The sequence below is a fragment of the Gordonia neofelifaecis NRRL B-59395 genome, assembly GCF_000192435.1.
Classification (GTDB): domain Bacteria; phylum Actinomycetota; class Actinomycetes; order Mycobacteriales; family Mycobacteriaceae; genus Gordonia; species Gordonia neofelifaecis.
In genome coordinates, this window is sequence record NZ_AEUD01000003.1 from 115343 (window position 1) to 172750 (window position 57408).

Below are 57408 nucleotides of genomic sequence, written 5' to 3' on the forward strand. Positions count from 1 at the left end.
CGACGTCGAAGAGGCGATGCGCGACGTCGTCGACCCCGAGCTGGGCATCAACGTCGTCGACCTCGGCCTGGTGTACGGCGTCGAGATCGATCAGGACGCCGCGGTGAAGCTCGACATGACCCTCACCTCGCCCGCGTGCCCGCTGACCGACGTCATCGAGGATCAGACCCGCAACGTTCTGGTGACCTCGGGCCTGTGCACCGACATCGACATCAATTGGGTGTGGATTCCCGCCTGGGGACCGGACAAGATCACCGACGACGGCCGCGAGCAGCTGCGCGCGCTGGGCTTCACGGTCTGAGTCTGGCGCTCGCTCCGACTGGTGCCGAACGTCAAATCTGTGCCAGTTGAGCAATAGACCTGGGTATTTCGATTAGGTCGAACCCTGTGGGACGCCAGGCTGTGAGGACGCCGAGAAGGCGTGACCTCACAGAGAACAGGGAGAGACCATGGCGCGGAGAATTCGTGTGTCCGGACGGCTCGCGGTGCTGGCGGCAGCGGCCGTCGCCGTCGCGGGATTGACCTCGGCCGGCTTCGGCGGAGCGGCGCAGGCCGCACCGACGGCACCGGAGCTGACGATCACCCTGGTCCGGCATGCCGAGTCCGAAGGCAATGCGTCGGGCCTCATCGACACCAAGACGCCCGGACCCGATCTGACGGAGTTGGGCCGGACACAGGCGCAGCAGAACGCGATCCTGCTCGCCGGCAATCGTTACGACGGTGTGTTCGCCTCGCGCATGGTGCGAACGCAACAGACGGCACGACCGCTCGCGCAGAAGCTGTTCCGCCCGGTGGTCGTAGAGCCGGGCTTCCACGAGATCCTGGCCGGTGACTACGAGGGTCAGCCCGAGGCGACCGCGCAGATGAACTACTTCCAGGCGCCGACGCAGTGGATGCGGGGCAACCTGGACGCACGGATCCCGGGTGCCGAGGACGGTCACGAGTTCAAGAAGCGGTTCAACGACTCACTCGCCGCGGTCGTCCGCACCGGTGTTCAGAACCCGGTGATCTTCTCGCACGGCGGGACCATCATGACGTGGTCGATCATGACCGCGACCAACGCCGCCGAGTACGCGGGCAAACTGGCGGCCGGCGAGCATCTGCGGAACGTCGGACGCGTGGTCCTGAAGGGCAACCCGACCACGGGCTGGCGCATCGTCGAATGGGTCGCGAAGCCTGCTCTGCCGGAGTTGCCCGCCGGACCGGACTGCGGCCTCGGTTCCGTGGGGACCGGTTCGCTCGCGGCCTGCTGATCGGAGACTCTGCTGATCGAACTCAGTTCGGGAGGTGGACCCGTTCACCGTCCCGGTCGAAGATCGTGAGTATCTCGGCGGTGCCGCCGTGCGCGACGAATGCGTGCGGCGTCATCGTCGAGAACTCTGCGGCCTCGCCGGCCTGGACGTAGACCACCCGTTCGCCGAGGGTCAGCCGCACGCTGCCGGACAGAACGGTGAACCACTCGTGACCCGCGTGGACTCGAGGCTCCGGCCACTGCGGGGGAGGTTGCAGACGCATCTTGGCGACGACGACGCCCGCATCCGCCCGATCCCGGGAGAGCAGCCACGTGATCGCGTCGCCGGACGAGTGCGCCTCCGGCCGGATCACGACGTCCTCGTCGCCGATCGGTTCGACGAGCTGATCCAGTGAGATGCCCAATGCCCGCGCGATCGGGACGAGTTGGTCGAGGGCGACCCGTCGCCCGCCCGTCTCGATGCGGGACAGCGTCGAGGCGCTCATATCGCACCGTCGGGCGAGCGCGTCGAGGGTCCATCCGCGCGCGAGGCGAAGGCTCCGGATACGCGTGCGTACCAGGGCGTCCAGTTCGGGTCCCGCCGTCGATTCTTGCGCCATGCGCAACAGTGTATGCGAATATGGCAACACGGTTCTAGCGTGGAGCCATGGACGAACACATAGATGACCTCAGTTCACCGAATCCCCAGGGCCGGCTGTACGACGTCGCCGTCGCCGGAGGAGGCGCGGCCGGGCTGGCCGCGGCGGTCACGCTGGCCCGTTCGCTCCGCTCGGTCGTGGTGATCGACGCCGGACGCCAGCGGAACCTGCCCGCGCACAGCGCTCACAACGTTCTCGGCCGGGAGGGGATCGCGCCCGCGGAGCTCATCCGCGCCGGCCGAGCCGAGGCCGAGAGCTACGGCGTCAGATTCGTCGACGACGCGGTCGTCGAGGCCGCGCGCGTCCCGGACGGGTTCGCGTTGACGCTCGGTTCCGGGACGCCGGTGCGAGCGCGCCGACTGCTGCTCGCCACCGGACTCGTCGACGAACTGCCGAATATCGCCGGGCTCGCCGAATGCTGGGGCACCACGGTGCTGCACTGCCCCTACTGCCATGGTTGGGAGGTGCGCGGGCAGCGCATCACGGTGATCGCCTCGGGCCCGATGGCGGAGCACCAGGCGCTGCTCTTCGGGAGGTTGAGTGATCGCGTCACCGTCGTCGTGCACGGCGCGGTTCTCGACGACGCGGCGCGCGAGCGGCTCGCGCTGATGGGGATCGCCGTGATCGACGGACCGGTGGAGGCGGTCCTGGCCGACGGCTCGGACGTTCGTGCCGTCGTGGTCGGCGGCGTCGCTCACGAGGCCGATGCGGTGGTGGTCGGACCACGGATGCATGCCCGGGCGGAGATCTTCGAGATGCTCGGCGGAACGGTGAGTCGGCATCCGCTCGGGACGTACGTCGACGCCGATCCCACCGGTCGGACAGCGGTAGACGGCGTCTGGGCCGCGGGCAATGTGCGCGATCTGTCGGCGATGGTCGGTGCCGCGAGCGCCGCAGGCGTTCTCGCCGGCGCCGCGCTGAACGTCGATCTGCTGGACGCGGACGTCGCGGTTGCTCAGTCTGCGTCGGTGGCCGGACTCGCCGAATCGCGTTTCGGCGGCACGGGCACCTTGGACGGAAGGCCGGACGACAGCAGCAAGGCGAGCAGGGTGAGCGCGAAGACGACGAACAACGACTGACGGAGTGCGGTGACCGTGGTGTCGCCGTAGGTCGATGCGACCTGAGAGGCGACCGTCGGATCGGCACCGGCGTGGACCAGCGCGTCTTGAGCCTGTTGCTCGGAGATGATCGGCGCGCCAGTCGACGTGGCCGCCACCACCTGCTGTCGAACGGGACCCGGAATCGAGGTGTCGTTCTCGACGGCGTGGGTGAAGCCGCTGGTGAGAAGCAGGATGAAGACCGATCCGACCACCGCGGTGCCGAAGGACGAACCGAGGTTCTGGAACGTTCCCTGAAGTCCGCCGACCTTGGAACTGTCGTCGCCCTGAACTGCCGACATGTTGACGTTGCCGAGTTGCGAGGCGAGCAGGCCGAAACCGGCCCCGACGACGAACATGCCGCCCGCGAAGAGCGGTCCGGCGAGCTCCGGCCGAACGGCGGCGAACACCAGGAGCAGTCCGAGGCCCAGTACTACCTGCCCGATGCGCCCGATGTTACGGGCCGACCGCACGGTGGTCAGGCGCGAACCGAGCACCGAGAAGAGGATCAGCCCGACAGAGAGCGGGAGAATCTTGAGTCCGGTGTGCAGGGCGTCGTAGCCGAGCGAGGTCTGCAGATAGACCGGGACCACGAAGAACAGGGCCGCGATCGCGAAGTACTGGGTGAGGAACATGAGCAGGCCGCTGCGCAGCGCCGGGATGCGCAGCAGGCTGACCTTCAGAAGCGGGGACACGCCGATCCGCTCCAGATATTGCTGGCGCTTGACGAACGCCCACAGGATGATCAGGGCGATCAGGATGAGATAGGCGACGGGGGAGACCCCGAACGGCGCGATCGTCGTGTCGCCGATCTTCGGCGGGTCCAGAGGCACGATCCAGCCCCAGGTCTTGCTCTGGAGAAGTGCGAAGACGCCGAGTCCCATGCCTGCGGCGGAGAGGATCACCGACAGCACGCTGATGCGGACGGCCGGATCCGGTGGAGTGTCCTTGATCCGGCCGGCGACGCAGAGCACGACCGCCATCACCACCGCCTCGGCGACGAACACGTATCGCCACGAGGAGTACGTCGTCATCACGCCGCCGATCAGCGGGCCCGCGGCCGCCGCGAAACCGGTGACGGCCCCCAGTGCGGCGAAGGCGATGACGCGTTCGCGGTCGCGGTAGTTGATCGCCGCCAGCGCGGCGATCGCGGGGATCACCAGGATTGCGCCGAGGCCCTCGACGAGCGACCAGCCGACCATCAGCACGCCGAGGTTCGGGCTCAGCGCCGTGGTCAGCGAGCCGATGCCGTAGACGACCGAACCGATGCGGAACGCGCGGCTTCGGCCCCAGCGATCACCGAGCTGCCCGCCGGTCAGCATGAACGCCGCCATCGTCAAGGCGTAGAAGGTGATGGCCGCCTGCATTCCGGACACATCGGTACCCAGATCGGCGGCGACCGTCGAGATCGACACGTTCATGACGGTGCTGTCGAGCACCATGATGAACTGAGACATGCTGAGGATGATCAGAACGATCCACCGCTTCATCGTCGCAGCGTAGTTCGATGACCACCCGGCCGCACCGGGAACCGCGACGAATCCGCTCAGGGGACCGACAGTTCGGCCCGGTGACCGAGACGAGCTGTTGACCTCGGGAGATCCATCAGAAGCACCCGTGAGACGGTCCGCGAGGCACCCACAATGACGGGGCGATCCGTGTTTTCGATTCGGAAGGAATCTCCATGTTCTCGTCGTCGGTGCGCCCACTCGCGCTCGATCAGGTCCCTGCATTCGATCATGAGGTCGACGTCATCGTCGTCGGCTTCGGCTGCGCGGGGGCATCCGCCGCACTCGAAGCCGATGCGGCGGGTGCGAGCGTGGCACTCCTCGAGAAGTACAGCGGCGGCGGCGGATCGTCGGCGCTGTCGGGCGGGGAGATGTACCTCGGCGGCGGCACCGCGATCCAACAGGCGTGCGGCTTCGACGACACACCTGAGGACATGCAGAAGTTCCTGTCGGCGGCACTCGGGCCGGACACCGACCAGGACAAGGTCTCGCTGTACTGCCGCGACAGCGTCGAGCACTTCGACTGGCTGGTGGCACAGGGGGTGCCGTTCAAGCCGTCGCTGTGGGACTCGCCGACTTGGGTCCCGCCGACGGATGACGGTCTGATGTGGATGGGCGAGCGGGCGCATCCGTTCGCCGGCATCGCGAAGCCCGCACCGCGCGGACATCGCGTCACGGCCGACGGCTTCGGCGGCAAGGTCCTGATGGAGGTGCTCGGCGCGCGAGTCGCGGAGAGCGGTGTCGATGTGCACACCGACACCGGCGTGACGCAGTTGATTCTCGACGGCGACCGCGTGGTCGGTGTGGTCGCGAGGCGATTCAACGACACGGTCTACTACCGGGCGCGCGGCGGCGTGGTCCTGACGACCGGCGGTTTCGGCGACAACGCGGAGATGGTGGCCCAGCACGCTCCGCAGCTGGTGGGGCTCGGAATCAACAGCGACGGCGGCGACGACGGCCGCGGGATCGCGCTGGCTCAAGCGGCCGGTGCCGCTGTGCGTCACATGTCGGCAGGCCAGGTGGGCATCTCGCTGATCCCCGGCATGGCGGTCCGCGGCATGGTGGTCGATGCCAACGGACGCCGGTTCATCAACGAGGACGTGTACCCCGGACTGATCGGACAGGCGGCGCTGTTCAAGCACGGATTGCACGTCTGGGTGATCCTCGACGAGCAGGCCTACGAAGAGGTCCCGGAAGCGGAGCGGTGGGGTGTCCAGCCGCACTTCGTCGCCGAGACGCTCGCTGAGCTCGAGCAGGAGATCGGCATGCCCGACGGCGCCCTGCAGTCCACCGTCGGCGAGTACAACCGCCACGCCGAGCAGGGCGACGATCCGTACTTTCACAAGGAGGCGCGCTGGGTGCGGCCGCTGACGAGCCCGTTCGCGGCGATCGACGTCCGCCGCGGCATCGCTCCGCCGGAGTACGGCGACAGCAAGCCGGGCGGTGCGGAGGTGTTCACCACCGGCGGGCTCCGGACGAACGTCGACGGTGCCGTCCTCGATCTGGACGACGAACCGATTCCGGGACTGTACGCCGCGGGCCGTGCGACGTCCGGACTCCATTCGTGGGGTTACATCAGCGGGACGTCCCTGGGCGACGGCACCTTCTTCGGACGCCGTGCCGGAATCGCCGCCGCCGGATGAGCTGACCGGAGAACACCCGCCGGTGTGACGACGCCCGTAGATGGAATATCCGCGGGCGTCGTCCGGTTAGATACAGGCATGGCAACAATTGATCTGAGCGGCGACGACTTCGAACAGACCATCGTCGACAACGACATCGTTCTCGTCGACTTCTGGGCCGACTGGTGCGGACCGTGCAAGCAGTTCGCCCCGACCTACAAGGCGGCGTCGGAGAAGCACGGTGACATCGTCTTCGGCAAGGTCGACACCGAGGCCGAGCAGCAGTTGGCCGCCGCGGCCAGCATCCGGTCCATTCCGACTATCATGGCGTTCAAGCAGGGACGGCTCGTGTTCAACGAGGCCGGTGCGCTGCCGCCGCAGGCGCTCGACAGCCTGATCGACCAGGTCAAGGCTCTCGACGTGGAGCAGGCACTCAAGGAGAGCGGCCAGGAATGACGGCCTACGGCCGACACGCCGGAGTCATTCGCCAGATGTAGTCACCGTTCGTGGCGGTAGCGCGCGCCCTTTAGGATCTGCCTATGCATTGGAAACGCGCAGCCGCGGTGGTCGGAGCAGTCCTCAGCATCTCGGCGGTGACCGCGTGCACCGTCGACGGGACCGCGACGCGAGGCCCGGTGCAGTTGGACACCGGAAAGTATGCGACCACACTGCAGCCGGCTGCGGGTACCGCCGACAGCGAAGCCGCGATGGACAAGCTGCGAGCGATGCGGTTCGGCGAGGACATCGTCTTCCGTGACGAGATCGATCCACAGCTGACGAAGTTCAGCATGCCGACCTATCCGATCTCCGGGGCCGCCGGGCTGAAGGGCGTGTTCTCGGACGCCGCCGACCTTCCGGAGTCGCAGAAGCTGCGATACGGCTTCAGCATCGCAGGCGGCAACCCCGACGACGGCAACGACAAGGGGATGAACCACGCCGTCCTGGTGTACACCGATCCCGCGGCGGCGACGGCCGCACTGAACGCGATGTCCGGCCAGATGCTGCGCAAGAACTACGGCTCGCCGATGCAGCGCACGCAGATCCCGGGAATGCCCGCCGAGACCGTCGCCCTCAGCGGCAAGTCGAGCAGTGGTTCGCAGATCTCGGTCGCGTTCACTCCGGCCGGGGACAAGGTGATCTACACCTGGGCGGACTCGAAGGACGGCGCATGGACGCAGTCCGTCGTGCGGTCGGCGTACCAGAAACAGAAGGTCCTGATCGACGGCATGAAGCCGATCAGTGAGGACCGGCAGATCGATCCGACCGGGATCACCCGGGCGGTGCTTCCCACCGAGTCCGGAAGCGGCTCGGCCTACAGCGGTGCGGTGGCCGGACCGCGGACCATCTCGCAGCTCGCGGGCAAGTCGTCGGCCACGTACAAGGATCTCGCGAGCGCCGGGGTGACCGAGGCCGCCGTCGGCGGATCCCTGGTGTTCCACGCCGGTGGTGAGGACCAGGCGAAGAAGCTCCTGACGTCGCTGTCGGACACCTCCGACGACCCGGCGGCGAAGAAGGCGGCGAGCCCGCAGGACCTGTCGTCGGCGATCTGCCAGACCAGCAAGTCGTCGACGGGCACCGACACGGCGAGTTGCTTCGTGGCGGTCGGCTCGTACGCGGTGCAGGCGGACGGTTCGGACCTGCACGACGCGCAGCAGAAGATCTCCGCACAGTATCTGCTGCTGAAGCAGCTGTGACATCAGCGGCCGTCACGGCATCGACCCGGCGGACCAGGGTGCGGGCGACGGCGGTCGCCCTGCTCGGCGCGGTGTCGGTGGCGACGCTGGGCGCATGCACCCTCGACGGGGCTCCGGTGCGGGCACCCGTGTCGATCGACGCCGGTCGGTATCCGACGTCGCCCGGACCGGCCGAACCCGATGCGGCGACTCCGGGAGCGGTCGCGCGGTTGCAGTCGATCCGCCTCGCCGACCACGTGATCCTGACCGATGAAGCCGATCCGGCGTTCACCTCGACGAGCGTCATGTCGATTCCGCTCACCAGCATGAAGAAGGTCGACCTGCTCATGCCCGGCACCGAACACATCGGTGCGGCCGATGCCTACCGGTACGGCTTCTCGACTGTGGCATCGGACCCGAAGGCACCCGAGAGCAGCATCTCGCATGCGGTGCTCGCGTTCGCCGATTCGGCGAGTGCGTCCGCCGCCGCGGCCCAGCTGGCGGCTGCCGGGCGGCGAGCGAGCGATGGTCGTACCGGCGTGCCGATCGCGGGCCTCCCGGCATCCGCTCAGGTGGCGCAGGGGCCGTCCGCGGGTGTTGCCGAGTCGCCGGCGACGTACGTGTCGATGGCGTTCACGCCGATCGGCGACACGGTCGTGTACACGCGTGTGCAGGACCGCAGCGCCGATCGGAGCCGGAAAGTCGTGGTCGCCGCCTACGACAAGCAGCGCGCGATGCTCGCCGGATACCGGCCCGACCCCGGTTCGGAGGTCGATCCGCACGGACTCCTGCGTGCCACACTGCCCGACCGGAGCAATGCGCTCATGGCGCACATCGTGGTCGGCAGGCGGGGAGAGGCGCACTTCTACGACGAACCGTCGAAGACGCTGCGCACCCTCGAGGATCTCGGGATCGCCGAGTCGGCGAAGAACCTCAGTCAGGTCTACCGGGCGGGCAGCACCGAGAAGGCGCGCGCCTGGCAGCGCTATCTGGAGACGTCGTACGCCGTCGACCGGAGACAGGAGGCCGCGGCACCGCTGGATCTGCCGGGGGTCGGCTGCTTCTACCGGCGGTCGTCGAGCGTGGTGTGTCTGATGACCGTTGGCGAGTACGTCGCCGAGATCAGTGCCACGAAGCTCACGGACGCACATCAGCAGGCATCGGCGCAGTACCTGATTCTCAAGAAGATGTGACGAGCTCGACCAGCGCCCGCATGGACGCGAGGCCGACTCGCGCCTGCAGCGCGGTCGGGCACCGGCGGAAGACCCCGGCCATCGCCCGGGCGACTCCGGCGGCGTCGTCGGGTGCCGAGAGGTAGGCGCGCTGCAGCGGGATCGGCAGGGCGAAGAAGGCGTCGAAGAACGCGACGAGTGCCTCCGGCGGGAGCCGGACGAGCATGAGGAGTCCGAGCAGGCGCAGTCGGTAGGCGATGCGTGCTCCCGTCGGCCACAGCGCCCTGCGGGGGTCGCGGCCCGCCTCGATCGCCGCCACGACGCGGTCGGCCGCGTGCAGCGACTGCGCGACGCTGTAGCCGGTCGCCGGATTCAGCTGACCGCCCACCGCGCCGATCGGGAGCGCGGGTCCCGCACGCCAGGGTCGCGGCCGCGCGTACATGGGGAAGTCGACGATCTCGGTCGCGGCGTGATCGGGCAGGTCGGGTCGGCGCAGACCGGACCGCCGCAGACGGGACCGACGCTGCAACTCGTCGACCGGGAGCGGCGGGCGAGCGGCGAGGCACGTCTCTTCGACGAGACGTCCGCGCGCCGTATCGATGCAGTAGCTGAACGACGGTGTGGTCTCCCGGGCCCGTGTGCCTGCGCCTTGTGTGCGGGAGTCTCGTGTGTTCGGGGCTCGCCAGTCCATCAGGACGGTCCGACCGCTGTTCTTCGGCGCTTCTCGGTCGGCGCGGTCATCGAACACGCCGAACGCGGTCTGTCGGGGGATGTGGGCGCCGGTCGGTCCGGCGGTCCCGCGGGCGTCGACGACATGGCGCGCGGACAGGACGCTCCCGTCGGACAACGTCACCGCCTCGGCGTCCAGCCTGCGGGCCCGGGCAGCCACCACCCGGACACCGTCGAGGGACAGGGACTGCTGAAACAGCTCGGAGTCGAGCACCAGGTAGCCGCGCTCGATCACCCGCTCGCCGGGAGTGAAGACCTGGAACGACGGGCTCTGCGCGGCGATCACCGCGCCGTCGAGCCAGTCGGGGGCGTCGTCGGCGTACATGCCGAACGTCTGTCGCCACGGTGCCCGGGGAGCGGGATCCACGAGCACGACCGCCAGCCCTGCCGCGGCCGCCCGATGCGCCAGCGCGCGACCGGCCGGCCCGGCGCCGACGACGATGAGGTCGTTTCCAGCGGGCTTCACATGCCGCCGGTCGCGAGCTTGCCGCCGTCGACGCGGATGGTCTCGCCGGTGATCCAGGACGCGGCGTCGCTGACGAGGAAGGCGACCGTCTCGGCGATGTCCTCCGGTGCGCCGACCCGCTTCATCGGGTAGGTCTGGGCGGCGGCGTCCTCGCCGGCGGCCAGGAGGACGTCGGCGAACTTGGTCTTGACCAGACCGGGTGCCACCGCGTTCACCCGAATCGCGGGGCCGAGCTGCCAGGCGAGCTCTTCGGTGAGGTGGATGAGGGCCGCCTTCGATGCGCCGTAAGCGGCGATCAGACCGGTCGGGCGGAGGCCCGCGATGGAGGCGATGTTGACGACGGCACCGCCGGAGTCCTTCATCCCCGCCCGGTAGGCCTCCTGGATGTAGCCCAGCGCGGCGACGACGTTGGTGTCGAAGGTCTTGCGGACCGCACCGAGATCGGCGTCCATCAGCGGTCCGGCGGTCGGATTGATGCCGGTGTTGTTGATCAGGATGTCGATGCCGCCATTGGCGACGGCGGCGGCCACCGCGGCTGCGCGATGCTCGGCGTCCCCGGTGTTGCCTGCGACTGCGGTGACGGTCGCGCCCGGAACGGTCGCGCGCAACGATGCGGCGGCCTCCTCGAGCGGTTCCGGCTTGCGGCCGGTCATCACGACCGCGGCTCCGCGGCGCGCGAGTTCGAGGGCGATGGCGTAACCGATGCCGCGGCTGGCGCCGGTGACGAGTGCGGATCGGCCGGTGAGGTCGGTGGAGAGTGCGGTCATGGATCAACCGTAGTCCCGCGCGAAGCGAGTCCGGTCACCCGACGTTCCGTCGATTCGGGTTCGCAGGCCTTCTCTCGGTAGAGTTGAACGCCGTGATCACCGCGACCGACCTGGAAGTACGAGCGGGCGCGAGGACTCTCCTTTCGGCGCCCGGAGACCACCTGCGCATTCAGCCCGGCGATCGGATCGGCCTGGTGGGCCGCAACGGCGCGGGCAAGACCACCTCGCTGCGCATCCTGGCCGGCGAGACGCAGCCGTACGCGGGTTCGATCCGGGCCTCGGGGCCGGTCGGCTACCTTCCGCAGGATCCCAAAGAGGGCGACCTCGACGTGCTCGCGAAGGACCGGGTGCTGTCGGCGCGCGGTCTGGACGAGATCCTCGCGTCCATGGGCAAGCAGCAGGCACTGATGGAGGAGGCCGTGGACGAGAAGGTCCGCGATCGCGCCATCGTCAAGTACGCCCGGCTCGAAGAGCGGTTCGGTGCGCTCGGCGGGTACGAGGCGGAGAGCGACGCCGCACGCATCTGCAACAGCCTGGGCCTGCCCGATCGGGTGCTGGCGCAGCCGCTGCGAACGCTGTCCGGCGGTCAGCGACGCCGCATCGAGCTGGCGCGGATCCTGTTCGCGGCGTCGGACGGGTCCGGGAAGTCGGACACCACGCTCCTGCTCGACGAGCCGACCAACCACCTCGACGCCGATTCGATCGCCTGGCTGCGGACCTTCCTGCAGAACCACGAAGGCGGGCTGGTGGTGATCAGCCACGATGTCGATCTGCTGGCGGACGTGGTGAACCGGGTCTGGTTCCTCGACGCGGTGCGCGGTGAGGCCGACGTCTACAACATGAGCTGGAAGCGCTACCTTGACGCCCGCGCGACCGATGAGCAGCGCCGCAAGCGAGAGCGTGCGAATGCCGAGAAGAAGGCGGGTGCACTGCGGGTGCAGGCGGCCAAGCTCGGCGCCAAGGCCACCAAGGCGACGGCTGCGCAGCAGATGCTCAAGCGGGCCGAGCGGATGATCGACGAGCTCGACGAAGTGCGGGTGGCCGACAAGACCGCCCACATCCGGTTCCCGGAGCCCGCCGCGTGCGGTAAGACCCCGCTGATGGCGAAGGGTCTGACGAAGGTCTACGGATCTCTGGAGATCTTCACCGGAGTGGACCTGGCGATCGACAAGGGCAGCCGCGTCGTCATCCTCGGACTGAACGGTGCCGGCAAGACGACCTTGCTGAAATTGCTTGCGGGCGTGGAGAAGCCAGATCTGGGCGAGCTCGAACCCGGCCGGGGGCTCAAGGTCGGCTACTTCGCGCAGGAGCACGACACGCTCGATGACGACGCCACGGTGTGGGAGAACATCCGACACGCGGCGCCCGACGCCGGTGAGCAGGATCTTCGCGGATTGCTGGGCGCGTTCATGTTCACCGGACCTCAGCTGGAGCAGCCTGCGGGCACGCTGTCCGGTGGCGAGAAGACCCGTCTCGCGCTCGCCGGACTGGTGTCGTCGGCCGCGAATGTCCTGCTGCTCGACGAGCCGACCAACAACCTCGACCCGATCTCCCGTGAGCAGGTGCTCGAAGCCCTCCGCAGCTACACCGGGGCAGTGGTGCTGGTGACGCACGACCCCGGTGCCGCCGAGGCGCTGGAGCCGCAGCGTGTGATCCTGCTGCCCGACGGGACCGAGGACCACTGGTCGGACGAGTACCAGGAACTGATCGAGCTGGCGTAGTGTCGCCGGTCGGGCTCAGCTGGTCCGGCCGGATGGGACCGAGCTCAGGGGGACGCGCGCCTCGGGGTCGCGCGGTGCGACGTAGTCGACCGGGATGTCGTAGACCGTCGAGTCGGTCTCCGTGTCCCTCTTGATCCACACCCGGTGCGGGGTCAGATCGAGCTGGTACCCGGCCGGTGCCGCGTCCTCCAGCAGGTCGTAGCAACCGGGGGCCAGATCGCGGTAGGCCACTCCCTGAGCGTTGGACGTCATCGTCACGGCGTAGTTGCCGCTGCAGGTGACCACCCGGAAGATCGCTCCGCGCAACGGTTCCCCGGTGATGCGGTCGCGCTTGGTGAGGCCGAGAGTGCCGAGGACGGGCTCGGTCGGGTTGGCCACGGCGCGGATCTGGCGTTCCTGATCACGCCCGCGCTCGATCGTCCCTTCATAGACTCCGTCCGGGTCCTCTAGGCGGTAGCCGTCCGGCACGCCGATCACGGTGAACCGGAAGTATCCGACGGGCAGCGTCACCTGCGCCGGTGTCGTGATCGGCTGCGAGCGATGCGGTGGTGCCGACAGTTGGATCACCACACCGGAGACATCCTCACCCGACGTCATGTCGGACGCCCAGACCGTGAGCGTTCCGGTTCGCTTCTCGGATGGAGTGCTCGTCGGCGGAGTGGTCTCGGTTGAACTCGTGGACGGTGGATTTCTCGGACTCGTCGTGTCGCCGGGCGGCCTGGTGCCGGGGCCGGTCGGCGTCGCAGACGTCGAGGTGTCGGCCGGGGACGACGTCGAGGCGTCGGCCGGGGCCTGCGTACTCGTGGCCGGCGCGTCCCCGGCGGGCGTGTCCGCCAACGCGATGGCGGGCGTGAGCGCCAGGCAAATGGCTGTGGTGGCGAGAATCGCGGAGATTCCGCGGCGATTGGTGTTCATGGTCTTCTCCTACGGCGAATGGGGTCGAGTGGGCGGTCAGACCGGGACGGCGAAGACGACGACGTTGTCGCGGTAGCCGAGCGGTGGCCCGATGAACGGTCCGCCGCAGGTGATGAGCGCGAGGGTCTCCGGGCCGTCGCGCCGATTGAGCTCGGCGACGGGCAGACCGCCCGAACCCGTCGCCTCCTTGTCGGCCAGCACGGTTCGAGTGATGCGGTAGTCGTGGCGGTGCCCGTCGGTCGTGGTCAAGTCGACGGTGTCGCCTGTCCGCAGAGTCGTGAATCGCGACGCGAACCCGGAGCCCTGCTGGACGTCGTCGACGTGTCCGGTCACCACGATCGCGCCGCTCCCGGATCCGGGGAGCGACGAGTCGACCCACCAGCCGAGACGGTGGACGTCTCGAGGTGGGAGAAGAGCTCCCGCGGTGTCGGTGGCCACGGCGTCGATGGCGGCGGCCGCTCCGTCGATGGTCAGATCGACCGGAGTGGACGGAGCGTCAGACGCCGCACGGACCGGCGCCGGAAGGTTCGCCTGGGCGGTGCCCGGCGGTGGCGAGTCGCCGCCGTCGGCTGCACAGGCGGCCGTGAAGACGAGCGCGGCGGCGGCCACCGAGGTGACCGCCGCCTGGTAGATCTTCATCGCTACTCCTCGGTGCCGCGCGGTCACGCCTGATGCGTGTTCGCTGCTGCCCCGACATGAATGAGATCGGTGGCGGCGGCGCGGCGTTAACGAGGAGCGTCGTTCAGTCGTTCAGCTGAATGACCCGCTGATCGTCGGACTCGAGGTCGGCGCGCTCGCGATCGACGATCCCGTGATTGCGCAGGAAGAGCAGTTGGTGCTCGACCACCGCGTCGAACCACTCGCCGCCGGGGAGGACGTCGAAGTGATCGCACGGGTAGTGGCGGACCTCGGCGCGAGCGTCGAAGGCGGCCTTCATCGCCGCGTGCGGCGGTGCGCCGCGGTCGAAGTCGGCGATCTGGAAGAGCGTCGGGAGGTGGTCGCGTACCTGCGACGGAATGACCCACGAGATCAGTCGGTCTCGACGTGGAGCAGGGTTACCTGCCGAGTTCGGCGCCCATCGCCGCGTCGACTTCGTTGCGCCAGGTGGGGCCTGCGATGGAGAGGTAGGCCTCCTCGTAGCCGTCGGCGGTCAGTGCCGCGAGCGCTCCGGGCGGTCCGACGATCGGCATCAACGTCGGGGCGCCGCCGGTACGCTGCCGGACCGAGCTGCCGATGCCGGCGATCGTCGATCGCAGCAGCGTGCTCGGCTTATGCAGGGGGAGTGAGTGTTTCGCGGCGGCGGGACCGCTCACCATCGGCACCAGGGACAGCACAGCCGCGACGTCGCCACGCCCGGCCGCGGTCTGCAGAACGTGTCCGCCCGACTGCGAGACACCCCACAGGACGAGGCGGTCGGGGTCGACGCCGGGCTGAGCTGCGACGGCCCGGCACGCGGCGCGGTAGTCATCGATCTGCCCCGTGAGCGAGACCTTCTGCCGCGGCAGGCCTTCGGAGGATCCGAAGCCGCGGTAGTCGAACGCCAGGACGTTGAGCCCGGCGGCGGCGAACCGCTCGGCGAAGGGCTCGAGCCCGGAATCCTTGGTGCCGCCGAGCCCGTGCGCCATCACGACCGCCGGTGTCGGAGCCGAGGCGGCGGTGACCGCCGGGTAGAACCATCCGGAGAGCCGGGCGCCGTTGCTGTCCAAGATCAGGTCGGTGCGCATCACGATGCCGCTCCGTTCACTCGTGCCCAGGAGACGACGCCTTCGGCGGCCGCGCGGCGCGCGCCCTGCGGCAACTCCCTGGTTCTCATGTCGTGTTCGTACAGGAAGTAGTCGAGCTGCTGAGTGTGGCGCGGGCGGTCGAGCATGTGCCCGGTGTACTTGTGCATGTCCTCTTCGATCACCCGGCGCATCTCGTCGACGGCGGGTGGCCGGTAGCGGCCGACGGCGTAGGCGCCGACCATCCGGGCCTGGCATTCGACGAACGGGAAGAGGGTCGGCGTCGACTGTGCGAAGCCGACGAACATCAGGTCGTCGATCCCGGGGTAGAGGATGCGTTTGTAGAGGTCGATCCGGTTGTCCGGGGCGCTGATGAAGTCCTCGTCGAAGAACGGGAAGGTGATGTTGTAGCCGGTCGCGCAGATCAGGAAGTCCACGTCGTCGACGCGGGTGCCGTCGTCGAAGTGCACGGTGCGGCCGTCGAGCCTGCTGATGTTCGGCTTCGGGGTCACATCGCCCGATCCCAGCCGTAGCGGCAACTCCACCGACTGGGTGGGGTGGGCCTCCATGAACTTGTGATTCGGCGTCGGGAGCCCGAGGTTCTCCGGGCGGCCGGACATCAGCGGCTGCGCGAGCTGCGACAGCTTCCGCTGCCAGGACGCCGGAATGTACGGATTGGTCTTGAAGTACTTGTCCGCGGGCTGGCCCGCCAGGTACTTCGGCACGATCCAGGCACCGGACCGGGTGGAGAGGTAGACGTCGTTCTGCATCGCCCTCGACGACAGTTCGACGGTGATGTCGGCGGCGCTGTTGCCGAGTCCGACCACGACGATCCTCTTGTCGCGGAAGTCGTACGGGGTGCTCGGGTCGATGTAGTCGTGCGCGTGCATCGCGACGCCGTCGAACGTGCCGGGGAAGTCGGGCATCCGCGGATCCCAGTGATGCCCGTTCGCGACCACGAGCAGGTCGAACTCGCGCTTCTCGCCCCGCTGAGTGGTCAGTTCCCATCCGCCGCCGGGCAGTCGCCTGGCGTGCTCGATACCGTTCTCGAACTCGATGTTCGCGAGCAGATCGAATGCCTCGGCGTAATCGTCGAGATACTTCTTGATCTGCGTGTGGTGCGGGAAGTCCGGGTACTCCATCGGCATCGGGAAGTCGCGGAACGACAGCTGATGCTTCGACGTGTCGATGTGCAGCGAGCGGTAGGCGCTCGAGTGCCCGTTGGGATTGCCGAACGCCCAGTTGCCGCCGATGCGGTCGGACGATTCGAAGACCGTGTGCGGTATTCCGTAGTCGGTCAACATCTTCGACGACGTGAGTCCGCTGATGCCTGCGCCGATCACGGCGGTGCTGGGTTTGACCATGAACCGCACAGTACACACATCTGCAAATGTGTCTACCAAGGTTTGCGGGATTGGTAGCTTCTACTTCATGGCCGTCACCAGAGAGCAGGAGTCAGCGGACCGGATCCTCGTCGCGGCGACGGAGTTGGTCGCCGAGTCGGGGATCCGGGCGACCACGATGCGCGGGGTCGCCGACCGCGCCGGGGTGTCGCGCGCGTGGCTGTACCGCCTGTACCCGGACAAGTCCGCACTGGTCGGGACCGTGCTGATGCGCCTGGTCGAGGAGAGCTGGTCCTCGGCGCGGGCGGAACTCGACGGTGTCGCCACGCTGGCGCGGAAGCTCGCGGTCGGTGTGCAGATCGGCAGACGGGCCTACGACGATCCGGGCGCCACGCTGATGCGGCTGCGCACCCGGGAACCGGACGAGTACGCCGCCTTCGTCGGCGCGGGCGTGCAGGGCGTCGTCCCGGATCTCGCCGCGTTCTGGCGGGAGTATCTCGAAGAGTCGGCCGCAGCCGGCGAGATCTCGGGGGAGCTCGACCTGGCGGAGGCGAGCGAATGGGTGGCGCGCAACCTGATCAGCCTCGGCACGATGCACTCGGCGACGATCGATCCCGACGACCTCGATGCTCTCGAAGCGCACCTCGCGCGGTTCGTGATGCCCGCGCTCCGTTAGGAGTTCGACTCAGCAGTGTTCGGTGTGACCATGTGGTGGTCACACCGAACACTGCCGGCGTCGAGAGGCCGGAGTGATGCGGCTCAGACGCCCAGCACCTGCTTGCGGAGCTCGCCCTTGACGAGCTTGCCGGTCGGAGTGCGGGGGAGGTCCTTGACGAACCGGATGTCCTTGGGGACTTTGAACGAGGCGAGCTCGGCCTTCGCGAACTGGATCAGTTCCTCGGCCAGCTGATCGCTGGGGTCGACGTCGTCCATCAGCTGGACGAAGCCGACGGGCCGCTCGCCGAGGTCGTCGTCGGGCAGCCCGATCACGCCGACGTCGTACACGGCGGGGTGATTGATGAAGACGTTCTCCGACTCCTGCGGGTAGATGTTGACGCCACCCGAGATGATGGTGAACGCCTTCCGATCGGTCAGGTACAGGAAGCCCTCGTCGTCGACGTAACCGAGATCGCCGGTCGTCGCCCAGTTGTCGTGGCGGGGGTGCTGGGCCTCGGCGGTCTTCGCCGGGTCGTTGTGGTAGGTGAAGGGCATCTCGTCGCGTTCGAAGTACACGGTGCCGACCTCGCCCGTGGGCACGTCGTCACCGTCCGGGCCGCAGATGTGGACGATGCCGAGCACGGCGCGGCCCACGGAACCGGGATGGGTCAGCGAGTCGGCCGAGCCGATCAGCGTGACGCCGGCCGCCTCGGTCGCCGCGTAGTACTCGGTGATCACCGGACCCCACCAGTCGATCATCTTGCGCTTGACCTCGGCAGGGCACGGCGCGGCAGCATGGATCGCGACCTTGAGACTGGAGACGTCGTACGAGGCTCGGACGTCGTCGGGCAACTTCAGCATCCGGACGAACATCGTCGGCACCCACTGACTGTGCGTGACCGAGTACTCGCCGATGTAGCGCAGCGCGGTCTCGGGATCGAAGTGGTCCATCACGATCACCGTCCCGCCCAGCGCGTTCGTCATGGCGCAGTACCGCAGGGGCGCGGCGTGATACAGCGGAGCGGGAGACAGGTAGACGGTGTCGGGTCCGAATCCGTAGATCTGGCCGAAGACCGACGACATCATGTCCGGTGCCTCGTCGACCTGCACCCCCGGCAGTGCGGGCCGGATCCCCTTGGGTCTGCCGGTGGTACCCGACGAGTACAGCATGTCGGCGCCGCGCGGCTGACTCGAGAGCGGTGCGGGCGACGCGGCGTCCCGGACGACGTCGTAGTCGAGGAAGCCGTCGACGGGACCCTCCCATGCGATGCGCCGGGCGGGCTCGGCGAGGGCCTCGATGCGGTGCGCCTGCGAGACGGCGTCCGCGACGTTCCCGGAGGCGAACACGGCGCGCGCACCGCAGTCGTCGAGGATGTAGTTCACCTCCGACGGGGTGAGGTGGTAGTTCACCGCGGTCACGTACATGCCGCTGCGAACCGCAGCCCAGTACACATCGAACATCCGCAGATCGTTGTCGGACACGATGGCGATGGTGTCGCCTTCGCGGATTCCCAACTCCCGCAAGTGATTCGCAATGCGCGTCGAACTGTCCATCAGCTCGCGATAGGTGACGTGCTCGCCGGTGGCAGGGCGGATCAGTGCGGGCTTGTCGGGGGTCGCGGCGGCATGGGTTCCTGGGTACACGGTCACTCCTGGGGTGATGGACGTCTCACCGACGAAGGTACCGAGTAATCGCTCGCTTAACTAGGGTTCGGCGTCGTCGGATCCTCAGGCGGCCTCGACGCGGTACGACACGGCCTGCAGGAGGATGGCCGGGATGTCCTTCGGATCCCTGGCGATGAACGAACTGCCGCCGGTGGCATCGGCGATCTGCTTGAGAGCGTCGGCGTCCGCGTCCTCGGAGATCCCGACGGCGATGATCGGGATGCGGCGGGCGGGGTTCTTCATGATGTTCAGCTCCGACACCAGGTGCTGCAGCGTGATGCTGTCCCGGTCCTCGTTGCGGCCGTCGGTCATGATGATGACGCTGTTCGAGTAGGCGGGGTCGTACGAGTCGTAGACCGTTTTGAACGCGGCGAGCGCGGTGTCGTAGAGCCCGGTGCCGCCGTGCACGTTGCCGAGCGTCTGCCGGATGGCGTCGGCCAGCAGATCGCGATTGGTACGACCGTCGGTCTTGTCCGAGATCGGAGCGATCGGCATCACCTCGCGGTAGTCCTGCCCCTTCCCGCCGCGGTCGATGCTGAACTCCCAGTAGCCCAGCGCGGTGTTCTTCGGGAACTGCTGCAGCCCGAACAGCGACGCCTCACGGAGCAGTGCGGCCCGGGAACGTCCGCCGGCGTCCTGCTCCATGGAGCCGGAAACGTCCTGGGCGACCAGGGCGCGGATCGGCTGGGTCAGCGCCGTCCACTTGCGGAGGATGTTGTCTACGAGCTCCCGGGCGGGCGGTTTGATGACGGTGACGCCGTCGACGCCTTCGTTGTCGGGGAGTGGCTCGCCGTCGGCGGAGCGCACGGCCTCGCTCTGCCGGATCTGCTTGCCCTTGTCGGTCTGGAGGGTGGCGACGAGCGCCTCGATCGCGTCGCCCGCCACCGTCTGATCGGCGGCCGGTGCGACGTTCACCGCCCGATAGTCCAGGGAGACGGTGCCGGTGCCCGGCACTGCGGCCTCGAGCTGGGCATCCGGATTCTCGCGGGTGAACTTCGTATAGGCGCGCTCGGTGGTGAGCGCGGCCGTGGGGCCGCTGCTCGCGGCCACCTGAACCAGGTCCGGCGAACTGTCGTTGTCGTTCATCATGAGGGCGCGCTTCGTCAGGACCTGGACCAGGTCCCGGTGCGTCAGTGAGCCGCCGGAGACCTCCGACAGCGCTCCGACCACCGCGGCGTTGCTGACATCGCTCTTGGCGGGCGGATTCATCCGCAGCTCGGGCCGCTGCAGAACATCGGTCCACGCGGGCATGGCCGGCAGCTGACGGCCGGTCACGACCACCGGGGTGGTGCCGAGGGAGGGACCCACGTCCGTCCACGACCGCCCCAGCGCCGTCCCGACCTGTCGGACGCGTGCCTGTGATTCAGCGACCCAGATCTCCGGAGCGTTCTTCTGCGCGAGTCGCACATTGGTGTGGCTCGGATCGACGGCCTCGACCGAGTAGTCGAAGCAACTGTTCGCCGACGTCTCCTTCGCGAGCCGAGTCACGTAGTCGGCGGCGTCGCGGTCGACGATGACGGAGACGGACGGGTTCTCCGAGCAGTCCGCGCGGTTCATGTCCCACACCGCGTAGACGCCGCCGGCGAGCAGCACGGCGAGCGCGACGGACAGGCCCACGCGAGTGCGCGTGCCCGTCAGCGGCGTGCGGCGCGATCCGGCCCGGTCTGCGGGCTGTTTCGGCGATCCGCTGCTCGACCGGCCGGCGTTATGGTGTTGGCCCATGTCGGTGGACCCTCCTTGCGAAAAATCTCGGGAATGCGAGAGAAGGCTAGCTCATCGGTGAGATGGGCCACCTCCTGGGTCGCGTGTCGGCACGATTACTGCGCGCCGTCGAACGCTCATACGACAGTGGCCCGGATCTCCGAGCGTCGGAGATCCGGGCCACAGGTCGCGAGAGTTATTCTCCCGCAGGGGCTCTGACGGAGGCCTCGACGAGGTCGAGGACGGCGTGCAGATCGTCGGTGGACTGGCCTGACGCCAATCTCGTGACGAGCCCGTCGAGGATCACGTCGAGGTAGGTGACCAGCACCTCCGGCTCGACGTCCTTGCGGAGACTGCCCGCTCGCCGCTTGCGTTCCAGGCGAGCGAGAGTCGCGGCCTCGCGGTCGGCGCTCTGCGCCTCCCAGGCCTCACGGAAGCCGGGGTCGGTGCGGATCTTGCGCACGATCTCCAGCCGCGTGCTGAGCCAGTCGAAGTCCTTCGGGCGCGCGAGGATGTCGCGCATCACCTGGACGAGACCTTCTTGCGAGGCGACGTCGGCCATCCGCTCGGCGTCCTCCCGTGCCAATGCCAAGAACAGGGCTTCCTTGTCCTTGAAATGGTGGAAGATCGCGCCGCGGGAAAGGCCGGTCGCCTCTTCGAGACGTTTGACCGTCGCTCCGTCGTAGCCGTACTCGGCGAAGCAATGCCGCGCGCCGTCGAGGATCTCTCGACGACGCGCGGCAAGACGGTCATCGCTGACCCGTGGCATTCAGCAGCCCCGGGGTCAGCTCTGGATCATGTTCCGCAGCACGTACTGCAGGATGCCGCCGTTGCGGTAGTAATCGGCCTCACCGGGCGTGTCGATGCGGACGACCGCGTCGAACTCGACCTTGTCGCCGTTCTCCTTGGTGGCGGTCACCTTCAGCGTCTTCGGAGTCACGCCCTCGTTCAACGCGGTGATGCCCTCGATATCGAAGACCTCGGTGCCGTCCAGGCCCAGGGTCTTGGCGTTCTCGCCCGCCGGGAACTGCAGCGGGACGACGCCCATGCCGATGAGGTTGGAGCGGTGGATGCGCTCGAACGACTCGGTGATGACGGCCTTGACGCCGAGCAGCACGGTGCCCTTGGCGGCCCAGTCACGCGAGCTGCCCGAGCCGTATTCCTTGCCGCCCAGGACCACCAGCGGGATGCCGGCGGCCTTGTAGTTGACCGACGCGTCGTAGATGAACGACTGCGGTCCGCCGTCCTGGGTGAAGTCGCGGGTGTAGCCGCCCGAGACGCCGTCCAGCAGCTGGTTCTGCAGGCGGATGTTCGCGAACGTGCCGCGGATCATCACCTCGTGGTTGCCGCGACGGCTGCCCAGCGAGTTGTAGTCCTTGCGGGCCACACCGTTGGCGTCGAGGTACTGCGCGGCGGGGGTGCCGGGCTTGATGGGGCCGGCCGGGCTGATGTGGTCGGTGGTGACCGAGTCGCCCAGCAGCGCCAGGACGCGGGCGCCCTTGATGTCGGAGACCGGCTGCGGCTCGAGGGTCATGCCGTCGAAGTACGGAGCCTTGCGGACGTAGGTCGACTTGTCGTCCCACGCGAAGGTGTCGCCCTCGGGGGTGTTCAGACCCTGCCAGCGATCGTCACCGGCGAACACGTCGGCGTAGGACTTGCGGAACATGTCCTGGCTGATCGCGGTCTTGATGGTGTCGTCGATCTCCTGCGCCGACGGCCAGATGTCCTTCAGGAAGACGTCGTTGCCGTCGGTGTCCTGACCCAGGGCCTCGGTCTCGAAGTCGAAGTCCATGGTGCCCGCCAGGGCGTACGCGATGACCAGCGGCGGCGAGGCCAGGTAGTTCATCTTGACGTCGGGGGAGATGCGGCCCTCGAAGTTGCGGTTGCCCGACAGGACGGCGGTGACGCTCAGGTCGTTGTCGTTGACGGCCTTGCTGATCTCGTCCGGCAGCGGACCGGTGTTGCCGATGCAGGTGGTGCAGCCGTAGCCGCCCAGGTAGAAGCCGAGCTTCTCGAGGTACGGCCAGAGTCCGGCCTTCTCGTAGTAGTCGGTGACGACCTGCGAACCGGGAGCCATGTTGGTCTTGACCCACGGCTTGGAGGCGAGGCCCTTCTCGACGGCGTTGCGGGCCAGCAGGCCCGCGCCGATCATGACCGACGGGTTCGAGGTGTTGGTGCACGAGGTGATGCCCGCGACCGCGACCGCGCCGTGGTCGAGGATGAACTCGCCGCGCTCGGGGTCGACGACCTTGACCGGCTTGCTCGGGCGGCCGTGGGAGCCGTTGGCGGCGGACTGCACGTTCACCGCACCGTCGTCGGCGAAGGACAGGACGGCCGGATCGGAAGCCGGGAACGACTCCTCGACGGCCTCGTCGAGCTGGGTGTGAGCGGCGGGGTGCTGCTCCTCGACGTAGTTGTGGATGTCCTTGCGGAAGGCGACCTTCGACTCCGACAGCAGGATGCGGTCCTGCGGGCGCTTCGGGCCGGCGATGGACGGCACGACGGTGCCCAGGTCCAGCTCCAGGTACTCGGAGTAGGCCGGCTCGTGCTCCGGGTCGTGCCACATGCCCTGCTCCTTGGCGTAAGCCTCGACGAGAGCGAGCTGCTCGTCGTCGCGGCCGGTCAGGCGCAGGTAGTTGATGGTCTCGGCATCGATCGGGAAGATCGCGCAGGTGGAGCCGAACTCGGGGCTCATGTTGCCCAGGGTGGCGCGGTTGGCCAGCGGGACCTCGGCGACGCCCTTGCCGTAGAACTCGACGAACTTGCCGACCACGCCGTGCTGGCGGAGCATGTCGGTGACGGTGAGCACGACGTCGGTCGCGGTGACGCCCGGCTTGATCTCACCGGTCAGCTTGAAGCCGACGACGCGCGGGATCAGCATGGAGACCGGCTGGCCGAGCATCGCGGCCTCGGCCTCGATGCCGCCGACGCCCCAGCCCAGGACGCCGAGGCCGTTCTCCATCGTGGTGTGCGAGTCGGTGCCGACACAGGTGTCGGGGTAGGCCTTGCCGTCGCGGACCATGATCGAGCGGGCGAGGTACTCGATGTTGACCTGGTGCACGATGCCGGTGCCCGGGGGGACGACCTTGAAGTCGTCGAACGCGCCCTGGCCCCAGCGGAGGAACTGGTAGCGCTCGCCGTTGCGCTCGTACTCGAGCTCCACGTTGCGCTCGAAGGCGTCGGCGCGGCCGAAGACGTCGAGGATGACCGAGTGGTCGATGACCATCTCGGCGGGGGAGAGCGGGTTCACCTTGTTGGGGTCGCCGCCGAGGGCGGTGATGGCCTCGCGCATGGTGGCGAGGTCGACCACACAGGGCACACCGGTGAAGTCCTGCATCAGGACGCGCGCCGGGGTGAACTGGATCTCGATGCTCGGATCGGCCGAGGGATCCCAGTTCGCGAGGGCGTTGATGTGATCGGTGGTGATGTTGGCGCCGTCTTCGGTGCGCAGCAGGTTCTCGGCGAGAACCTTCAGCGCGTAAGGCAGCTTCTCGGTGCCGGGCACTGCCGACAGGCGGAAGATCTCGTACGAGTTCTCGCCGACCTGCAGAGTGCCGCGGGAATCAAAGGAATTGATGCTCACGTGTGCTACAGATGGTTAGCTGTGCTTCCTCTCCCTGAGTTAACGATACGTCCCATGGAGTCTACACACCGCCGACGGGAGTTCGTCAGAAGCGTCGCAGCATGCGGCGGGCTGCGGCCGCGTTGCTACCTCTCCAGCATAGCAGTACGCGCGTACTGGTTGGGCGGTAACGTCGACCCGACGCGCCGAGTTCAACTGCCGGTCGGGTCGACGGTCGGATTCGGCGGGGCGCTGCCGTATCCTGGGCGCCGACCGCCGACACCTTCGTTCGCAGGAGCCACATCTGATGAATCCGGGCCCAGCCGTGTTCGTTCTCGCCGAGCCCGCCACGCAGCCGCAGGCGGACGTGTGGTCGAACCTCGACATGGCCGCGATCAAGGAGTCGCTGACGACGACCGGTGTGTGGGCGCCCGCCGATCAGCAGGCAGCGCTCAAGGAACTGGTCCAGCAGGCGGACGCGGACGGGCACAGTCTGCACGTCGTCGTGCTGGATCAGTCGTATCCGAAGTTCACCGCCTACCGCGACATCGCGACCGAGTTGCAGTCGCAGGTCGGCGGCACGGTGCTCGTGTTCGGTCCTTCGGGCAGCGGAACCGCCTCGAGCGAGTTCAGCCGCGTCCAGCTCGAGGACGCGTCGAGCGACGTGACGAAGGGGTCGACCGCGACCCAGGCCGCGACGCAGATGTACCACAAGGCGGTGGATCCGAACGTCAACTGGAACGGGGTGACGATCGGCCTGATCGTCCTCGTCGTGATCGGTGCGGTGATCGCGCGACTGCAGATGAAGCGCAAACGTCGCGCGGAGTCCGATCAGGTGCCCGCTGCTGTCGGCGGGGGTTCGGACGACGGTGAGCCGGACGACGGGGCGCCGTCGTCCTGACCGCTTCATTCGCGTAGTCGAACCGAATCCGCGTAGCCCCGGGACTACGCGGATTCTCGCTATTCACGCGGATGCTCGGCCGACGTGCGGGCTCGCGGGCGGGAGGCCCCGTGCGTGTTATCCAACTGTAACGGGATTCTTAGGTTTCGCCTCCATCGCTGTTGAAACACGTTTCCGCAGGTAATCACCCATTTGTAATTCACAGGTTCCAGTTTCGACCGAGGCTGATGTGACGTACGGTGCAGAAGATACTTCACGGTGCTCGGGGGATAGATGTTGCGAGGGAGAACTCGACTTGAAGCCAGCTAAGAACGGCGCGCGCTGGGCGGCGAGAGGCACCACCGTCGGTGCCGTGGTGCTCGTGAGCGTTCTCGGAGCCGGTCCCGCGCTCGCTGACCCGAACAACGCCAACCCCGTCGCGTCGCTCGTGAACAAGATCGCCGACGTCGATCAGAACCTCTCCGACCTCGCCGGAGCAGTCGCGGCCAAACAGGAGAACGTGAACCGCACTCTGGTCGACTTCCAGAACGCGATGGCCGCGCAGCAGGTCGCCGCATCGGCCAGCCGCAGCGCCAAGTCGTCGCTCACCTCGGTCAGTGCGGAGGTCGAAGCCGCGCAGAAGGACTTCGACGCCTTCGTCCGTTCCGTCTACCGCCAGGGCAACAATCGCGGCGCGATGACGAAGTACGTCGCCTCCGACGACCCGGAGAAGGTGCTCGACCAGATGTCGGCCGTCGATCAGGTGACGCGCCAGCAGCAGACCGTCATCCGCAAGCTGCAGGTTGCGCGCAACCAGCAGGCCAACCGGGTGGCGGCGACCGAAGCGACGCGTCAGCAGACGACGATGGCCGCGCAGGACGCCTCCGCGCGCCGGAACGACGCGATCGCGGCGGTCAAGGCCGCGCAGAACGCCGTCCGCGATCAGCAGACCAAGCGCAACGATCTCGTGGCTCAGCGAAACACCCTCGCGGCCAAGCTGACCGAACTCCGCAAGTCCGCGCCCAAGAGCCAGGTCGACGCTCCGGCCGACACCGAGCCGGGAACGGTCGCCGACGTGGCGGGCAAGGTCCTCGATCAGATCCCGGCGAAGCCGGTGGAGGGCAACGATCTCGTCGCACAGGCCGCCGAGGCCGCGTCGAAGCTCGCGATGGAGACCGGGCAGGCGCTGCTCGCCGGTGCGATCGGCAAGCTGCAGGTGCCGCATTCGGAGCTCTTCGATCTGCTGGGCATCGGTGGCACGTACCCGTTCGGCGAGGGGCCGGACAACACGTACACCAAGCTGCAGAACGGGTCGCTGGGGCAGCTCCTCCCGCAGAGCGGCGCTCCCGGCGTCATGGGCGGGCCCTCTCAGCCGGGTCTGCGCGGTCCGCAGGCCATCGAACTCGTCGTGAATCGGATGAAGTCGCAGCTCGGCGTCACCTACGCGTGGGGCGGCGGCGACGCGAACGGCCCGACCCTCGGCATTCGCGACGGCGGTGTGGCCGACAGCTACGGCGATTACCAGAAGGTCGGCTTCGACTGCTCCGGCCTGATGATCTACGGATTCGCCGGCGTGGGCATCGACCTGCCGCACTACACCGGCTACCAGTACACGTCGGGTCCGCAGGTGCCGCTGTCGGAGATGAAGCGCGGCGACATGATCTTCTACGGTCCCAACGCAAGCCAGCACGTGGCGCTGATCCTGGGCGACGGGACGATGCTCGAGGCACCGCAGTCCGGCGACGTCGTCAAGATCTCACCGGTGCGCACCGCCGGTGCGATGCCGTACGTCGTCCGACTCCTCTAGAGGCGTTCGCGGTCCGGGTCCGACCGTCCCGCTAGGGTGGGTGACGGTACAACGCACGCCTCGATCGGCAGGAGCATCGGCTTGACATCAACAGGCAGCAGCGGACAGGACCGCAGCGGCGCGGCACCGGCGGAGTCCGGCGCTGAGAAACTGGCTTTCACCCCCGAAGACGCGAAACTGATCGAACGCGCGATGTTCGAGGTCAAGAGGGTGATCGTCGGGCAGGACAAGCTGGTCGAACGGATCCTCACCGGACTGCTGGCGCGCGGACACATCCTGCTCGAGGGTGTTCCGGGCGTCGCCAAGACGCTGGCTGTCGAGACCTTCGCGACGGTGATCGGCGGTAGCTTCTCCCGCGTGCAGTTCACCCCCGACCTGGTGCCGTCGGACCTGATCGGTACGCGGATCTACCGCCAGGGCCGGGAGGAGTTCGACACTGAACTGGGTCCGGTGGACGCCAACTTCGTGCTCGCCGACGAGATCAATCGCGCGCCCGCCAAGGTCCAGTCGGCGCTGCTCGAGGTGATGGCCGAACGGCACGTCTCGATCGGCGGCACGACCTATCCGATGCCCGACCCGTTCCTGGTGATGGCGACGCAGAACCCGATCGAGAACGAGGGTGTGTACCCGCTGCCCGAGGCGCAGCGAGATCGATTCCTGTTCAAGGTCCTCGTCGACTACCCGTCGGTGGAGGAGGAGCGCGAGATCGTCTACCGGATGGGCAATGTGCCGCCGACGGCGTCGCAGATCCTCGATCCGGCCGAGACCCTGCGACTGCAGAAGCTCGCCGCGAACGTGTTCGTCCACCACGCGCTGGTCGACTACGTGGTCCGCGTCATCAACGCGACGCGTCGGCCCGCCGAGGTCGGACTCGCCGAGGTCGACCAGTGGCTCGCCTACGGCGCCTCCCCACGCGCGACGCTCGGTATCGTCGCCGCCGCCCGCGCCCTCGCGCTGATCCACGGGCGCGACTACGTGATCCCGCAGGACGTCGTCGAGGTGATCCCGGACGTGCTGCGTCACCGCCTGGTGCTGTCGTACGACGCGCTGGCCGACGAGGTGACGCCGGACCACATCATCACCCGGATCCTGCAGACCGTCGGACTGCCGCAGGTGTCGGCGGCACCGGCCCAGCCGATGAACCAGCAGGCGCCCGCGCCGCATCAGGCGCCGCAGGCGCAGCCGGTGCCCGCCCAGGCTCAGGCACCCCAGGCTCAGGCACCGCAGGCAGGCAATGCCGGCTGACAGCGGGCTGCCGTCGTTCGGGGCGGGAACACTCAACGATCCGGAACTCACCGCAGCGCTCAAGTCGCTGGAGCTCACCGTGCGTCGCAAGCTCGACGGGGTGCTGCAGGGCGAGCATCTCGGTCTGATCCCCGGACCGGGATCGGAGCCCGGCGAAGCACGCGAGTACCAGCCGGGCGACGACATCCGTCGGATGGAGTGGTCGGTGACCGCCCGCACGGGCACGCCGCACGTCCGCCAGATGGTCGCCGATCGTGAACTCGAGACGTGGTTCGTCGTCGACGCGTCGGCGAGTCTCGATTTCGGCAGCGTCGGCCGCAGCAAACGTGACATCGCGATGGCGGCGGCGTCGGCGATCGTGCATCTGACGGCGGGTGGCGGTAACCGGCACGGGGCGATCATCGTGACCGGTGACGACATCGTCCGGGTACCCGCCCGGGCGGGGCGTGCGCACGATCAGGCGCTGCTCAAGGCGATCGCCACCACCAGGCGGAGCGCACCGGGTGTGCGGGGCGATCTCGACGCCGGCCTGGAGGCCCTACGACGACCGCTGCGCCGGCGCGGCCTGGCAGTGGTGATCAGCGACTTCCTCGGCGAGATCGACTGGGCGCGGTCGTTGCGTGCGATCGGCGCGCACCACGATCTCCTCGGCGTCGAAGTCCTCGATCCGCGCGACGTGGAGCTGCCGGCGGTGGGACCGGTGACCCTGCGCGATGCCGAGTCCGGCGAGATCGTCGACATCGATGTGACCGCGCAGGTGCGGGCCGACTACGCGCGGGCCGCAGCCGAGCACCGCGCCGACGTGCTGCGGACGTTCCGCAGTGCGGGCGGTCCGGTGCTGTCGCTGCGCAGTGACCGCGACTGGCTGGCCGACACCGTGCGGTTCGTCGGCATGCGACGGCGCACGATGGCCGCGGGGGCGCGCTGATGTCGGACCTGTTCGCCCACCCGTGGTGGCTCTTCACGACGCTGCTCGTCGTGGCGTTGATCGTCGTCTATGTCTACGTGATGCGGCGTCGCCGTTCACGTGCGCTGGCGTTCGCGAACCTCGACCTGCTCAAGGCCGTCACGCCCAAGAATCAGGATCGGTTCAAGCACGTGCCGGTGGTCGTACTGCTGGTGGGTCTGCTGCTGCTGACCATCGCGATGGCCGGACCGCAGGCCGAACGAGACGTCCCGCGCAACCGGGCCACGGTGATGCTGGTGGTCGACGTGTCGAACTCGATGAAATCGACCGACGTGGCACCGTCGCGGTTGAAAGCCGCGCAAGCCGCCGGCAAGCGCTTCGCCGACGATCTCACCGACGGCATCAATCTCGGCCTCATCTCGTTCGCGGGCACCGCGTCCACCCTCGTCTCGCCGACGCCCGACCACAGCGCGACGAAGAACGCACTCGACCGCCTGAAGCTCGCCGACAAGACCGCGACCGGTGAGGGAATCTTCGCCGCGCTCCAGCAGATCGACACGCTGAACGCCGTGCTGGGTGGACCGTCCGGCGCTCCGCCCGCTCGGATCGTGCTGCTGTCGGACGGCAAGCAGACGGTCCCGGAGAGCCCCGACGATCCGCGCGGCGGATTCACCGCGGCACGGAAGGCGAAGGAGAAGGGCGTGCCCGTCTCGACCATCTCCTTCGGCACGCTGACCGGAACCGTCGACCTCGAGACGCCCGGCGGCGGAGTGGAGCGAGTGCCAGTGCCCGTCGACGACGAGTCGCTGCGCAAGATCGCGAACCTCTCCGGCGGCGACTTCTTCACCGCGTCGAGTCTCGACGAACTGAACAAGGTCTATTCGACGCTGCAGAAGCAGATCGGCTACGAACGCGAGCGTGGCGACAACTCGCGCCCGTGGCTCATCGCGGGAACGCTCCTGGCCATCGCCGGTGCGTTCGCCGCCCTCCTCCTCAACCGACGCCTCCCCTGAGATAGGTTCTATGGCCATGACAGAGCAATCATCGATTCCCGCCCAGACTCCGCGTTCGGTCCTCGTCACCGGCGGTAACCGCGGCATCGGCCTGGCCGTCGCGCAGCGACTGGCCGCCGACGGACACAAGGTCGCCGTGACCCATCGTGGTTCGGGCGCACCCGAGGGCCTGTTCGGCGTCCAGTGCGACGTCACCGACAGCGCGTCGGTCGAGCGTGCCTTCGCCGAGGTGGCCGAGCACCAGGGGCCGGTCGAAGTCCTGGTCGCGAACGCGGGCATCACCGACAACATGCTGCTGATGCGTCTGTCGGAGGAGAGCTTCGAGAAGGTCGTGGACGCCAACCTCACCGGAGCGTTCCGGTGTGCGAAGGTCGCGACCAAGGCCATGCAGCGTGCGCGCTTCGGGCGGATGATCTTCCTCGGCTCGGTCGTCGCGACGTCGGGCATCCCGGGGCAGGCGAACTACGCGGCGTCGAAGGCGGGCCTCATCGGCCTGGCCCGCTCCATCGCCCGCGAGCTCGGGTCTCGGAACATCACCGCGAACGTGGTGGCGCCGGGATTCATCGAGACCGACATGACCGCGGCCATGGAGGACCGGTACATCGACATGGCGAAGCAGGCGATCCCGCTCGGCCGGACGGGCAAGCCCGAGGACGTCGCCGCGGCGATCAGCTTCCTCGCCTCCGACCAGGGCGGCTACATCACCGGCGCCGTGCTCCCGGTGGACGGCGGCATGGGCATGGGCCACTGACCGCCGACTCGGCGCCAGACCTCTCTTCTTCTCTTCCCGACCCGGACAGGAGCTTCTCGTGAGCGGAATCCTCGCAGGCAAGACCATTCTGGTGACCGGCATCATCACCGATGCCTCGATCGCCTTCCACACCGCCAAGGTGGCCCAGGAACAGGGCGCCACGGTGATCATCACCGGCATTCCGGAGCGGCTCCGGCTGATCGACCGGATCGCCAAGCGCCTGCCGCAGGAGGTGCCCCCGGCCATTCCTCTCGACGTCACGGATGAGGAGAGCCTCGGTGCCCTCGCGGACAAGGTGCGCGAACTCGCTCCGCAGGGCATCGACGGTCTGGTGCACTCGATCGCCTTCGCTCCGAAGACCCTCATGGGCCCGGACGCGCTGCCGTTCCTCGAAGGCCCCGGCCCGGACGTCGCGAAGTCGTTCGAGATCTCGGCCTGGAGCTATGCGTCCCTCGCGCGAGCCGCGTTGCCGGTCATGAACGAGGGCGGATCGATCGTCGGCATGGACTTCGATCCGCGCACCGCGCTCCCGGACTACAACTGGATGGGCGTCTCGAAGGCCGCGCTGGAGTCCGTGAACCGCTACGTCGCCCGCGAGGTCGGCGAGGCGAAGCGCGTCCGCTCGAACCTCGTGGCCGCCGGTCCGATCAAGACCCTGGCAGCCAAGGCGATCTCGGGGACGGCCACCGACGACGCGAAGAAGCTGAACATGCTCAACGAGTACTGGGACGGCGCGTCGCCGATCGGCTGGAACGTCGACGACCCGGGCGTGGTCGGCACCAGCGTCTGCGCTGTGCTCTCCGACTTCCTGCCCGGCACGACCGGCTCGATCATCTATGTCGACGGCGGCGCGAGCCACAACACCTGGTTCCCCGAGAACTTCCTCGGCTGACGTGCGTCAGAACTCCGGGAACAGCAGCGCGTTCGACGCGCTGCTGTTCCTCTCGTTCGGCGGTCCGGAGCGACCGGAGGACGTGCGGCCCTTCCTGGAGAACGTGACGCGCGGTCGCGGCGTGCCGCCCGAGCGGCTCGACGAGGTGGTCCAGCACTACCTCCACTTCGGCGGCGTCTCGCCGATCAACCGGCTCAACCTGACGATGATCGACGACCTCCGCGCCGAACTCGAACGTCGCGGTCGGAATCTCCCGATCTATTTCGGCAACCGGAACTGGCACCCGATGGTCGCCGACACGACGCAGCGGATGTACGACGACGGCCACCGGCGCGTGCTGGTCTTCCCGACGTCGGCGTGGGGCGGGTACTCGGGCTGCAGGCAGTACCACGAGGACATCGCCGGCGCCCTGGCACACATCGAGGATCCGGCGGTCGTGCTGCGCAAGCTCCCGCAGTTCTGCGCCGAGCCGAAGTTCGTCGAGGCGGCGGGCAACGCACTGCGCTCGGCGCTCGCCGAATTCGCCGCCGCGCATCCGGGCACGGCGCCGCGCGTGGTGTTCACCGCGCATTCGATTCCGGAGTCGGCGGATCGCAGCGCGGGTCCGGCCGCCGACGGCGGCCGTCTCTACTCGTCGCAGATCACGGCTGCCGCGCAGGCCGTCGCCCGGGAGCTGGAGCTCGACGACTACGACGTCGTCTGGCAGTCGCGGTCCGGACCGCCCCAGATTCCGTGGCTCGAGCCCGACATCTGCGATCATCTGCGCGACCTCGCCGCTCGCGGGACCGCAGGCGTCGTCGTGATGCCGATCGGATTCATCTCGGATCACCTGGAGGTGATCTGGGATCTCGACTCCGAGGCGCGGGACCTGGCGGCCGACCTCGGGCTGTCGTACCTGCGCGCTCCGACCGTCGGCACCGACCCGGTGTTCGTCTCGCTCATCGCCGACCTGGTCGAGCGGTTCGCGGACGGCGGGGGAGACGTGACCGCGATGGGGTGCGGCGACAACGGCGCGCTGTGCCGCCCGGATTGCTGCGTCCCGGCCCGGCGGCCGGGCCGATAGCCTGCATCCGCGTGACCCGCCGCCAGACGCGGTGTTCGGAACACCGCGTCTGACGGCGAACCACGCGGATGCGGGTCGCTCAGTCGGGCTGATCCACCGTCACGAAATCGATCAGCTCTTCGACACTGCGCAGGAGCGGGACCTCCAGGTCCCGGAAGCTCGACACGCCGCCCAGCACTCGTCGCCAGCCGTCCTGCGGTGTGCCCCAGCCGAGTGCGTTGCAGATGCCGGTCTTCCAGTCGGTGCCCATCGGGATCACCGGCCACGCGTCGATGCCGACGGACGCGGGCTTCACGGCCTGCCAGACGTCGATGTAGGGATGACCGCAGACGAGCACGTTCGGTCCGACCTCGGCGGTCAGCTTCGCCTCCTTCGAACCGGCCACCAGATGGTCGACGAGGACGCCGGCGCGCCGGTGCGGAGCGGGTTCGAATTCGGCGAGGGCCTCGTCCAGGTTGTCGAGCCCGTCGAGGCTGATCACCACCACGCCCTCGCCGCGGAGGTCGTCGCCCCAGACACGCTCCAGAAGGGTCGCGTCGTGGACGCCCTCGACGAAGATTCGGCTGGCACGGGCGGTCCGCGCCCGCTGTTTGGGCGCCACGCGGGAGCCCGAGGCGGTACGCGTCGGCGCGGCGGGTCCGCGACCGCGAGGCCGGACCAGCGTCACCGGCTTCCCGTCGATCAGGAACGCCGCCGGATACATGTGGAAGACGCGTGTCTGCCCGCGTCGATCCTCGAGGCGGACCATGTCGCCTGCGTAGCTCTTCTCCATTCCGACGACGGCGCCGCAGAACCCGGTGGCCGCGTCTTCGACCACCAGATCGCGTTCGGCGGCGACCTCTGGCGCCTTCGGCTTGGTCTTGCGGGGCGAGGACAGCACATCGCGGCCGTAACGATCATCGAACACGATTCTCAAGGTTAGGGGAGGCGCCGCGGTCCGCGGGCGCGACGCTCCGGCGGCCGGTGAAACCACGAGTACGCTGACTCCTCGATGACCAGTTCTCCTCTCGCCCTGATGCGCGCGTGGCCGGCGAGCGCCGTCGCCGTGTGGGCCGCCGCGCGCGACGCGGGACGTTGCGCGGCCGACGACGTCCTGCACACCCTGCACGACTACGCGCAGGTCCACGAACTCGATCCGGGCGGCGACGCACTGGCGCTCCTCGCGACGGTGTCCGGGAACGCGCACATGTGCGTCCGGATGCCCGCCGCCGGCGATGCGCAGGGGCTGCCGCCGGACCGCGCCACGGACGCCGCGATGACTGCGGGCGAAGTGATCCTGATCGACGACCGCGCCGCCGGCGCCACCGGCCCGACGCGCCCGCTGGCGCTGGTGCCGTTCGGCACGGCCGAGCGCTGCCGGTGGCAGTCGATGAGATACGACGCCGAGTTCGCGGTCGATCAACTGCTGTCGGACGGTCCGCTCGGCGAGATCGAGTATGAACTGCGGGAGGCGACGGGCGACGCCGCAACGATCATCGGGGCCCTCAGCGGTGCCCGGGCGGCGTCGCCCGCGGATCTTCGCGATGCGCTCGCGGCTCGGGTGGCGCATGCGCGGATCGACCTGCCGCCGCACGACAATCCGAGGATCGACCGAGTGCTGGCCAGTTCAGCGCAGATCGACGCGATCGTCTCCCTCACCGGGGCCGGTGCGCTCGGCGACTCAGGGTCTCAGGTGGCCTCCGCGGACGACCAGCTCCGGCGATTGTCGGCCCTGTCTCGTCGGGCGCGATCAGCCGCGGTGAACACGCTGATCGTCGAGTACTCCCGCTGACGCGACCGGTGGTCGGGTCACGGGGTTCTCGCTCACATACCCGCCAGCCAGCCGACACCTGCGAAGCTCGCGGCCCACAGCACCGAGGCGAAGGTGCCGAGGATGAACTGCTCGCTGGCGTGCGGAGCCCGCAGTTCGGAGAACCGCGCAAGGCTCTTGACTGCGAGAATGATGCCGAGGCCCGCGGGCCAGGCGAGCAGTAGCGACACGGCGACCGCGGTGCGTTCGAGAACGCCGATGACACGTCCGCCGCGCAGCGGCGCGTCCGGCTCGTCGTCGTGGTTGTCCGCGCGCGTCGGAATGCCGCCCAGCGCGAGAACGATCCGGACGGCGCTCGAACCGGTGGTCGCCGCGGCGATCACCGCCGCGATCTGGACGGCGACGAGAGCGGCGCCCGACATCGGGTCGGTCGTCGCGGCGACGAGCGCGGCGCTCGCGAGCAGGACGACGCTGACCGCTGCCGCGAGTGCGTCGGCGCGCAGCACCGCGGCGTCGGTGCGATCCGGGTCGTCGACCAGGCGACCGCGGACGAGCGACGCACCCGCCGCGGCGACGACGGCGAGCACGAGCAGCGTCAGAATCGCGATCATGCGATCCCCCCGTCGGCACAGCGCAGGAGGCGCACCAGCAGGTCTTCCGCGGGCTGCTGCACATCCCAGCGAGCGTGGCGCACTCGCAAAGACATCGCTTGGGGCGAGATGTTCAGGAGTCCGGCGGCGGCCGACTGGGTCATGCCCTCGGCGACGAGGCGGACGGCCTCACGTCCGGCGTCCGAGCGGTCGGCGAGCAGGTCGAGAAGGAGCCAGGCCGCGGTCTGCGCGTGGCCGCACCACTCGGATTCGCCGAACACGCTCAGGTGCCAGCGGTTCCGCTTGGCGCTCTCGACGGCGTCGCGGGCTGAGACGAACGCCTCACCGCGGCCGGCTCGGGTCTGATCGGGCAGTGGATCCTCGACTGCTCCGACGCCGATGCCGACGCTCCAACTGCCGGAGTCCGCGAGGTCGAGCGCGGTCGACGCCACCTGCTCGGCGCCGTCGAACACGGCTTGGACCTCGTCTCCGGCGGTTCGCTCGAAGGCTCGGAGCATCCCGGGCATCCGTCCTCGTGCCAGTATCTCCGGCACCCGATCACGATCGGTGCGGCTGCCGCGCTGATCAGCGGTCAGAACGAACATGCTGCCCCCTCTGCGTCGTCGAATACGCCTAACACGAGCCTATATCAAGTCTTATAACTTGAGAAGGCGCATATCAAGCATTCTCGCTTGAATTCTCTGGCGCGACAGGCAGCCGCGTGTCGATGACGAGTCCGATCACGCCGACGGAGAACAGCACGGCGGACAGCAGCAAGCTGATCGGACTGGCCTCGCCGGTGAGGGCGTTGCCGAGGAAGATCAACGCCGCATTGCCCGGCGTCATCCCGACGACGGTCGCGAGCACGTACGGCAGGAACCGGATTCCGGACAACCCGGAGAGGTAATTCAGCAGTGAGAAAGGACACACCGCGATCAGTCTCAGTGAGCCGACCGCGAGCCATCCCCGACGCTGCAATCGGTACTCGATCGCGGCGATCGCCGGGTGCCGGAGATACGGCTGCACACGCTCCCGACCGAGTCGCCGCGCGATCAGGAACGCGGAGACGGCGGCGATCGTCGACGACACCGTCGCTCCGACGAAGGCGACGGCCGGGGGAAACAGGACGCCGGCCGTGACGGTGAACGCGGTGCGGGGGATCGGTCCGATCGGGATCACGGCGTAGGCCAGGAAGAACAGCCAGAAGAACCAGGGTCCCAGGGAATCCGACCAGGTCCGGGCGGTGGCGATCGACGGCAGCGGAACGAAGTAGGCCGCGATGAGCAGGGCGACTACGAGGCCCATCACGATCGCGCCGCGAATCACCGCAGCGCGGGTGGCGGACGGTCGGCTGGTCGTCGTCGGGATCGCCGGAAGTCCGGCGGAGTCCCCGTCGAGCTCTACCGGAATCTCGGCCGGTCCGGCCCCCCGCGGTGAATTGCTGCGCACGGAGGCCCATTTTACGGGCTGGATCACATCCCGCAGAGTCGCCCGAGCGTTTGATCGGTTATCGTTCCCTACGACGAAACTCAGATGGTCGAGCTTTGGAGGTAGGCGAGCCGATGACGGCAAGTGACGACCCCGTGCAGCCACGCAGTGCGCAGGCTCTGCAGCAGGCGTACGACGATTGGTCCGCTGCGGCCGCCGCGGTGCTGGCGAAGTCGCGCAAGGTCTCCGTCGAGGAACTGCCGAGCACCGCCGAAGCGCTGCTCTCGACGCACACCGGCGACGGGACCGTGGTGCGTCCGCTGTACACCCGGAAGGACGAGCTCGCCGAAGTCGGCCTGCCCGGTCAGTTCCCGTTCGTACGCGGCGCCGACCCCGTCCGCGACGTGAACGTCGGCTGGCGGGTCACCGAGCGATTCGGCGACGAGGGCGGTTCGGCCGCCGACGTGAACGAGCAGATCCTCGACGCCGCGGCCAGCGGCACCAGTGGACTGTGGCTGAAAGTGGGCGGCGAGATCCCCGTCACCGACATCGCCGCGCTGCTCGAAGGCGTGTACCTCGATCTCATGCCGGTGACACTCGACGCGGGCGCAGACGGCATCGCCGCAGCCCGCGTCTACCTCGAGGCCCGGACCGCGGCGCCGGTCGCGCCGGAGGCCGCGCCGTCGACCGTCGCCAACGTGCAGAGCCTGGGTCTGTCGCCGTACACCGCGGCTTTCTCGGGTCGGCCCACCGTGGACATCGCCGAGGCCACCGCCATCGCCGCGTCGGCACCCGTGGGCGTGCGCGCCTTCCGCGTCGACGGCACCGACTTCAGCCAGGCGGGCGCGAACAACCCGCAGGAGCTCGGCTTCGCAGTCGCCGCGGCCGTTGCGCACATCCGGGACCTGGTGGCGGCCGGCGCGACCACCGCTTCGGCCCTCGGCCAGGTCACGTTCGCGGTATCCGTTGACGACGACCAGTTCGCGGGCGTCGCCAAACTCCGCGCGCTCCGCGCCGTGTGGGCCCGCGTGGCGGAGGTGCTCGGCGAGCCCGAGGCCGGCGCCGCGGTGACCCACGCGGTCACCGATCTCGCGATGCTGACCCAGCGTGATCCGTGGGTGAACATGCTCCGCTCGACCGTCGCCGCGTTCGGCGCAGGCGTCGGCGGCGCGGACCAGGTCACCGTGCTGGGCTACGACGCCGCACTGCCGGAGAGTGAGCGCTCGTCGAGCGCCTCGTTCTCTCACCGCATCGCCCGGAACACCCAACTGCTGCTGCTCGAGGAGTCGAACCTGGGACGCGTCCTCGATCCGGCGGGCGGCTCGTGGTTCGTCGAGTCGCTGACCGCAGATCTCTCGGCTGCGGCCTGGGACGTCTTCACCGAGGTCGAGCGTCGCGGCGGCTACCAGTCGGCACTGGCCGACGGCTGGGTCGGCGAGCAGATCGCCGAGTCCCTCGCCGCCCGCGACGTCAAGGTGGCGCACCGCACTGCTCCGCTCACCGGCGTCAGCGAGTTCCCGAACATCGACGAGACCGCGCGACCGGCCGGCACCGCTGCGACGGTCGACGTCGCCACCGCCACGCCGAAGCTGGCGCGTGCGGCGCGCCAGTTCGAGGCGCTGCGCGATCGCGCCGACGCCGCAGCCGCGGCCGGCGCTCGGCCCAGTGTGCTGATGATCCCGCTCGGCAGCGTCGCCGAGCACAACGGTCGGACCACGTTCGTCTCGAATCTGCTTGCCGCGGGCGGTATCTCGGCGATCAACCCGGGACCGGTCGACGCCGAGCAGATCGCGGACCTGGTCGCCGGGAATGCGTCGACGGTCACCGTGCTCTGCGGCACCGCGAAGCGGTACGCCACTGACGGCCCGGCGGCGCTCGCCGCTGCTCGTGCCGCGGGTGCCGGTCGGGTCCTGCTCGCCGGCCCCGACCGCGAATGGCCCGAGGGCGCCGATCCCGTGGACGGCTCACTGCGCGTCGGTATCGATGCCGTGGCGACCCTCACCGAACTTCTCGACCATCTGACCGGCGGGAGCGTATCCGCATGACCAACTCCGTTCCGAACTTCGCCGACGTCCCCCTGGCCGGTGACCGTACAGCGGCTCCCGCCGGCTCGGGAGACGCGCAGACCGAGGGATTGGCCTCGGCCAACGGCTACACGGCCGAACAGGTCACGTGGGCGACACCCGAGCAGATCGACGTCCAGCCGGTGTTCACCCGCGACGACCGCGACGCGACCGCGACCGAGGGCGGATACCCGCTCGACTCGGTGCCCGGTGAAGCGCCGTTCATCCGCGGCCCGTATCCGACGATGTACGTCAACCAGCCGTGGACCATCCGCCAGTACGCGGGCTTCTCGACCGCCGCCGAGTCGAACGCCTTCTACCGCCGCAACCTCGCGGCCGGCCAGAAGGGTCTGTCGGTGGCGTTCGACCTCGCCACGCACCGCGGCTACGACTCCGACCACCCGCGCGTGGCGGGCGATGTCGGCATGGCCGGCGTGGCGATCGACTCGATCCTCGACATGCGTCAGCTGTTCGACGGCATCGACCTGGGCAACGTCTCGGTGTCGATGACCATGAACGGCGCGGTGCTGCCGATCCTGGCGCTCTACGTGGTCGCGGCCGAGGAGCAGGGCGTGCCGCCGGAGAAGCTGGCCGGAACCATTCAGAACGACATTCTGAAGGAGTTCATGGTCCGCAACACCTACATCTATCCGCCGACCCCGTCGATGCGGATCATCTCGGACATCTTCGCCTACACGTCGCAGAAGATGCCGAAGTTCAACTCGATCTCGATCTCGGGCTACCACATCCAGGAGGCCGGAGCGACGGCCGACCTGGAGCTCGCGTACACCCTCGCCGACGGCGTGGAGTACATCCGGGCGGGGCTCGATGCGGGTCTTGACATCGACAAGTTCGCCCCTCGGCTGTCGTTCTTCTGGGGCATCGGCATGAACTTCTTCATGGAGGTCGCCAAGCTCCGCGCCGCACGCCTGCTCTGGAGTGAGCTGGTCGCGAAGTTCGAGCCCGAGAACTCGAAGAGTCTGTCGCTGCGTACGCACTCGCAGACCTCCGGCTGGTCGCTGACGGCGCAGGACGTGTTCAACAACGTCGCGCGGACCTGCGTCGAGGCGATGGCCGCCACTCAGGGGCACACCCAGTCGCTGCACACCAACGCCCTCGACGAGGCCATCGCCCTGCCGACGGACTTCTCGGCGCGCATCGCTCGCAACACTCAGTTGCTGCTGCAGCAGGAGTCGGGCACCACGCGGCCGATCGACCCGTGGGCGGGCTCGAACTACGTCGAGTGGCTGACCCATCAGCTGGCGGAGAAGGCGCGTGCGCACATCGCCGAGGTCGAAGAGGCCGGCGGCATGACGCAGGCGATCAACGAGGGCCTGCCGAAGCTCCGCATCGAGGAGGCCGCAGCCCGGACGCAGGCCCGCATCGATTCGGGCCAGCAGCCGCTGATCGGTGTCAACAAGTACCGCGTCGACGAGGACGAGGAGATCGAGGTCCTCAAGGTCGACAATTCCAAGGTGCGCGCCGAGCAGCTCGCCAAGCTGGAGAAGCTGCGCGCCGAGCGCGATTCGGCGGCGGTCGAGACGGCGTTGGCGAACCTGACCCGTGCGGCGGCCGAGCCGGGCGGCAGCGATCTCGACAACAACCTGATGGCCCTCGCGATCGAGGCCGCCCGTCACGGCGCCACCGGCGGCGAGATCTCGGACGCGATGGAGAAGGTCTTCGGGCGCCACCAGGCCGAGATCCGTACGATCAGCGGCGTCTACCGCAATGAGGCAGGTGAGTCCGTGAGCAACATCGATGACGCGATGGCGGTGGTCGACGCGTTCGCCGAGGCCGAGGGCCGTCGACCGCGCGTCCTGGTCGCCAAGATGGGACAGGACGGCCACGACCGCGGCCAGAAGGTGATCGCCACGGCGTTCGCCGACCTCGGCTTCGACGTCGACGTGGGCCCGCTGTTCGCCACCCCGGAGGAGGTGGCGGCCCAGGCCGCGGACAACGACGTGCACGTCGTCGGTGTCTCATCGCTGGCCGCCGGCCACCTCACGCTGGTGCCCGCCCTCAAGCAGGCACTGGCCGACGTCGGCCGCGACGACATCATGATCGTCGTCGGCGGCGTCATCCCGCCCGGCGACTTCGACGAGTTGTACGAGGCCGGCGCGGCGGCGATCTTCCCGCCGGGCACGGTGATCGCGGACAGCGCGGTGGACCTCATCAAGAAGCTGGCCGATCAGCTGGGCCTGGAACTGGCTGCCGCAGCCGAATGAGCAACGGTGAACCCCGTCGGGCCGACCGCCCGGCGGGGCGTCCGATCGATGTCGACGCCCTGACCGAGGGCGTGCTGTCGGGAAACCGCGCACAACTGGCGCGGGCGATCACGCTCGTCGAGTCGGTCCGTTCGGATCATCGGGCGGCCGCTCAACAGCTGCTGCTGAATCTCACTCCGCACGCCGGGAAGTCGTTCCGCGTCGGCATCACCGGTGTCCCGGGCGTCGGCAAGTCGACGACCATCGAGACCCTCGGCATGTACTTGATCGAGCAGGGCCACCGTGTCGCGGTGCTGGCCGTCGACCCGTCGTCCACGCGCACCAAGGGCTCGATCCTGGGCGACAAGACGCGGATGGGCCGACTGTCCGCTGCTCCCGAGGCCTATGTCCGGCCGTCGCCCAGTTCGGGCACGCTCGGCGGCGTCACGAAGGCGACGCGCGAGACGATCGTCCTCGTGGAGGCCGCAGGATACGACGTCGTGCTGGTCGAGACCGTCGGCGTCGGGCAGTCGGAGGTGAGCGTCGCAGGCATGGTCGACGTCTTCACCTTCCTGACGCTGGCTCGCACCGGGGACTCGCTGCAGGGCATCAAGAAGGGCGTCCTGGAACTCGCGGAGATCGTGGTCGTCAACAAGGCCGATGGCAAGCACATCAACGAGGCCAGGGGAGCGGCTCGCGAGCTGCGGAATGCGCTCGGTCTCATCTATCCGCACGATGCGCTCTGGCATCCACCGGTGCTGACGATGAGCGCCATCGAGAACACCGGGGTGGACGGCTACTGGGAGGCGATCCTGAAGCACCGCGAGACCCTCACCGCGGCAGGCGAGTTCGAGAAGCGCCGAGCACAGCAGCAGGTCGACTGGATGTGGAGCATGGTCCGCGAGACGATGCTCAACCGTCTCGAGGAGGATCCGCAGGTCCGTGCCGTCCGCCGCGAGGTGGAGGCCGGTGTCCTCGAGGGCACGCTGACTCCGACTCTCGGCGCCGACCGGATCGCGGGCGCCGCAGGGTTCTGAGCAGTGTTCGGCGACAGCCTCACCTGACCTGCGCTTTGGATCGGACCCGGCTGAGCAGCCCGAGGATCGCAACGCTGACGAGCACCAGCAACAGCGTGTTCGCTGCGGCGGAGAACAGGTCGCCTCGATCGGACTGGGTGAAGACGGTGACCGGAAGGGTGCGCCACGACGCCGGGTACACCATGATCGTCGCCCCGAGTTCGCCCATGCACAGCGCGACGGACAGCCCGGCCGCCGCGGCGATCGCGGGCGCGAGCAGCGGCAGGGTCTCCGTGACGAGAGTCCGCCACGGAGATGCTCCCAACGAGTCCGCGACCCGGTCGAGCGCCGGGTCCAGACCCTTCGCCGCGGCGGACACCATCGAGTACGCGAACGACAGCACCAGCAGCGCCTGGACCCCGATGACGATCCACGGCGTTCCGTTGAGAATCAGCGGCGGTTTCGAGAAGGCGATGAGCACCGCGAGACCGACGACCACCGAGGGCACGGCCACCGGCAGGTGGTAGGCGGTGTCGAGCAGAACCCGCAACCGTCGCGGTGCGGTGCGGGCGGCGAGGGCGGCCCACGTGCCGACCGCCACCGCGCAGGCGGATGCCACGAGTGCAGTCTGGACCGAGACGCTGATGCTCTGCAGATCGTCGGCCGACAACGATTCCCGGACGTGGGCTGTCGTCATCCCGGACGGCAGCACCGAGTTCCACGACGACGAGAACGCGGTCAATGCCGTGACCGCGATCGGCGCGACGATGAGGACGAGGACGATCGCGCCGAACGTCAGCCACACGACGACGCGCGCAGATCTGTTGCGAATCAACATGTCTCATGCTCCTGTGCGGGTGTCGAAACGTCGGACGACGGCGCGGTAGCCGAGGTAGACGATCACGGAGAGGGTCAACTGCATCGTCGCCAGAACGGCGGCGGTCGCGAAGTCGGAGGCCACCATCGACTTCGTGTAGATCATCATCGGCACGGTCGTGACGTCCTTCGCTCCGGTGAAGAGAACGATGCCGAACTCGTTCAGGGTCAGCAGGAAGGTGAGCGACGAGGCGGCGGCGAGCGCGGGCCAGACCCGGGGGAGGATGACGGTCGCGGCGATCCGCGTCGGTCCCGCGCCGAGTAAGGACGCGACGTCGATGTGCGCACTGGGGAACTGGCTGAACGCAGCGAGCAGGGGACGCACCACGAACGGCGTGTAGAACGCGATCTCGGCGAGCACGACGCCGGTCACCGTCGCCAGGAAGGTGAACTGGTGTCCGGTCGAGGCCGACACCACACCGACGGATCCGAACAGCACACCGAGTGCCAGGGGGATCAGGAACGACGGCAGCGCGACCACCGCCTCGATCATCCGCACCACCCCGGCTGATCCGGGGAACGGGACGAAGGCGAGCACGAATGCGAGGAAGGTGCCGATCACCAGGCAGCCGAGGGTCGACAGCGCCGCCACCTCCAGCGTGCGCCAGACGGCCTTGTGCACGGCCGGGTCGGCGAGCGTCGAGCCCCAGGTGGCGCCGCCCGCGAAAGCGTCGTCGCGGTCGGTGAACGACCGCGCCACCACCCACGCCAGCGGATAGCCGAGTCCGACCGCAGGCACGATCAGCGGACCGGCGACGACTGCCGTCTTGGCAACTGTCATCGCACGACCATCGTTCTCCGCCGGACGCCCTGCCTCGGGTTCGACGACCGCGGTCATGCGCTCTTCTCCGCGGGCACCACGTGCACGTCGGCCGGATCGACGCCGACCCACACCCGGTCCCCGGGCCGGGGCGGCTCGCGGAGCACCGGGACATCGACGCCGATCGGCTGATCGGTCCCGACCACCCGGGCGCGGACATGTCGCACCGCGCCGCGCCACTGCAGGTCGACGACGTCCACCTCGAAACCGTTCGACGGCGCCGTCGAACCGAACTCCCAGGCCCACGGACGCACGGCGAGGGAGACGTGCTTCTCGCGGGCGACGGTGCTCTGCGAGCGCGCTCGCAATCGGATGCCGCCGTGGTCGACGATCCCGACGGCGCCCGCGGAGATCGATTCGAGCGCACGCACCGGGAGGATGTCGGCGCCGCCGAGGAAGGTCGCCGCGAACTCACTCGGCGGCGCGTGGAACAGCGACTCCGCGGAGTCGATCGCCTCGAGCCGCGCATTGCGCATGATGCCGATGCGGTCGGCGAGTGCGAGCGCTTCGCCCTGATCATGCGTGACATGAACGATCGCGATCTCGGGCAGGTCGCTGCGGAGCTGCTGCAGTTCGACGATCATGTTCTGGCGGAGCCTGGTGTCCAGCGCCGACAGCGGCTCGTCGAGCAGGAGCAGGTCGGGACGGCCGGCGAGCGCGCGGGCGATCGCCACCCGCTGCTGCTGGCCGCCCGACAGTTCGCGTGGCAGTCGATCGGCGAAGCCGAGCATGCCGACCATCCGCAGCACCTCGTTGACCCGCGGTCCGATATCGGCCCGCCGCACCCGGTGCGCTTTGAGGCCGAAGGCGACGTTCGCCCGGACCGTCAGGTGCGGGAAGAGGGCGTACTGCTGGACGACGAAGCCCACGCCGCGGTGCCGCGGCGCCAGTTCGGTGACGTCACGCCCGTCGATCGTGACCGTGCCGGAGACGACGTTCTCGAAGCCGGCGATGGCCTTGAGTGCGGTGGACTTCCCCGATCCGGACGGGCCGAGCAGGGCGACGGTCTCGCCGCGTTCGACGTCGAAGGAGCAGTCGGCGAGTGCGATCGTGCCGTCGTACGCGACGGTGACGTCGGTCAATGCGACCGCGGGAGCGCCGGTTCGCAGGTTCGGCGTGGCCGACGATCGGCCGCGAGGTGTGACCGTCCGCCTCCCGATCCGCAGGTTCACTGCCCGATCGCCTTGTTGTACGCGTCGATCAGCGCCGTGAAGTCATCGTTGACGGCCGCCCAGTCCGGCTGCCAGATCTCGGCTCCGGCGATCGACTTCTGGATCGCATCGTAGTTCGGCCCGCTCGCCGTGACGTCGGTGCGCGCCGAGACGCCGAACGGCCTCGTCGGAGAGGGTTCGCTGCACGTCGGCCGACATGAGGAAGTCGATGAGCTTCTGCGCGTTCTCCGCGTGCGGGGCGTTTGCGGCCTTGCCCATGAAGTAGGGGAGTGCCAGCGTCGATCGCTTGCCGGTCGCGTCGGCAGGCAGGAAGGTCTCGTAGGCGGCCTTGTCCTTCGTGATCGAGGCGAGGGCCATCTGGACGTCGCTGTTGGCGACGGCGAGCTCGCCCTTCGACACCTTCGGTCCCAGCTTGCCGGTGGAGGCTGACGGACCGACGTTGTTGGTCTGGAGCCGGGCGAGGTAATCGAGCGCCTGCTGGTCGCCCATCACGTGCCGCAGGAGCAGTAACAGCGCGGTGCCGTCGCCCGCCTGCCCCGGCGTGGAGTACTGGATCTTCTGCTTGAACCGGGGGTCGAGGAGGTCGGACCACGTCTGGGCCTTCGGTGTGACGGAGTCGCCGCGGATCATCGTGAAGTAGTTGTCGGCGAGGACGACGTAGCGGCCGCCGGGCGCCTTCGCGTTCTCCGGCAGTGCCGCGGCGTCGGCGACGGTGGTCGTATCGAGGCTGCCCTGCTTGTCAGCCTGCTGAATGAACGGCGGCAGGGTCACCAACACGTCCATCTGCGGGTTCGACTCTCCTTCTCTGCACGTGAGACCACTTCCCCCGACCCGCCTTCCACGTACTCGACCTTGATCCCGGTCTTGTCCTGGAACGCAGTGAACTGCGTGTGGTACCAGTCGCCGAGGCCGTCGGCGCTGTATAGGGTGACGGTGTTCGCGTCGGCGGTGCCGCCGCCGGTGCCGCCGCACGCAGCGGCTGTGGACAGCGAGAGGGCGGCGACGGCGACGGCCGCGATTCGGACGGGACGCTTCATGATGGCTCTTTTCGTGGTGGGGACGAGCAGCGGGCGGAATGGTCGGGAGGGAGTCGGCGGATGCGGACCGGTCAGGAGGTCAGAGTTCCGGCGAGGCTGCGGGCCGCGAGTTCCAGGCCCACGGTCATGCCGACGCCGGTGGTCACTGAGCAGGCGTGGACGTTCGGTGCGAGGCGGGCGGTGAGATAGGGGCCGGCGGGCCGCGCGGCATAGACCCCTTGCCAGCGTTCGCGGATCCGCAGACGTCGGCCGAGGACGGCTTCGACTTCGCCCAGAATGAGGGCGGAGACGGATTCGTCGAGGAACGGGGAGACGGTGAGTCGATTGCGGTGTGAGTCGCCGATCAACAGGCCGCCGTCGGGGCGCTGCGTGAACATGATGTTCGTGTCCGCGGCGAACAGCTCCGGACGCCGGAGTTCGAGACGGGTGCGGAGCGCGGCGGCGGCCGAGGTCTCGGCGAAGGCGTCGTAGCGGAGAAGCGAGGTCGCGGTGAGCACGGCGGGCGGGACTCGAATTCCCGGGTCCTCGGTGAGCATCATCTGCAGGGCACAGCGTTCCATGCCGGCGTCGTCGGCCACGGCCGGGGCGAGGTAGTCGAGGTCGTGGCCGACGCAGACGAAGACCCGTCCGGCAGCGATGGCGCCGCCGGAGGTACGGACTCGCGCCCCTGTGGCGTCAGCCTCCTCGATGCCGAGATACGCGGTGCGCCACCTGAACTCGACCCCGTCTCGGTTGCCGAGCCAATCTGCCAGTCTCGGTGCCGTGGTGCGTGGGTCTACCCGCAGGTCGTCGTGCAGTCGGGCTCCGCCCACGACGTCGTCGGCAACCACGCCGCCCAGATCGGCCCGGATCTGGGCCGCGGTGCGCAGCTCCACCGCATCGCGTTTGTCAGCGAGCTCCTCCATTACCGCGACTTCATCGGCGGCGCGGGCGACGGCGGCGCCCGCGGACTGCCGGATCGGGAGTCCGGTGCGGGCGGCGACGGACAGCCATCTCTCGCGGGTTCCGAGTGCGAGCTCCCGGAGTTCGCGTGACTGACCTGTGGCACACACGTGTCCGAAGTTCCGGACCGAGGCGCCGACCGGGCGGGCGTCGCGGTCGATGAGGATGACACGGAGTCCGTCGTCATGGGCGGCCAGTGCGTGGCCGAGCCCGACGATGCCGGATCCGACGACCAGGACGTCGTAATCGATGTTCACGTCGATGAGACTCGCCCCTGCGGCCAGGCGTCGCAACCGCTGGGAAGGTCTTGTCTGTACAAGTTGGGCAACGGTTCATCTGCCACTGAACGCGTTCATGTCGCGTTCATTGCCCGTCTGGTGGGCTGCAGACGAACTTGTCTTGGGAAGACGACTCGTCTCGAGCACCCCGCACAAGAATCAAGTCTCAATGCTTGAATCGATGCATATCAAGTGTCGTCTATTGATCGCAGAACAAGTGGCCTGCACGACGCGCGTTTCGTCTGAATGATCCCGGAATCTCGCCGATTGTCACCCACGTCACACGCTGAGAATTCTATGAACGAGGGGCCGAAGGGTCTAGTCTTGCCAGGTATTAATTACCTGTAGTCAACTATCTAGTTGCCGGATTGCGAGTGAGAACGTGACGAACGAACCGGTGCGGCAGAAGCGGGCGGAGCGTCGTCTCGGAGACGGCGCGCTGATCTCCCGGTCGCTGGTCCGGATCACGCGTGCGGTCCGCAGGGCGCTCGGCGTGCAGCCGCTGACCTCGGGGCAGGCTTCGACGCTCTGGGCGATCGCTGAACTCGCGCCGGTTCGTCCGACGGATCTGGCGGAGAAGGAGAGCGTGACGAGTCCGTCGATGTCGAAGACCATCGCCTGCCTGGATCGTGCCGGTCTCGTCTCGCGGTCGGCGGATCCGAATGACGGCCGAGTCAGCCGACTCGACCTGACGGCAGCTGGTCGGGCCTACGTGGCCGACGCGAACTCGGAGCGGATCTCGTTGTACGAGAACGCATTGCGCCGGCTGCCGACAGCCGAGCGGGAGACGGTGGTCCGGGCGGTGACGCTGCTCGCCGACACGATGTGCGACGTGGTCGCCGACCGGACGCGTTCGTCGACTCGACGACCGCAGGCAATTGACGACCACTAGAGATTGAGGGAGGAACTCGGTGCACAACGCAGTAGACGGGCACTCGTGCCTGATACACGGAGTTGTCCGCGACGATCGTGGTGAGGCCGTCGCCGGATCGACGGTGACGGTCATCGACCATGAGGGCAGGCAGGTGGCAGTCGCACCCGCTCGGCCGGACGGCACGTTCACCGCAGAGGTGCCGGTCGAGGGCCAGTACGTCCTGGTCACCTCGGCGGTCGGCTACGCGCCGTCGGCGGTCACGATCACCACGACCGGCGAATCGGTGGAGGCCACGGTGACGTTGGCGGCACACGCCGCGCTGAACGGCGTGGTTCGGTCGACGGTCGACGGGGCACCCGTGGTCGGCGCAGTCGTCACCGCGACGGCATCCGGCGGACAGGTCGTCGCCACCGCGGTCGCCGGCTCGGGCGGTGAATGGCAGCTGCGCGGTGTCGCAGAGGGGTCGTACACGATCGTCGTCACGGCCGTGGGATTCGAGGCCACCGCGACGACGATCGCGCACGAGGCATCGTCGCAGCGGCCCGTCGTGCTCGAACTGACGTCCGCGGTGACTCTCACCGGCCGCGTGACCGACGGCCGCGGCGGCGTCGTCGCCCACAGCCAGGTCGCACTGCTCGACGGCGCCGGAGCGATGGCGGCGAGCGTGTTCACCGACGAGACCGGGCACTACGCGTTCAGCGATCTGACCCCGGGCGACTACACGGTTCTGGCCAGCGGCTATGCGCCCGTGGCGGCCACCGTCGACGTGCGGGCGGGCCGATTCGTGAACCACGAGTTCGTTCTCGGCGCGGAGGGACGGTGACCATGGCTGCACAGCTCACGGCCCGGGTGGCGAACTCCACCGGGCGCGGTATCGACGCCGCCGTCGTGACCGTCATGTCGCAGGCGGGGGAGCAGACGGCGATCGTTCGCAGTGACACCGACGGGACCGTGCGGGTCGCGGATCTGACCACCGGGATGTACACCGTCGTCGCGACGGCACAGGGGTACCACCCGACCGCACGGACGGCGGTCGTGTCGGGAGCCGGCGCCGTCGGACTCGGTGACGTCACCCTGGAACGCACCGGGTCAGCACCCAGCCCCGAGGCTGGTGTCTGGGAGATCGACGGCACGCACTCCAGCCTCGAGATCAGCGTTCGGCATCTCGGGATCGCGACCGTTCGCGGACGCTTCACCGAATTCTCCGGGACGATCACCGTCGGGGAGGATCCGGAGCAGTCGTCCGTCGTGGCCGAGATCTCGACCGCGAGCATCGACAGCGACAACAAGATGCGCGACGACCACCTGCGGTCGAGCGACTTCTTCGACGTCGAGAACTTCCCGGCCGCAGTCTTCCGCGCCGACCGCCTGCGCTCGGCGGGCGACGAGACGTGGACCCTCGACGGGACGCTGACCATTCGGGACCATCCCGTTCCGGTCTCGCTCGAACTCGTCTTCCTCGGCCAGACCGAGGATCCCTGGGGCGGTGTCCGCGCCGGCTTCGAGGCGAAGGGAACCCTGAGCCGCAAGGAGTTCGGGATCAGCTTCGACGACAGGCTGATCAGCGGTGCCGCACAGATCGGCAACAAGGCCGAGGTCCGCCTCGACATCCAGGCCGTCCGCACGGCCTCCTGATTCGACCCGATGCGGCGACGCATCGATCACTTGACGATGAAGTTCTGAAAGGCTCACATGTCGACCAAAACAGTTGGCGCCACCGCCGGCGGCACAGGCCCAGCCGGCGGTTCACGCCAGACGACGCTTCCTGTCCTTGACACAGTCGTGGGCCTCTGCGTCTCCGGTCCTGCGTCGCCTCTCGAACACCACGCTGGGCATGCTGATCGCCACGATCAACAGCTCGATCGTGCTGATCGCACTGCCCGACATCTTCAAGGGCATCAACCTCAATCCGCTCGAGCCGCAGAACACCAGCTATCTGCTCTGGATGATGATGGGATTCCTCGTCGTCACCGCGGTGCTGGTGGTCAGCTTCGGGCGACTCGGCGACATGTACGGCCGGGCCCGCATGTACAACATGGGGTTCGCGGTCTTCACGATCTCATCGATCTTCCTGGCGATAACCTGGTTCGACGGTTCGGAGGCGGCCATCTGGCTGATCTTCTGGCGAGTGATCCAGGGCATCGGTGGCGCCTTTCTGATGGCCAATTCGTCGGCGATCCTGACCGACGCCTTCCCGGCCGACCAGCGCGGACTCGCAATGGGCATCAACGGTGTCGCGGCGATCGCCGGATCGTTCCTCGGCCTGCTGATCGGCGGCGTGCTGGCTCCGATCCAGTGGCACTACATCTTCCTGGTCTCGGTTCCGTTCGGTGTCGTCGGCACCATCTGGGCCTACCTCAAACTGCGTGACACCGGCGAGCGACGCAAGGCGAAGATGGACTGGTGGGGCAACCTCACCTTCGCCGTCGGACTCATCGCGGTCCTCGTCGGCATCACCTACGGCATCCAGCCGTACGGGTCGTCGGACATGGGCTGGACCAATCCGTGGGTGCTCGCCGCGCTGATCGGCGGACTCTTCGTGCTCGTGGTCTTCGTGTTCATCGAGATGAAGGTCGAGAGCCCGCTGTTCGAGCTCTCGCTGTTCCGGAACCGGTCGTTCACCTTCGGCAACATCGCCAACCTGATGGCCTCCATCGGCCGCGGTGGGCTGCAGTTCATCCTCATCATCTGGCTGCAGGGCATCTGGCTGCCGCAGCACGGCTACGACTACTCGCAGACTCCGCTGTGGGCCGGCATCTACATGGTTCCGATGACCATCGGCTTCCTGGTCTCCGCCCCGGTGTCCGGTGCGCTGTCGGACAAGTTGGGGACCAAGTGGTTCACCACGATCGGTCTGCTGATCACCGCGGGCACATTCGCCGGACTGATCGCCATCCCGGTCGACTTCACGTACTGGGTGTTCGCGGTGATCCTGCTGATCAACGGCATCGGCATGGGCCTCTTCGCGTCGCCGAACCGTGCCGAGGTGATGAACAGCCTGCCGGTGACCTCGCGTGGATCCGGTGCGGGAATGATGACGACATTCCAGAACGCCGCCATGGTGCTCTCCATCGGCCTGTTCTTCTCCCTGATGATCGCGGGTCTGTCGAGCACGCTGCCGACCGCGATGTACGACGGGCTCACCGCCAACGGCATGCCCGGAGGGGCGGCGCAGGCCATCGCCGGACTGCCGACGGTCGGCATCCTGTTCGCGGCGTTCCTGGGCTACAACCCTATCCAGCAGGTCGGCGGTCAGGCGCTCGACGGGCTGCCGCAGGCTAGCGTCGATCACCTCACCGGTCTCGACTTCTTCCCGCACCTGATCAGCGATCCGTTCTCGGACGGTCTGACGGCGGCGTTCACCTTCGCGCTGATCTGCTGCATCCTCGGTGCGGCTGCGTCGCTGTTCACCGGTGGTCGCCGGCCGCTCGCCGCCGATCACGAGACCGTCGGTGCGGAGATCGCGGCCGTCGCGGGCGACGCCGGAGTCGGATCGCCGCTGTCGCTGGTGGCCGAGACGCCGTCGTCGAGCTTCGGGTCACGGACAGTCGCCGCCGCGACGACTGCCCCAGCGAGAACCGTCGGTGCGACGGTGTCCGGCAGCGTCACCGGTTCCGACGGCGCCCCGATCGTCGGTGCGGCCATCACGGTCACCGACAGCGAAGGTCGCCAGGCCGGTTCGGCGACGGTCGGCGACGACGGTCGCTACCGCGTCCGCGGTCTCGACAACGGTGCGTACACGGTGATCGCCACCGCGCCGGGACGCGGACCGAAGGCGATCGGCGTCTCGACGGTCGGTGACGTGGGACTCCAGCGGGACTTCCGGCTCACGGGTGCTGCCGTGCTGGCCGGACGTGTCCGGGACGCCCAACGGCCGCTGCCCGCGCGTCTGGTGGTCACGGACCAGACCGGCAACGTGCTGGCGACCGCGCAGGCGGGCTCGGACGGCACCTTCGCCATCGCCGAGCTCAACGACGGCGACACGGTGGCAGTCACCGCGTCGGCTCCCGGCTACCAGGCCGCCAGCGAACTGGTCACGGCGGGGGACTCGACGGCGATCGACATCGTGCTCGACGCGATCGGCGGAGTTCAAGGCTACGTCCGGGCGGCCGACGGCACACCGCTGATCGGTGCCACGGTCTCCGCGATCGGGTCGGACCAGACCGTCGTCGCGACGGTGCGGTCGGACGCCGACGGCCGGTACCGGATCGAAGGGCTGACCGACGACCGCTTCACGATCGTCGCGGGAATGTACGAGCCGCGCGCGGTGCAGACGACTGTGAGCGCCGGGTCGGACAACGTCGTCGACATCAGTCTCGACACCGAGATCGAGACCCGGCAGGGCTGATTCATCACGACTGCCGGAGCAGTTCCCTGACAGTGCGGGCACCGTCGACCAGACGGTGCCCGCACTGCTATCTAGACAAGTTCTAGGGACGTTCACCTCGGCACCGAGAAGTTCACTTCGGCGCCATCCAGCGGCATCGGTCGGTCACGCTCAAACTTGTATTCTCAAGTCGTGTCCATTCCTCTTCATCAGCAACTGAGCAGTGAGTTCCGGGCCCGTATCGCGTCCGGCCAGTGGCCGGAGGGAATGCGGGCGCCGAGCGAGGCCGAACTCTGCGCCGAGTTCGGTGTCTCCCGCGGACCGGTCCGGCAGGCGATGGCGTCGCTGCGCACGGACGGCCTGCTGGTCGGCGGGCAGGGCAGCAGGCCACTGGTGCGCCGAAACGTACCGGAGCACTCGGCGACGGTCCTCGGATCGTTCACCGCCTGGGCAGACGGCCAGGGCCATCGGCCGGGTCAGCGGACGCTGCTCCAGTCCCGACACCCGGCCGACGCGGAGCTGGCCGGGCGGCTCGACATCGCCGCCGGCGAACCGGTCCTGACGATCGTCCGAGTCCGGACGCTCGACGATGAGCCCGCGCTGATCGAGCGCATGTCGTTCGTCTGGGAGGTGGGGCAGACGCTGATGGAGTTCGATCCGGACTCGGGCTCCATCAACCGCTTCATGATCGACCACGGCGTCGATCTGTACAGCTCCGACCATCTGCTCGACGCGGTGGCCGCCGGACCCGAGGATGCGGACGCACTCGGGGTGGACGAGGGCTCCCCGCTGCTGAGAGTGCGCAGGCGCACTCAGGACTCGGTCGGCAGGATCATCGAATCCGCTGAAGACCGCTACCTCCCCGGGCATTGCAGCATCAGCATCACCAATCGCCTGACGGCGGCCTCCGGTCGTCAGGGCACCATGCGGCTCGCCTGACGTCGGCAGTCCGTCGTACTCGGTCCCCGAAAGGATCCTTCATGATCGAACTCGTCGCACTCGACATCGCCGGAACGACGGTCGACGACGGCGGCGCCGTCTACGTCGCACTTCGCGAGGCGGTCGAGGAGGTCGGCGCGACCGTCGCGGACGACGACCTCGCACACTGGATGGGCACCGACAAGGTGACGGCCATCGCCAACCTCGCCCGCATCGGCGGCGTCGATCTCGACGAGGCCGCGGCGCAGCGGGCGTTCGGGCGGTTCCGGCAGATCCTCGCCGAGGCTTATCGATCGGCGCCGCCCCGCCCGATCGACGCGGCCGAGGCGACGGTCGCGTCGCTGCGGGCGAACGGTGTCCGGGTGGCGTTGACGAGACCGGATTCGATCGCGCCGTCGTCGAGCCGCTGCTGGCCTCGCTCGGCTGGGGCGTCGACGGCGATGGGCGGGCGGTGACCTTCGACGCCGTCATCACCACCGACGACGTTCCGGCGGGGCGGCCCGCGCCGTACATGATCTTCCGTGCGATGGAGCGGTGCGGCGTCGCGTCCGTTCGCGGCGTGGCTCGCCGCCGGTGACACGGTCGTCGACGTCCAGGCCGCCAACAACGCGGGCGCGACGTCCGTCGGAGTGCTGACCGGCCAGACCGGGCGCGGGCCACTCGAGGCGGCCGGTGCCGACCATGTGCTGGACTCGATCGCGGGAATCCCCGGACTGCTGGGCCCGAGCCGGACCTGATCGGCCGGAGAACAGACAATCGCGGCGTCGTACCGAAGTACGACGCCGCGATTGGAATTCGGTGTCCGAGGGGGGACTTGAACCCCCACGTCCGTTAATAGGACACTAGCACCTCAAGCTAGCGCGTCTGCCATTCCGCCACTCGGACTTGTTCAGTTCTGGCGCGCCGCACCGCGTCGCGCTGCATAACAATAACCATGGTTGCCCCCGTATCCCAAATCCCCTACGAATGGAGTGGTGACAGGCTTGCGCGCGACCGATGAAGTTGTCGATCTGGTCAGTCGGCTCATCCAGTTCGACACGTCGAACACCGGACAGCCGGAGACCACCAAGGGAGAGGCCGACTGTGCCAAATGGGTTGCTGCGCAACTCGAAGAGGTCGGTTACACGACCGAGTACGTGGAGTCCGGGATGCCGGGGCGGGGGAATGTGTTCGCGCGTCTGCCCGGCGCAGACAGGGCACGCGGCGCGCTGCTGATCCACGTCCATCTCGACGTGGTGCCCGCAGAGGCCGGAGACTGGAGCGTCCACCCGTTCTCCGGCACGATCCAGGACGGCTACATCTGGGGCCGGGGTGCCGTCGACATGAAGGACATGGCGGGCATGGCACTGGCGCTCGCGCGTCAGCTCAAACGAGACGGGACCGTCCCACCCCGAGACATCGTCTTCGCCTTCCTCGCCGACGAGGAGGCCGGCGGAACCTGGGGGTCGCACTGGCTGGTGCAGAACCGCCCCGACCTGTTCGAGGGCATCACCGAGGCAGTCGGCGAAGTCGGCGGCTTCTCGCTGACCGTCGACCGCCCGGACGGCGGGGTACGGCGGCTGTATCTCGTCGAGACGGCCGAGAAGGGGCTGTCGTGGATGCGGCTCACCTGCGACGCCCAGGCGGGTCACGGATCGTTCCTGGCGGCAGAGAACGCGGTGACCGAGATCGCCGCGGCCGTCGCGCGCATCGGGGCGCACCGATTCCCGCTCGTGATGACCGAATCGGTCGCGGAGTTCCTGACGGCCCTGTCGGAGGAGACCGGTCTGGACTTCAGCCCGGAGACCCCCGACCTGGAGTCGGCACTGTTCAAGATCGGCAATCTCGCGCGGATCATCGGCGCGACACTGCGGGACACGGCGAACCCCACCATGCTGTCCGCGGGATACAAGGCGAACGTGATTCCGCAGCACGCCGAGGCGGTGATCGACTGCCGCGTGCTGCCAGGCCGCCAGGTCGAGTTCGAACGGACCATCGACGAATTGATCGGGCCGAATGTCAAGCGCGAGTGGATCACTCACCTCGACGCGTACGAGACCACGTTCGACGGGCATCTGGTCGACGCGATGAACGAGGCGATCCTGGCGCACGACGAGGACGGCCGAACGGTCCCGTACATGCTGTCGGGTGGCACGGACGCGAAGGCGTTCGCGAAACTCGGCATCCGCTGCTTCGGATTCGCGCCGCTCCAGCTGCCCCCGGACCTCGATTTCGCCGCGCTCTTCCACGGAGTCGACGAGCGGGTGCCCGTAGACTCGATTCTGTTCGGTACCAAGGTTTTCGAGCATTTCCTGCACAACTGCTGACCACGACGGCAGAGTGAGAATCGTCGAAAGGACCACATTGTGACGACATACCACCCGTACGAGGCGTTGCCTCCGTTGCCGGAGATCACGGTGACCTCGAGTGACTTCGCCGAGGGTCAGACCCTGCCGACCCCACAGGTGTCGGGCATCTTCGGCGCGGGCGGCGAGGACGTCTCGCCGCAGCTCAGCTGGTCGGGCTTCCCGGCGGAGACCAAGAGCTTCGTGGTGACCTGCTTCGACCCGGACGCGCCCACCGCGTCGGGCTTCTGGCACTGGGCCGTCGCCGACATTCCGGCGTCCGTGACATCGCTGGCCACCGGCGCGGGGTCACCCGGGTCGGCGGACCTGCCCGCAGGCGCGGTGACGCTCGGCAACGACGCGAGCCTCAAGCAGTTCGTCGGAGCGGGCCCGCCTCCGGGGCACGGACCGCACCGCTACATGTTCGCCGTGCACGCCGTCGACGTCGAATCGTTGGAACTGCCCGACGGCGCGACCCCCGGCTTCCTCGGATTCAACCTGTACTCGCGAGCCATCGCACGCGGCATCCTCACCGGAGTATTCGAACTTCCGGCCGAGTAGCCGCACCCGTCCGGGCGCCCGCCGCCGGTTGAGCCAGCGACCTTCCGTTCGCTCAACCGGCGGGGCGGTGTGCGGTCGGCGGGTTGCGGCGTGCCGATGTCGTTGGTTGAGCGGGCTTCGTTCCGTTGGTTGAGCGAGCGCAGCGAGTCGAAACCGTGGTGCGAACGGGCTGGTACTAGTCCCAGCCCGAGTGCTGTTGGCTTCGACTCGCTGCGCTCGCTCAACCAACGGAAGGGCGCGCCCGCTCACCCGGCGGAAGGGTGCTCGCTCAACCAACGAGGGCTAACGCCGGGCCGGGTTGAGGGATGCCCGTGAACTCAGTTCGCGGCGGAGCCGACGGCGTCCTTGATCGAGGTGAAGCCCTCGGTGCGCAGTCGGGCGGCGAGGCCGTCGTGCAGCTCGCGCAGGCGGACCGGGCCGCCGTAGATGAAGCCGGTGTACATCTGGAGCAGGTCTGCACCCGCGCAGATCCGCTCCCAGGCCTGGTCGACGGTCTCGATCCCGCCGACGCTGATGAGCGCGACGCGACCACCGACTCGGCCGTACAGCCGCTTGAGAACCTCGAGGGAACGGTCTGCCACCGCCGGGCCCGACAGTCCGCCGGCACCGCACGCCTCGACCTCCGCACGCGGCGTCCGCAGTCCGTCGCGCCGGATCGTGGTGTTGGTCGCGACGATGCCCGCGAGTCCCAGTTCGACGGCGAGGTCGGCGACGGCGTCGACGTCCTCATCGGACAGGTCGGGAGCGATCTTCACCAGAACCGGCTTGTCCACGACCTCGAGCACGGTCGCGAGAATCGGTCGGAGCGAGTCGACAGCCTGCAGATCGCGGAGACCGGGCGTGTTCGGGGAGCTGACGTTCACGACGACGAAGTCGGCCAGCGGACCGAGCGTGCGAGCGCTGTGACGGTAGTCCGTGACGGCGTCCTCGACCGGCACCACCTTCGTCTTGCCGATGTTGGCACCGATCGGCACCCGGACCGGTCCAGGACGCGATTCGGCGAGCTTGAGCGCCGCCGCATCGGCGCCGGGGTTGTTGAATCCCATCCGGTTGATCAGCGCGCGGTCGGCGGGGAGGCGAAAGAGCCGGGGTGCGGGATTGCCCGGCTGCGCCTGACCGGTGATGGTGCCGATCTCGGCGAACCCGAAGCCCATCTGACCCCAGGCGTTGACGCTCGACGCCGTCTTGTCGAAGCCGGCCGCGAGACCGATCGGCGCCGGGAAGTCGACCCCGAAGACCTCGTTGGTCAGGATCGGATCGTCGGTCGCGAACAACTTCGCCATCAGTGAGCGCAGGCCGGGCGCGTAGCCGGCACGGCGGATGATCCACGCCGTGATCGTATGGATCCTCTCCGGCTGGATCAGGAACATGGTCTTGAGGACCACCGGGTACAGGATCCGGTTCAACGTGCTGAGCATGGTGTCGCCTTCGTGTCGGGTG

General features: G+C 68.4%; 52 protein-coding genes, 1 tRNA gene and 2 pseudogenes (1 of these 55 running past the window's edge). 31 read left to right on the forward strand and 24 right to left on the reverse strand.

Annotated features, from left to right (window positions below; all coding sequences use genetic code 11):
* Both SCNU_RS04640 and SCNU_RS04645 read left to right on the forward strand, forming a co-directional pair.
* A protein-coding gene (locus SCNU_RS04640; RefSeq protein WP_009678201.1) for a metal-sulfur cluster assembly factor crosses the window boundary here: on the forward strand, positions 1 to 301 show its 3' portion. The gene continues 56 nt to the left of window position 1, outside the view; 301 of the gene's 357 nt are visible here — the last part of the coding sequence; its start codon lies off the left edge, out of view; its stop codon occupies positions 299 to 301.
* Between the two features lie 166 nt (positions 302 to 467).
* Complete coding sequence (locus SCNU_RS04645; RefSeq protein ID WP_009678202.1) at positions 468 to 1253, forward strand: histidine phosphatase family protein; 786 nt, start codon at positions 468 to 470, stop codon at positions 1251 to 1253.
* A gap of 22 nt (positions 1254 to 1275) precedes the next feature.
* On the opposite strand, the gene SCNU_RS04650 is transcribed toward SCNU_RS04645, so the two are convergent.
* Complete coding sequence (locus tag SCNU_RS04650; RefSeq protein WP_040517641.1) at positions 1276 to 1851, reverse strand: helix-turn-helix domain-containing protein; 576 nt, start codon at positions 1849 to 1851, stop codon at positions 1276 to 1278.
* Between the two features lie 47 nt (positions 1852 to 1898).
* On the opposite strand from SCNU_RS04650, the pseudogene SCNU_RS20750 reads away from it, so the two are divergent.
* Positions 1899 to 2846: pseudogene (locus SCNU_RS20750) on the forward strand (NAD(P)/FAD-dependent oxidoreductase); the annotation flags it as partial.
* Here the strand turns inward: SCNU_RS20750 and SCNU_RS04655 are convergent.
* Positions 2846 to 4477 (reverse strand): MFS transporter, encoded by a 1632-nt coding sequence (locus SCNU_RS04655; RefSeq protein WP_009678205.1) that lies wholly within the window; start codon positions 4475 to 4477, stop codon positions 2846 to 2848. The pseudogene SCNU_RS20750 and the gene SCNU_RS04655 overlap by 1 nt on opposite strands.
* 194 nt (positions 4478 to 4671) lie before the next feature.
* Between SCNU_RS04655 and SCNU_RS04660 the strand changes: the two genes are divergently transcribed.
* The 4 genes from SCNU_RS04660 (at position 4672) to SCNU_RS04675 (ending at position 8983) form a co-directional block, all read left to right on the forward strand.
* On the forward strand, positions 4672 to 6138 hold the full coding sequence (locus SCNU_RS04660; protein WP_009678206.1) for an FAD-dependent oxidoreductase: 1467 nt from the start codon (positions 4672 to 4674) through the stop codon (positions 6136 to 6138).
* Positions 6139 to 6216: 78 nt separating this feature from the next.
* A complete protein-coding gene (gene trxA / locus SCNU_RS04665; protein WP_009678207.1) occupies positions 6217 to 6573 on the forward strand; it encodes a thioredoxin in 357 nt (118 codons plus the stop codon).
* Positions 6574 to 6656: 83 nt separating this feature from the next.
* Positions 6657 to 7811, forward strand: coding sequence for a DUF7373 family lipoprotein (locus SCNU_RS04670; RefSeq protein WP_009678208.1), 1155 nt, complete (start codon positions 6657 to 6659; stop codon positions 7809 to 7811).
* The gene (locus tag SCNU_RS04675; protein ID WP_139025807.1) at positions 7808 to 8983 is read left to right on the forward strand and encodes a DUF7373 family lipoprotein; all 1176 of its coding nucleotides are present in this window, start codon (positions 7808 to 7810) and stop codon (positions 8981 to 8983) included. Before SCNU_RS04670 ends, SCNU_RS04675 begins: the two co-directional genes overlap by 4 nt.
* Here the strand turns inward: SCNU_RS04675 and SCNU_RS04680 are convergent.
* Positions 8970 to 10157 (reverse strand): lycopene cyclase family protein, encoded by a 1188-nt coding sequence (locus tag SCNU_RS04680; RefSeq protein WP_009678210.1) that lies wholly within the window; start codon positions 10155 to 10157, stop codon positions 8970 to 8972. The two genes, SCNU_RS04675 and SCNU_RS04680, sit on opposite strands and share 14 nt — an antisense overlap.
* Positions 10154 to 10924 carry an SDR family oxidoreductase gene (locus SCNU_RS04685; RefSeq protein WP_009678211.1) on the reverse strand — a complete coding sequence of 257 codons (771 nt, stop codon included), beginning with the start codon at positions 10922 to 10924 and terminating at the stop codon, positions 10154 to 10156. Before SCNU_RS04685 ends, SCNU_RS04680 begins: the two co-directional genes overlap by 4 nt.
* A gap of 92 nt (positions 10925 to 11016) precedes the next feature.
* Between SCNU_RS04685 and SCNU_RS04690 the strand changes: the two genes are divergently transcribed.
* Positions 11017 to 12645, forward strand: a complete 1629-nt coding sequence (locus tag SCNU_RS04690) for an ABC-F family ATP-binding cassette domain-containing protein (protein ID WP_009678212.1) — start codon at positions 11017 to 11019, stop codon at positions 12643 to 12645.
* Positions 12646 to 12660: 15 nt separating this feature from the next.
* On the opposite strand, the gene SCNU_RS04695 is transcribed toward SCNU_RS04690, so the two are convergent.
* On the reverse strand, positions 12661 to 13242 hold the full coding sequence (locus tag SCNU_RS04695; protein ID WP_009678213.1) for an MSCRAMM family protein: 582 nt from the start codon (positions 13240 to 13242) through the stop codon (positions 12661 to 12663).
* A 16-nt stretch (positions 13243 to 13258) separates the two neighbouring features.
* Here SCNU_RS04695 and SCNU_RS20570 point away from each other — a divergent pair, with 16 nt between their 5' ends.
* Positions 13259 to 13636, forward strand: coding sequence for a hypothetical protein (locus SCNU_RS20570; RefSeq protein WP_175284070.1), 378 nt, complete (start codon positions 13259 to 13261; stop codon positions 13634 to 13636).
* Here SCNU_RS20570 and SCNU_RS04705 read toward each other — a convergent pair.
* The 4 genes from SCNU_RS04705 to SCNU_RS04715 form a co-directional block, all read right to left on the reverse strand.
* A complete protein-coding gene (locus tag SCNU_RS04705; protein ID WP_009678215.1) occupies positions 13597 to 14199 on the reverse strand; it encodes a class F sortase in 603 nt (200 codons plus the stop codon). The two genes, SCNU_RS20570 and SCNU_RS04705, sit on opposite strands and share 40 nt — an antisense overlap.
* A 103-nt stretch (positions 14200 to 14302) precedes the next feature.
* Positions 14303 to 14497 (reverse strand): hypothetical protein, encoded by a 195-nt coding sequence (locus tag SCNU_RS21025; RefSeq protein ID WP_337998780.1) that lies wholly within the window; start codon positions 14495 to 14497, stop codon positions 14303 to 14305.
* 118 nt (positions 14498 to 14615) lie between these two features.
* On the reverse strand, positions 14616 to 15284 hold the full coding sequence (locus SCNU_RS04710; RefSeq protein WP_337998784.1) for an alpha/beta hydrolase: 669 nt from the start codon (positions 15282 to 15284) through the stop codon (positions 14616 to 14618).
* A complete protein-coding gene (locus tag SCNU_RS04715; protein WP_040517643.1) occupies positions 15284 to 16645 on the reverse strand; it encodes a flavin-containing monooxygenase in 1362 nt (453 codons plus the stop codon). The genes SCNU_RS04710 and SCNU_RS04715 overlap by 1 nt, the downstream gene beginning before the upstream one ends.
* 67 nt (positions 16646 to 16712) lie before the next feature.
* On the opposite strand from SCNU_RS04715, the gene SCNU_RS04720 reads away from it, so the two are divergent.
* Positions 16713 to 17300, forward strand: coding sequence for a TetR/AcrR family transcriptional regulator (locus SCNU_RS04720; RefSeq protein ID WP_009678217.1), 588 nt, complete (start codon positions 16713 to 16715; stop codon positions 17298 to 17300).
* An 83-nt stretch (positions 17301 to 17383) separates the two neighbouring features.
* On the opposite strand, the gene SCNU_RS04725 is transcribed toward SCNU_RS04720, so the two are convergent.
* The 4 genes from SCNU_RS04725 to acnA all read right to left on the reverse strand — a co-directional run bounded on the left by SCNU_RS04725 (position 17384) and on the right by acnA (position 24230).
* Positions 17384 to 18925 carry an acyl-CoA synthetase gene (locus SCNU_RS04725; protein ID WP_040517743.1) on the reverse strand — a complete coding sequence of 514 codons (1542 nt, stop codon included), beginning with the start codon at positions 18923 to 18925 and terminating at the stop codon, positions 17384 to 17386.
* 84 nt (positions 18926 to 19009) lie between these two features.
* Positions 19010 to 20668 carry a VWA domain-containing protein gene (locus tag SCNU_RS04730; protein WP_009678219.1) on the reverse strand — a complete coding sequence of 553 codons (1659 nt, stop codon included), beginning with the start codon at positions 20666 to 20668 and terminating at the stop codon, positions 19010 to 19012.
* Between the two features lie 175 nt (positions 20669 to 20843).
* On the reverse strand, positions 20844 to 21416 hold the full coding sequence (locus SCNU_RS04735; protein ID WP_009678220.1) for a TetR/AcrR family transcriptional regulator: 573 nt from the start codon (positions 21414 to 21416) through the stop codon (positions 20844 to 20846).
* Between the two features lie 15 nt (positions 21417 to 21431).
* Positions 21432 to 24230 carry an aconitate hydratase AcnA gene (gene acnA, locus SCNU_RS04740; protein ID WP_009678221.1) on the reverse strand — a complete coding sequence of 933 codons (2799 nt, stop codon included), beginning with the start codon at positions 24228 to 24230 and terminating at the stop codon, positions 21432 to 21434.
* A 286-nt stretch (positions 24231 to 24516) separates the two neighbouring features.
* Between acnA and SCNU_RS04745 the strand changes: the two genes are divergently transcribed.
* From SCNU_RS04745 to SCNU_RS04780, 8 genes are all read left to right on the forward strand, one after another.
* Positions 24517 to 25110, forward strand: a complete 594-nt coding sequence (locus SCNU_RS04745) for an Rv1476 family membrane protein (RefSeq protein WP_040517645.1) — start codon at positions 24517 to 24519, stop codon at positions 25108 to 25110.
* A 295-nt stretch (positions 25111 to 25405) separates the two neighbouring features.
* Positions 25406 to 26896, forward strand: a complete 1491-nt coding sequence (locus SCNU_RS04750; protein ID WP_040517647.1) for an NlpC/P60 family protein — start codon at positions 25406 to 25408, stop codon at positions 26894 to 26896.
* Positions 26897 to 26977: 81 nt separating this feature from the next.
* Positions 26978 to 28141, forward strand: a complete 1164-nt coding sequence (locus tag SCNU_RS04755; RefSeq protein ID WP_009678224.1) for an AAA family ATPase — start codon at positions 26978 to 26980, stop codon at positions 28139 to 28141.
* Positions 28131 to 29069, forward strand: coding sequence for a DUF58 domain-containing protein (locus SCNU_RS04760; RefSeq protein ID WP_009678225.1), 939 nt, complete (start codon positions 28131 to 28133; stop codon positions 29067 to 29069). Before SCNU_RS04755 ends, SCNU_RS04760 begins: the two co-directional genes overlap by 11 nt.
* A complete protein-coding gene (locus SCNU_RS04765) occupies positions 29069 to 30061 on the forward strand; it encodes a VWA domain-containing protein (protein ID WP_009678226.1) in 993 nt (330 codons plus the stop codon). Before SCNU_RS04760 ends, SCNU_RS04765 begins: the two co-directional genes overlap by 1 nt.
* 16 nt (positions 30062 to 30077) lie before the next feature.
* Positions 30078 to 30812, forward strand: coding sequence for a 3-oxoacyl-ACP reductase FabG1 (gene fabG1 / locus SCNU_RS04770; RefSeq protein WP_040517747.1), 735 nt, complete (start codon positions 30078 to 30080; stop codon positions 30810 to 30812).
* Positions 30813 to 30870: 58 nt separating this feature from the next.
* Positions 30871 to 31704: an NADH-dependent enoyl-ACP reductase InhA gene (gene inhA, locus SCNU_RS04775; protein ID WP_009678228.1), complete on the forward strand. Its 834-nt coding sequence runs from the start codon at positions 30871 to 30873 to the stop codon at positions 31702 to 31704.
* A 1-nt stretch (position 31705) separates the two neighbouring features.
* The gene (locus SCNU_RS04780; protein WP_009678229.1) at positions 31706 to 32767 is read left to right on the forward strand and encodes a ferrochelatase; all 1062 of its coding nucleotides are present in this window, start codon (positions 31706 to 31708) and stop codon (positions 32765 to 32767) included.
* Positions 32768 to 32846: 79 nt separating this feature from the next.
* On the opposite strand, the gene SCNU_RS04785 is transcribed toward SCNU_RS04780, so the two are convergent.
* Positions 32847 to 33674 (reverse strand): DUF3097 domain-containing protein, encoded by an 828-nt coding sequence (locus tag SCNU_RS04785; protein ID WP_009678230.1) that lies wholly within the window; start codon positions 33672 to 33674, stop codon positions 32847 to 32849.
* 84 nt (positions 33675 to 33758) lie between these two features.
* Between SCNU_RS04785 and SCNU_RS04790 the strand changes: the two genes are divergently transcribed.
* Positions 33759 to 34538, forward strand: a complete 780-nt coding sequence (locus tag SCNU_RS04790) for a hypothetical protein (protein WP_040517649.1) — start codon at positions 33759 to 33761, stop codon at positions 34536 to 34538.
* A gap of 32 nt (positions 34539 to 34570) precedes the next feature.
* Here SCNU_RS04790 and SCNU_RS04795 read toward each other — a convergent pair whose 3' ends face one another.
* From SCNU_RS04795 to SCNU_RS04805, 3 genes are all read right to left on the reverse strand, one after another.
* Positions 34571 to 35128, reverse strand: coding sequence for a hypothetical protein (locus tag SCNU_RS04795; RefSeq protein WP_009678232.1), 558 nt, complete (start codon positions 35126 to 35128; stop codon positions 34571 to 34573).
* Positions 35125 to 35712, reverse strand: a complete 588-nt coding sequence (locus SCNU_RS04800; RefSeq protein WP_009678233.1) for a hypothetical protein — start codon at positions 35710 to 35712, stop codon at positions 35125 to 35127. Before SCNU_RS04800 ends, SCNU_RS04795 begins: the two co-directional genes overlap by 4 nt.
* 73 nt (positions 35713 to 35785) lie before the next feature.
* Positions 35786 to 36556: a TVP38/TMEM64 family protein gene (locus tag SCNU_RS04805; protein WP_009678234.1), complete on the reverse strand. Its 771-nt coding sequence runs from the start codon at positions 36554 to 36556 to the stop codon at positions 35786 to 35788.
* A gap of 113 nt (positions 36557 to 36669) precedes the next feature.
* Here SCNU_RS04805 and SCNU_RS04810 point away from each other — a divergent pair, with 113 nt between their 5' ends.
* From SCNU_RS04810 to meaB, 3 genes are read left to right on the forward strand one after another with little or no spacing between them, the layout of a single operon-like run.
* Positions 36670 to 38580, forward strand: a complete 1911-nt coding sequence (locus SCNU_RS04810) for a methylmalonyl-CoA mutase family protein (RefSeq protein ID WP_009678235.1) — start codon at positions 36670 to 36672, stop codon at positions 38578 to 38580.
* A complete protein-coding gene (gene scpA / locus SCNU_RS04815) occupies positions 38577 to 40823 on the forward strand; it encodes a methylmalonyl-CoA mutase (protein WP_009678236.1) in 2247 nt (748 codons plus the stop codon). The genes SCNU_RS04810 and scpA overlap by 4 nt, the downstream gene beginning before the upstream one ends.
* On the forward strand, positions 40820 to 41839 hold the full coding sequence (meaB, locus tag SCNU_RS04820; protein WP_009678237.1) for a methylmalonyl Co-A mutase-associated GTPase MeaB: 1020 nt from the start codon (positions 40820 to 40822) through the stop codon (positions 41837 to 41839). Before scpA ends, meaB begins: the two co-directional genes overlap by 4 nt.
* Positions 41840 to 41858: 19 nt before the next feature.
* Here meaB and SCNU_RS04825 read toward each other — a convergent pair whose 3' ends face one another.
* The 5 genes and pseudogenes from SCNU_RS04825 to SCNU_RS04845 all read right to left on the reverse strand — a co-directional run bounded on the left by SCNU_RS04825 (position 41859) and on the right by SCNU_RS04845 (position 46922).
* On the reverse strand, positions 41859 to 42656 hold the full coding sequence (locus tag SCNU_RS04825; RefSeq protein WP_009678238.1) for an ABC transporter permease subunit: 798 nt from the start codon (positions 42654 to 42656) through the stop codon (positions 41859 to 41861).
* A gap of 3 nt (positions 42657 to 42659) precedes the next feature.
* Positions 42660 to 43532 carry a 2-aminoethylphosphonate ABC transporter permease subunit gene (locus tag SCNU_RS04830; RefSeq protein WP_009678239.1) on the reverse strand — a complete coding sequence of 291 codons (873 nt, stop codon included), beginning with the start codon at positions 43530 to 43532 and terminating at the stop codon, positions 42660 to 42662.
* Positions 43529 to 44686, reverse strand: coding sequence for an ABC transporter ATP-binding protein (locus SCNU_RS04835; protein WP_009678240.1), 1158 nt, complete (start codon positions 44684 to 44686; stop codon positions 43529 to 43531). Before SCNU_RS04835 ends, SCNU_RS04830 begins: the two co-directional genes overlap by 4 nt.
* Positions 44683 to 45723: pseudogene (locus SCNU_RS04840) on the reverse strand (2-aminoethylphosphonate ABC transporter substrate-binding protein). The gene SCNU_RS04835 and the pseudogene SCNU_RS04840 overlap by 4 nt, the downstream one beginning before the upstream one ends.
* A gap of 71 nt (positions 45724 to 45794) precedes the next feature.
* The gene (locus tag SCNU_RS04845; RefSeq protein ID WP_009678243.1) at positions 45795 to 46922 is read right to left on the reverse strand and encodes a TIGR03364 family FAD-dependent oxidoreductase; all 1128 of its coding nucleotides are present in this window, start codon (positions 46920 to 46922) and stop codon (positions 45795 to 45797) included.
* 403 nt (positions 46923 to 47325) lie between these two features.
* Between SCNU_RS04845 and SCNU_RS04850 the strand changes: the two genes are divergently transcribed.
* From SCNU_RS04850 to SCNU_RS20765, 7 genes are all read left to right on the forward strand, one after another.
* Positions 47326 to 47835, forward strand: a complete 510-nt coding sequence (locus SCNU_RS04850; RefSeq protein ID WP_139025809.1) for a MarR family winged helix-turn-helix transcriptional regulator — start codon at positions 47326 to 47328, stop codon at positions 47833 to 47835.
* A 19-nt stretch (positions 47836 to 47854) separates the two neighbouring features.
* Positions 47855 to 48640: an MSCRAMM family protein gene (locus SCNU_RS04855; RefSeq protein ID WP_083812552.1), complete on the forward strand. Its 786-nt coding sequence runs from the start codon at positions 47855 to 47857 to the stop codon at positions 48638 to 48640.
* A gap of 2 nt (positions 48641 to 48642) precedes the next feature.
* A complete protein-coding gene (locus SCNU_RS04860) occupies positions 48643 to 49452 on the forward strand; it encodes a YceI family protein (protein WP_040517652.1) in 810 nt (269 codons plus the stop codon).
* A 199-nt stretch (positions 49453 to 49651) separates the two neighbouring features.
* Positions 49652 to 52165 carry an MFS transporter gene (locus tag SCNU_RS04865; protein WP_009678247.1) on the forward strand — a complete coding sequence of 838 codons (2514 nt, stop codon included), beginning with the start codon at positions 49652 to 49654 and terminating at the stop codon, positions 52163 to 52165.
* A gap of 171 nt (positions 52166 to 52336) precedes the next feature.
* Entirely contained in the window at positions 52337 to 53083 is a 747-nt protein-coding gene (locus SCNU_RS04870; RefSeq protein WP_040517654.1) for a GntR family transcriptional regulator, read from the forward strand.
* Between the two features lie 41 nt (positions 53084 to 53124).
* Positions 53125 to 53538 (forward strand): HAD family hydrolase, encoded by a 414-nt coding sequence (locus SCNU_RS20760; RefSeq protein ID WP_238526324.1) that lies wholly within the window; start codon positions 53125 to 53127, stop codon positions 53536 to 53538.
* A gap of 66 nt (positions 53539 to 53604) precedes the next feature.
* On the forward strand, positions 53605 to 53820 hold the full coding sequence (locus SCNU_RS20765; protein WP_238526325.1) for an HAD family hydrolase: 216 nt from the start codon (positions 53605 to 53607) through the stop codon (positions 53818 to 53820).
* A 62-nt stretch (positions 53821 to 53882) separates the two neighbouring features.
* On the opposite strand, the gene SCNU_RS04880 is transcribed toward SCNU_RS20765, so the two are convergent.
* Positions 53883 to 53968: transfer RNA gene (locus SCNU_RS04880), tRNA-Leu, on the reverse strand.
* Positions 53969 to 54057: 89 nt separating this feature from the next.
* On the opposite strand from SCNU_RS04880, the gene SCNU_RS04885 reads away from it, so the two are divergent.
* A complete protein-coding gene (locus tag SCNU_RS04885) occupies positions 54058 to 55389 on the forward strand; it encodes a M20/M25/M40 family metallo-hydrolase (protein WP_040517753.1) in 1332 nt (443 codons plus the stop codon).
* 39 nt (positions 55390 to 55428) lie between these two features.
* A complete protein-coding gene (locus tag SCNU_RS04890) occupies positions 55429 to 55968 on the forward strand; it encodes a YbhB/YbcL family Raf kinase inhibitor-like protein (RefSeq protein WP_009678251.1) in 540 nt (179 codons plus the stop codon).
* 317 nt (positions 55969 to 56285) lie between these two features.
* On the opposite strand, the gene SCNU_RS04895 is transcribed toward SCNU_RS04890, so the two are convergent.
* On the reverse strand, positions 56286 to 57386 hold the full coding sequence (locus tag SCNU_RS04895) for a quinone-dependent dihydroorotate dehydrogenase (protein ID WP_009678252.1): 1101 nt from the start codon (positions 57384 to 57386) through the stop codon (positions 56286 to 56288).
* Positions 57387 to 57408 lie beyond the last annotated feature (22 nt).

Bases quoted from the DNA above. Each gene is read 5' to 3' on its own strand.
- SCNU_RS04685 (WP_009678211.1), bottom strand. From the start codon at position 10,924: ATGACCGCACTCTCCACCGACCTCACCGGCCGATCCGCACTCGTCACC.
- SCNU_RS04650 (WP_040517641.1), bottom strand. From the start codon at position 1,851: ATGGCGCAAGAATCGACGGCGGGACCCGAACTGGACGCCCTGGTACGC.
- SCNU_RS04695 (WP_009678213.1), bottom strand. From the start codon at position 13,242: ATGACGTCGGGTGAGGATGTCTCCGGTGTGGTGATCCAACTGTCGGCA.
- SCNU_RS04830 (WP_009678239.1), bottom strand. From the start codon at position 43,532: ATGACCGCGGTCGTCGAACCCGAGGCAGGGCGTCCGGCGGAGAACGAT.
- trxA (WP_009678207.1), top strand. From the start codon at position 6,217: ATGGCAACAATTGATCTGAGCGGCGACGACTTCGAACAGACCATCGTC.
- SCNU_RS04860 (WP_040517652.1), top strand. From the start codon at position 48,643: ATGGCTGCACAGCTCACGGCCCGGGTGGCGAACTCCACCGGGCGCGGT.
- SCNU_RS04765 (WP_009678226.1), top strand. From the start codon at position 29,069: ATGTCGGACCTGTTCGCCCACCCGTGGTGGCTCTTCACGACGCTGCTC.
- scpA (WP_009678236.1), top strand. From the start codon at position 38,577: ATGACCAACTCCGTTCCGAACTTCGCCGACGTCCCCCTGGCCGGTGAC.
- SCNU_RS04895 (WP_009678252.1), bottom strand. From the start codon at position 57,386: ATGCTCAGCACGTTGAACCGGATCCTGTACCCGGTGGTCCTCAAGACC.
- SCNU_RS04825 (WP_009678238.1), bottom strand. From the start codon at position 42,656: ATGTTGATTCGCAACAGATCTGCGCGCGTCGTCGTGTGGCTGACGTTC.
- SCNU_RS04660 (WP_009678206.1), top strand. From the start codon at position 4,672: ATGTTCTCGTCGTCGGTGCGCCCACTCGCGCTCGATCAGGTCCCTGCA.
- SCNU_RS21025 (WP_337998780.1), bottom strand. From the start codon at position 14,497: ATGAAGGCCGCCTTCGACGCTCGCGCCGAGGTCCGCCACTACCCGTGC.
- SCNU_RS04730 (WP_009678219.1), bottom strand. From the start codon at position 20,668: ATGGGCCAACACCATAACGCCGGCCGGTCGAGCAGCGGATCGCCGAAA.
- SCNU_RS04745 (WP_040517645.1), top strand. From the start codon at position 24,517: ATGAATCCGGGCCCAGCCGTGTTCGTTCTCGCCGAGCCCGCCACGCAG.
- fabG1 (WP_040517747.1), top strand. From the start codon at position 30,078: ATGACAGAGCAATCATCGATTCCCGCCCAGACTCCGCGTTCGGTCCTC.
- SCNU_RS04670 (WP_009678208.1), top strand. From the start codon at position 6,657: ATGCATTGGAAACGCGCAGCCGCGGTGGTCGGAGCAGTCCTCAGCATC.
- SCNU_RS04760 (WP_009678225.1), top strand. From the start codon at position 28,131: ATGCCGGCTGACAGCGGGCTGCCGTCGTTCGGGGCGGGAACACTCAAC.
- SCNU_RS04710 (WP_337998784.1), bottom strand. From the start codon at position 15,284: ATGCGCACCGACCTGATCTTGGACAGCAACGGCGCCCGGCTCTCCGGA.
- SCNU_RS04865 (WP_009678247.1), top strand. From the start codon at position 49,652: ATGCTGATCGCCACGATCAACAGCTCGATCGTGCTGATCGCACTGCCC.
- SCNU_RS04720 (WP_009678217.1), top strand. From the start codon at position 16,713: ATGGCCGTCACCAGAGAGCAGGAGTCAGCGGACCGGATCCTCGTCGCG.
- SCNU_RS04715 (WP_040517643.1), bottom strand. From the start codon at position 16,645: ATGGTCAAACCCAGCACCGCCGTGATCGGCGCAGGCATCAGCGGACTC.
- SCNU_RS04795 (WP_009678232.1), bottom strand. From the start codon at position 35,128: ATGATCGCGATTCTGACGCTGCTCGTGCTCGCCGTCGTCGCCGCGGCG.
- SCNU_RS04735 (WP_009678220.1), bottom strand. From the start codon at position 21,416: ATGCCACGGGTCAGCGATGACCGTCTTGCCGCGCGTCGTCGAGAGATC.
- SCNU_RS04800 (WP_009678233.1), bottom strand. From the start codon at position 35,712: ATGTTCGTTCTGACCGCTGATCAGCGCGGCAGCCGCACCGATCGTGAT.
- meaB (WP_009678237.1), top strand. From the start codon at position 40,820: ATGAGCAACGGTGAACCCCGTCGGGCCGACCGCCCGGCGGGGCGTCCG.
- SCNU_RS04705 (WP_009678215.1), bottom strand. From the start codon at position 14,199: ATGAAGATCTACCAGGCGGCGGTCACCTCGGTGGCCGCCGCCGCGCTC.
- SCNU_RS04810 (WP_009678235.1), top strand. From the start codon at position 36,670: ATGACGGCAAGTGACGACCCCGTGCAGCCACGCAGTGCGCAGGCTCTG.
- SCNU_RS20760 (WP_238526324.1), top strand. From the start codon at position 53,125: ATGATCGAACTCGTCGCACTCGACATCGCCGGAACGACGGTCGACGAC.
- SCNU_RS04655 (WP_009678205.1), bottom strand. From the start codon at position 4,477: ATGAAGCGGTGGATCGTTCTGATCATCCTCAGCATGTCTCAGTTCATC.
- SCNU_RS04790 (WP_040517649.1), top strand. From the start codon at position 33,759: ATGACCAGTTCTCCTCTCGCCCTGATGCGCGCGTGGCCGGCGAGCGCC.